General features: G+C 69.6%; 50 protein-coding genes (1 of these 50 running past the window's edge). 17 read left to right on the top strand and 33 right to left on the bottom strand.

Annotated features, from left to right (window positions below; genetic code table 11):
* The 3 genes from AC07RV_RS17140 to AC07RV_RS17130 form a co-directional block, all read left to right on the top strand.
* Positions 1-1,917, top strand: partial view of a glycosyltransferase gene (locus tag AC07RV_RS17140; protein WP_296776270.1) — the 3' portion only. Its footprint begins 1,449 nt before the window's first position; 1,917 of the gene's 3,366 nt are visible here — the last part of the coding sequence; the start codon falls outside the window, past its left edge; it ends in the stop codon at positions 1,915-1,917.
* Positions 1,918-2,059: 142 nt separating this feature from the next.
* Positions 2,060-3,127, top strand: coding sequence for an AraC family transcriptional regulator (locus AC07RV_RS17135; RefSeq protein ID WP_492713645.1), 1,068 nt, complete (start codon positions 2,060-2,062; stop codon positions 3,125-3,127).
* A 283-nt stretch (positions 3,128-3,410) separates the two neighbouring features.
* The gene (locus AC07RV_RS17130) at positions 3,411-4,436 is read left to right on the top strand and encodes a hypothetical protein (protein WP_296776263.1); all 1,026 of its coding nucleotides are present in this window, start codon (positions 3,411-3,413) and stop codon (positions 4,434-4,436) included.
* 104 nt (positions 4,437-4,540) lie between these two features.
* On the opposite strand, the gene AC07RV_RS17125 is transcribed toward AC07RV_RS17130, so the two are convergent.
* Positions 4,541-5,299, bottom strand: a complete 759-nt coding sequence (locus AC07RV_RS17125) for a hypothetical protein (RefSeq protein ID WP_296776260.1) — start codon at positions 5,297-5,299, stop codon at positions 4,541-4,543.
* A 242-nt stretch (positions 5,300-5,541) separates the two neighbouring features.
* Between AC07RV_RS17125 and AC07RV_RS17120 the strand changes: the two genes are divergently transcribed.
* A complete protein-coding gene (locus AC07RV_RS17120; protein ID WP_296776257.1) occupies positions 5,542-7,113 on the top strand; it encodes a PGAP1-like alpha/beta domain-containing protein in 1,572 nt (523 codons plus the stop codon).
* 32 nt (positions 7,114-7,145) lie between these two features.
* On the opposite strand, the gene AC07RV_RS17115 is transcribed toward AC07RV_RS17120, so the two are convergent.
* From AC07RV_RS17115 to AC07RV_RS17105, 3 genes are all read right to left on the bottom strand, one after another.
* Complete coding sequence (locus AC07RV_RS17115) at positions 7,146-7,757, bottom strand: CHAP domain-containing protein (protein WP_296776254.1); 612 nt, start codon at positions 7,755-7,757, stop codon at positions 7,146-7,148.
* A 75-nt stretch (positions 7,758-7,832) separates the two neighbouring features.
* Entirely contained in the window at positions 7,833-8,381 is a 549-nt protein-coding gene (locus AC07RV_RS17110) for a DUF6886 family protein (protein WP_296776251.1), read from the bottom strand.
* 81 nt (positions 8,382-8,462) lie between these two features.
* Positions 8,463-9,500: a phosphate/phosphite/phosphonate ABC transporter substrate-binding protein gene (locus tag AC07RV_RS17105; protein ID WP_296776248.1), complete on the bottom strand. Its 1,038-nt coding sequence runs from the start codon at positions 9,498-9,500 to the stop codon at positions 8,463-8,465.
* 197 nt (positions 9,501-9,697) lie between these two features.
* Between AC07RV_RS17105 and AC07RV_RS17100 the strand changes: the two genes are divergently transcribed.
* Positions 9,698-10,852, top strand: a complete 1,155-nt coding sequence (locus AC07RV_RS17100) for a helix-turn-helix transcriptional regulator (RefSeq protein WP_296776244.1) — start codon at positions 9,698-9,700, stop codon at positions 10,850-10,852.
* A 27-nt stretch (positions 10,853-10,879) separates the two neighbouring features.
* Here the strand turns inward: AC07RV_RS17100 and AC07RV_RS17095 are convergent, their stop codons facing one another.
* Positions 10,880-11,839 carry a helix-turn-helix transcriptional regulator gene (locus tag AC07RV_RS17095; RefSeq protein WP_296776242.1) on the bottom strand — a complete coding sequence of 320 codons (960 nt, stop codon included), beginning with the start codon at positions 11,837-11,839 and terminating at the stop codon, positions 10,880-10,882.
* Positions 11,840-12,141: 302 nt separating this feature from the next.
* Between AC07RV_RS17095 and AC07RV_RS17090 the strand changes: the two genes are divergently transcribed.
* Positions 12,142-12,957 (top strand): MmyB family transcriptional regulator, encoded by an 816-nt coding sequence (locus AC07RV_RS17090; RefSeq protein WP_296776239.1) that lies wholly within the window; start codon positions 12,142-12,144, stop codon positions 12,955-12,957.
* Between the two features lie 27 nt (positions 12,958-12,984).
* Here the strand turns inward: AC07RV_RS17090 and AC07RV_RS17085 are convergent, their stop codons facing one another.
* Positions 12,985-14,187, bottom strand: a complete 1,203-nt coding sequence (locus AC07RV_RS17085; protein ID WP_296776237.1) for a hypothetical protein — start codon at positions 14,185-14,187, stop codon at positions 12,985-12,987.
* 215 nt (positions 14,188-14,402) lie between these two features.
* Here AC07RV_RS17085 and AC07RV_RS17080 point away from each other — a divergent pair, with 215 nt between their 5' ends.
* From AC07RV_RS17080 to AC07RV_RS17055, 6 genes are all read left to right on the top strand, one after another.
* Positions 14,403-14,828: a tripartite tricarboxylate transporter TctB family protein gene (locus AC07RV_RS17080; RefSeq protein WP_177239571.1), complete on the top strand. Its 426-nt coding sequence runs from the start codon at positions 14,403-14,405 to the stop codon at positions 14,826-14,828.
* A gap of 10 nt (positions 14,829-14,838) precedes the next feature.
* Entirely contained in the window at positions 14,839-16,368 is a 1,530-nt protein-coding gene (locus AC07RV_RS17075) for a tripartite tricarboxylate transporter permease (protein ID WP_444814176.1), read from the top strand.
* A 211-nt stretch (positions 16,369-16,579) separates the two neighbouring features.
* Positions 16,580-16,912, top strand: coding sequence for a hypothetical protein (locus AC07RV_RS17070; protein WP_296780577.1), 333 nt, complete (start codon positions 16,580-16,582; stop codon positions 16,910-16,912).
* 44 nt (positions 16,913-16,956) lie between these two features.
* The gene (locus AC07RV_RS17065) at positions 16,957-17,310 is read left to right on the top strand and encodes a hypothetical protein (RefSeq protein WP_296780575.1); all 354 of its coding nucleotides are present in this window, start codon (positions 16,957-16,959) and stop codon (positions 17,308-17,310) included.
* 96 nt (positions 17,311-17,406) lie between these two features.
* Entirely contained in the window at positions 17,407-17,616 is a 210-nt protein-coding gene (locus tag AC07RV_RS17060) for a hypothetical protein (RefSeq protein ID WP_444814175.1), read from the top strand.
* 198 nt (positions 17,617-17,814) lie between these two features.
* The gene (locus AC07RV_RS17055) at positions 17,815-18,561 is read left to right on the top strand and encodes a hypothetical protein (protein ID WP_296780571.1); all 747 of its coding nucleotides are present in this window, start codon (positions 17,815-17,817) and stop codon (positions 18,559-18,561) included.
* 223 nt (positions 18,562-18,784) lie between these two features.
* Here AC07RV_RS17055 and AC07RV_RS17050 read toward each other — a convergent pair whose 3' ends face one another.
* The 4 genes from AC07RV_RS17050 to AC07RV_RS17035 form a co-directional block, all read right to left on the bottom strand.
* Positions 18,785-19,036 carry a hypothetical protein gene (locus tag AC07RV_RS17050; RefSeq protein ID WP_296780569.1) on the bottom strand — a complete coding sequence of 84 codons (252 nt, stop codon included), beginning with the start codon at positions 19,034-19,036 and terminating at the stop codon, positions 18,785-18,787.
* 91 nt (positions 19,037-19,127) lie between these two features.
* The gene (locus AC07RV_RS17045) at positions 19,128-20,264 is read right to left on the bottom strand and encodes a PAS domain-containing sensor histidine kinase (protein ID WP_093354925.1); all 1,137 of its coding nucleotides are present in this window, start codon (positions 20,262-20,264) and stop codon (positions 19,128-19,130) included.
* A complete protein-coding gene (locus AC07RV_RS17040; protein WP_296780563.1) occupies positions 20,261-21,076 on the bottom strand; it encodes an alpha/beta fold hydrolase in 816 nt (271 codons plus the stop codon). The genes AC07RV_RS17045 and AC07RV_RS17040 overlap by 4 nt, the downstream gene beginning before the upstream one ends.
* Before the next feature lie 91 nt (positions 21,077-21,167).
* Entirely contained in the window at positions 21,168-22,115 is a 948-nt protein-coding gene (locus AC07RV_RS17035) for a LysR family transcriptional regulator (protein WP_093354930.1), read from the bottom strand.
* A gap of 103 nt (positions 22,116-22,218) precedes the next feature.
* On the opposite strand from AC07RV_RS17035, the gene AC07RV_RS17030 reads away from it, so the two are divergent.
* The 4 genes from AC07RV_RS17030 to AC07RV_RS17015 are packed head-to-tail and all read left to right on the top strand — an operon-like array spanning position 22,219 to position 26,728.
* Entirely contained in the window at positions 22,219-23,196 is a 978-nt protein-coding gene (locus tag AC07RV_RS17030) for a Bug family tripartite tricarboxylate transporter substrate binding protein (protein ID WP_208512462.1), read from the top strand.
* A gap of 49 nt (positions 23,197-23,245) precedes the next feature.
* A complete protein-coding gene (locus tag AC07RV_RS17025) occupies positions 23,246-24,622 on the top strand; it encodes an MmgE/PrpD family protein (protein WP_296780558.1) in 1,377 nt (458 codons plus the stop codon).
* 13 nt (positions 24,623-24,635) lie between these two features.
* Positions 24,636-25,718: an isocitrate/isopropylmalate dehydrogenase family protein gene (locus AC07RV_RS17020; protein ID WP_296780556.1), complete on the top strand. Its 1,083-nt coding sequence runs from the start codon at positions 24,636-24,638 to the stop codon at positions 25,716-25,718.
* 14 nt (positions 25,719-25,732) lie between these two features.
* A complete protein-coding gene (locus tag AC07RV_RS17015) occupies positions 25,733-26,728 on the top strand; it encodes a quinone oxidoreductase family protein (protein WP_296780553.1) in 996 nt (331 codons plus the stop codon).
* Between the two features lie 3 nt (positions 26,729-26,731).
* On the opposite strand, the gene AC07RV_RS17010 is transcribed toward AC07RV_RS17015, so the two are convergent.
* The 23 genes from AC07RV_RS17010 to AC07RV_RS16900 form a co-directional block, all read right to left on the bottom strand.
* Entirely contained in the window at positions 26,732-27,085 is a 354-nt protein-coding gene (locus AC07RV_RS17010; RefSeq protein ID WP_296780551.1) for a hypothetical protein, read from the bottom strand.
* Positions 27,082-27,636, bottom strand: a complete 555-nt coding sequence (locus AC07RV_RS17005; RefSeq protein WP_296780548.1) for a hypothetical protein — start codon at positions 27,634-27,636, stop codon at positions 27,082-27,084. Before AC07RV_RS17005 ends, AC07RV_RS17010 begins: the two co-directional genes overlap by 4 nt.
* A 203-nt stretch (positions 27,637-27,839) precedes the next feature.
* A complete protein-coding gene (locus AC07RV_RS17000) occupies positions 27,840-29,246 on the bottom strand; it encodes a heavy metal sensor histidine kinase (protein WP_296780546.1) in 1,407 nt (468 codons plus the stop codon).
* Positions 29,243-29,923: a heavy metal response regulator transcription factor gene (locus AC07RV_RS16995; protein ID WP_208512467.1), complete on the bottom strand. Its 681-nt coding sequence runs from the start codon at positions 29,921-29,923 to the stop codon at positions 29,243-29,245. The genes AC07RV_RS17000 and AC07RV_RS16995 overlap by 4 nt, the downstream gene beginning before the upstream one ends.
* A gap of 76 nt (positions 29,924-29,999) precedes the next feature.
* Complete coding sequence (locus AC07RV_RS16990; protein WP_296780542.1) at positions 30,000-30,785, bottom strand: alpha/beta fold hydrolase; 786 nt, start codon at positions 30,783-30,785, stop codon at positions 30,000-30,002.
* A gap of 129 nt (positions 30,786-30,914) precedes the next feature.
* Positions 30,915-31,700 (bottom strand): class II aldolase/adducin family protein, encoded by a 786-nt coding sequence (locus AC07RV_RS16985; RefSeq protein ID WP_444814174.1) that lies wholly within the window; start codon positions 31,698-31,700, stop codon positions 30,915-30,917.
* Positions 31,701-31,718: 18 nt separating this feature from the next.
* Complete coding sequence (locus AC07RV_RS16980) at positions 31,719-32,822, bottom strand: ABC transporter substrate-binding protein (protein WP_296780539.1); 1,104 nt, start codon at positions 32,820-32,822, stop codon at positions 31,719-31,721.
* 37 nt (positions 32,823-32,859) lie between these two features.
* Positions 32,860-33,699, bottom strand: coding sequence for an ABC transporter permease (locus tag AC07RV_RS16975; protein WP_296780537.1), 840 nt, complete (start codon positions 33,697-33,699; stop codon positions 32,860-32,862).
* Entirely contained in the window at positions 33,696-34,463 is a 768-nt protein-coding gene (locus tag AC07RV_RS16970) for an ABC transporter ATP-binding protein (RefSeq protein WP_209542205.1), read from the bottom strand. Before AC07RV_RS16970 ends, AC07RV_RS16975 begins: the two co-directional genes overlap by 4 nt.
* Before the next feature lie 34 nt (positions 34,464-34,497).
* A complete protein-coding gene (locus AC07RV_RS16965) occupies positions 34,498-35,316 on the bottom strand; it encodes an enoyl-CoA hydratase/isomerase family protein (RefSeq protein ID WP_296780531.1) in 819 nt (272 codons plus the stop codon).
* A 12-nt stretch (positions 35,317-35,328) separates the two neighbouring features.
* A complete protein-coding gene (locus AC07RV_RS16960) occupies positions 35,329-37,458 on the bottom strand; it encodes an acetate--CoA ligase family protein (protein ID WP_296780529.1) in 2,130 nt (709 codons plus the stop codon).
* On the bottom strand, positions 37,455-38,462 hold the full coding sequence (acuI, locus tag AC07RV_RS16955) for an acrylyl-CoA reductase (NADPH) (protein ID WP_296780527.1): 1,008 nt from the start codon (positions 38,460-38,462) through the stop codon (positions 37,455-37,457). The genes AC07RV_RS16960 and acuI overlap by 4 nt, the downstream gene beginning before the upstream one ends.
* Before the next feature lie 170 nt (positions 38,463-38,632).
* Complete coding sequence (locus AC07RV_RS16950) at positions 38,633-39,568, bottom strand: LysR family transcriptional regulator (RefSeq protein ID WP_296780525.1); 936 nt, start codon at positions 39,566-39,568, stop codon at positions 38,633-38,635.
* Between the two features lie 57 nt (positions 39,569-39,625).
* Positions 39,626-39,793: a hypothetical protein gene (locus AC07RV_RS16945; protein ID WP_296780523.1), complete on the bottom strand. Its 168-nt coding sequence runs from the start codon at positions 39,791-39,793 to the stop codon at positions 39,626-39,628.
* Positions 39,794-39,821: 28 nt separating this feature from the next.
* Entirely contained in the window at positions 39,822-40,022 is a 201-nt protein-coding gene (locus AC07RV_RS16940) for an MbtH family protein (protein ID WP_057591017.1), read from the bottom strand.
* 36 nt (positions 40,023-40,058) lie between these two features.
* Positions 40,059-41,372: a glycosyltransferase gene (locus AC07RV_RS16935; protein ID WP_296780519.1), complete on the bottom strand. Its 1,314-nt coding sequence runs from the start codon at positions 41,370-41,372 to the stop codon at positions 40,059-40,061.
* A gap of 10 nt (positions 41,373-41,382) precedes the next feature.
* Positions 41,383-48,867, bottom strand: coding sequence for a non-ribosomal peptide synthetase (locus AC07RV_RS16930; protein WP_296780518.1), 7,485 nt, complete (start codon positions 48,865-48,867; stop codon positions 41,383-41,385).
* 517 nt (positions 48,868-49,384) lie between these two features.
* Positions 49,385-50,044 (bottom strand): hypothetical protein, encoded by a 660-nt coding sequence (locus AC07RV_RS16925; protein ID WP_296780515.1) that lies wholly within the window; start codon positions 50,042-50,044, stop codon positions 49,385-49,387.
* Between the two features lie 78 nt (positions 50,045-50,122).
* Positions 50,123-50,296 (bottom strand): hypothetical protein, encoded by a 174-nt coding sequence (locus tag AC07RV_RS16920; protein ID WP_444814173.1) that lies wholly within the window; start codon positions 50,294-50,296, stop codon positions 50,123-50,125.
* Positions 50,297-50,568: 272 nt separating this feature from the next.
* The gene (locus tag AC07RV_RS16915; RefSeq protein ID WP_296780512.1) at positions 50,569-51,711 is read right to left on the bottom strand and encodes an epoxide hydrolase family protein; all 1,143 of its coding nucleotides are present in this window, start codon (positions 51,709-51,711) and stop codon (positions 50,569-50,571) included.
* Between the two features lie 112 nt (positions 51,712-51,823).
* Positions 51,824-52,774, bottom strand: a complete 951-nt coding sequence (locus tag AC07RV_RS16910) for an alpha/beta hydrolase fold domain-containing protein (protein WP_296780508.1) — start codon at positions 52,772-52,774, stop codon at positions 51,824-51,826.
* Positions 52,771-54,036, bottom strand: coding sequence for an MFS transporter (locus tag AC07RV_RS16905; RefSeq protein ID WP_296780505.1), 1,266 nt, complete (start codon positions 54,034-54,036; stop codon positions 52,771-52,773). The genes AC07RV_RS16910 and AC07RV_RS16905 overlap by 4 nt, the downstream gene beginning before the upstream one ends.
* Positions 54,033-55,865, bottom strand: coding sequence for a flavin-containing monooxygenase (locus AC07RV_RS16900; RefSeq protein WP_296780502.1), 1,833 nt, complete (start codon positions 55,863-55,865; stop codon positions 54,033-54,035). The genes AC07RV_RS16905 and AC07RV_RS16900 overlap by 4 nt, the downstream gene beginning before the upstream one ends.
* Before the next feature lie 181 nt (positions 55,866-56,046).
* On the opposite strand from AC07RV_RS16900, the gene AC07RV_RS16895 reads away from it, so the two are divergent.
* The gene (locus AC07RV_RS16895; protein ID WP_296780500.1) at positions 56,047-56,712 is read left to right on the top strand and encodes a TetR/AcrR family transcriptional regulator; all 666 of its coding nucleotides are present in this window, start codon (positions 56,047-56,049) and stop codon (positions 56,710-56,712) included.
* Positions 56,713-56,915 lie beyond the last annotated feature (203 nt).

Genomic DNA, 56,915 nt, shown 5'->3' with positions numbered 1-56,915 from the left:
TTGGACGAGGGCATCCTCGCGCTCGCCGCGGAACTCGAGCGGCGCCCGGTCAAGACCGATCCGCGCTTCGTCACCATCGGCTACGGCAGCGGCTCGCGCACGCACGACGGCGACTTCGGCGTCGTGGCGTCCGCGCTGCTGGCCGTGATGCAACGCCATCCGCAGGTGCGGCTCGCCATCCATGGTCCGCTCGAGCTGCCGGCGCCGTTCCGGCGCTTCGCCGACCGGGTGTTCCAGATCCCGTTCCTGCAGGGCGACGACTACCTGCGCGCGCTCGCTTCCTGGCAGATCAGCATCGCGCCGCTCGAGGACAGCCTGTTCAACGAAGCCAAGAGCAACATCAAGTTCATCGAGGCGGCGATCCTCGGCGTGCCGAGCATCTGCTCGGGCACGGGGCCGTTCCGCGAAGGTATCGAGCATGGCCGCACGGGCATGATCGCCGACACGCCCGAGGAATGGGAGGCGGCCCTGACCCGGCTGGTGCTCGATGCCGGCCTGCGCCATGGCATCGCGGAGGAAGCCCGCCGCAGCGTGCTCTCGCGCTATCACCCGCAGGTGGTGGCCGCGCGGCAGCTGCAGCAGGTGATCGGGCCGCTGCTGCCGGCGCCCGCCACGCGCCTCAAGGTGCTGGCCGTGAACGTGCTGTTCGCCCCGGTGAGCTTCGGCGGCGCGACCGTGGTCGCGGAGCAGCTGTGCCGCCGGCTGCAGGCCGATGGCTGCGACGTCACCGTCTTCACCGCCATCCTGGGCTCGGAGCTCGAGCCCTACAGCGTGATGCGCTACGAGGTCGACGGGCTGCCGGTGATCGCCGTGCAGGTGGCCGACGACACGCAGCGCGCGCTCGACTACGACGATCCGCAGGTGGGCGAGATCTTCGCGCGGCTGCTGAAATCGCTGCGGCCCGATGTCGTGCATTTCCATTCGGTGCAGCGGCTCGGCGCGACGATGGCCCATGCCTGCGTCGAGGCCGGCGTGCCCTACGCCATCACGCTGCACGACGCCTGGTGGCTGTGCGAGCGCCAGTTCATGGTGCAGGACAACGGCGTGTACTGCAACCAGAAGGCGATCGACCTGCGCGCCTGTTCCAAGTGCGTGCCGGACAGCGGCTTCACCTTCAAGCGCAGGTTCTTCCTCGGCGACGTGCTCGACCGCGCAAGCCTGCTGCTGGCGCCCAGCGAATTCCAGCGCGAGCTCTACGTGGCGAACGGCGTCGCGCCGCAGCAGATCGCGGTGAACCGCAATGGCGTGCCGCTGCCCGCGCGCCCGCGGCCGGCGCGCCGGCCCGGGTCGCCGCTGCGCATGGCCTACCTCGGCGGCCGCGCGGTGCACAAGGGCTACTTCTGGCTCCAGCAGGTGCTGGAGGGCATGCGCGCGGGCGGCTACGAACTGGTCATCACCGACATCGCCCTGCGCACCGGGGCGGCGTCCGTCGCCGCCACCGAGTGGCGCGTGTCGGGCCAGGTGCGCGTGGTGGCGCCCTTCGAGCAGGCCGAGATGGACGCGTTCTACGACGACATCGATGTGCTGCTCGTGCCCTCGCTGTGGAAGGAGAGCTTCGGCCTGGTGGTGCGCGAGGCCCTGGCGCGCGGCATCTGGGTGATCGCGACCGCGGCGGGCGGCGTGGTCGAGGACATCGTGGACGGCGTCAACGGGCGCGTGATCGAGATCGGCGACACCGACGCGTTCCGGGGCGCGATCGAAGACGCGCTGGCCAGCCCCGATCGCCTGCCGGCCGGCGGCGTCAACGCGATGCTGCCGCGCATCCGCGGCTACGACGAGCAGGCCGCCGAGCTCAAGGCCTATCTGCAGCGCATCGCCGCCGCGCCGGCTGCGGCCCGCGTCGTGGGCACCACCCGGCGCGCATGGCGCTCCTCGGTGATCCCGATCGCCGCGCACGGCAGCGGCCCCGGCGCCTGAGGCGTAGTCCGAATGGCCGATCCGAAAACCGGGTCGGTACTCACGGATGGGAGGGGGCTGGAAGCAGGGGAAGGGCTTACAAATCGCGGGTGGGTTCTTCGGGCCCATGCCACCACCCTTTCACCACGAATTCATGCTCTGGATGTCCTTCTCCTGCCGGCGCGGACAGACCCCGCCCTCGTTGTCGCCGCATGCCGCGCCGCGCCGGCCCGGGCGGTCTTCGGAGCGCTGGCGGCATGGGGATTCGGCCGCGCTCGCGGCCTTGCTGGCCAAGCAGGCGCCTCGCTTCCCGGTGCCCGAGGCCGCGCCTGAGTCCGTCGTCCAGAGCATGCGCTTCGAGCCGGCCCTGCATTTCCAGGTCGAGCTCGGTCCCCGCTTCTGCGTTCGCGTCGAGAGCCTGCGGCGCACGCCGCTGTACGTGGTCGGCGGCCGCGACTGCTGGCTGCAGGTCGGCAGGGAGCCGGCGCTACACCTGCGGCATGGCGATGTCGTGTTCCTGCCGCGCGGCGATGCGCACCGTGTCTTCTCGGACCCCGGCCTGCCCGCGTCGAGCCTCGATGAACTGCTGACGCATTCCGCCGGCGCCGCCGGTGCCGAGCGGCACGCGCCGACGGGCGGAGACCACAGCGTGTGGAGCGGCGGCTTCTACCGCTCGGTGGAACTGGCCGCCCATCCGCTGGTGGCATCGCTGCCGTCCGTGCTGCACCTGCGTGCCGCGGATGCCGCGCCCTGGCTGCGCGCCATGGCGGACGCGGTGCGCTGGATGGCCGACCGCAGGGCCGGCGGCAACGGCGTGGGCGTGACCGAGCTGTTGGGCGCGCTGATGCAGCACGCGGTGCTGGCCTGGTTGCGCAGGCCGGAGGCGGGCATGCCCATCGCGGGTGCCTCGGGCCCCGATCTTTCCGATGCGAGGTTGCTCACGGCGCTCGAGGCAATCCACGCCCGGCCCGCGGACCCGTGGACGCTGGAATCGCTCGCCGCGCTGTGCCACATGAGCCGCACGGCCTTCGCCACGCGATTCCGCGCGCAGATGAATCTCTCGCCGATGCAGTACCTGGCGCGCTGGCGCATCCACCTGGCGTCGCGGTTGCTGCGCGAACGCCGGCTGACCTTGCAGCAGGCGGCCGATGCGGTGGGCTACTCGACCGGCGCGATCCTCGCGCGCGCCTACAAGCGCGAACTCGGGACCTGGCCGTCGCGGGCGGTCTGAGGGGCGAGCGTCAGATCGCTTGCCGTGCGGGGACGACGCAGGGGATGAGGCGTGCGATTCGTGCAACGGTAAGAAGAAATTCTTCTGCCGAGCGATCGGTGCCGTCCGGGACAGCGCATCTCCCACGTAAGATTCGCTGACACACCAAACTACACAGGGGACGAGGAGAGAGGTCGACGCACAGAGCCCGCAGGCTCGCGCTGGTCGTGCCAGCGGCAGGGGCGTCCCTTGCGACCGCAAGCGCATGCACCGTCGCGTCGCTTTCCCGCCCCGACAAGAAACAATGAACAGATCGCTTCGCCTGCTGCCGACCGTGCTCGGAATCTCGGCCATCCTGGCCTCGTGCGGTGGAGGAGGAAGCGACGGCTATGCCGGCCTGCCGCCGGCCACGGCGGCCGCGCTGGCGGGCATCGAGGGGGCTCGCAACCCGCCTGCGACCGTGCCCGATCCCGCCACGGAACAACCGGCCACCCGCCCGATGCAGACGACGCCCTACACCTTCCTGTTGGGGAACGTCGATGCAAGCGGCTTCGATGCCTTCACGACGGAACTCACGAGTCCCGCTTTCGCCGGCTACCTGCTGGATCGGATCGTCTTCGTCGATGCCTCGGCGCGCGGCCAATGGCGAGCGATCTACCAGCGCAAGGGCCAGACGGCCCGCTACGACCATCGCTTCGTCTCGACGGGCGCACCACTGACGCTGGCCGATTTCCAGGCGCAGGGCGCGGAGGGCTATCGCCTCACGCCCAGCGGCGGTACCTCGCCGAAGAACGTCTTCAGCAAGGTGACGGGTGAGGCGATCCAGTACGAGTACGTGGACGCGATCAAGGTCCCTCTCATGGCCGGAAGCCCGGGAGAGTTGCTCCGGCCGCTCAACGACCTGGGCAAGCTCGGCTATTGCGGCACCCAGGTTCGGGGCGCGGGCCTTGCCCTGGTGAAGGAGACGCCATCGACCGCTCGCTGCGCCTTCGAGCTGGTGACCGCCAAGTCCGGCGGGAGCACCGGCTTCGTCGCGGAGCAGAACGAGCAGGGCGCCAAGGGTTCGGTGTTCGTGACATCGGCCCTCGTCGCCGAGAAGCTGGTGAACCTCTACGTTCGAGACGAGGCGCAGGCGTCGAGCTTCAAGTTCAAGGCGGTGGACGTGACGACGGCGGCCAGGCCGAACACCATCGAGCAAGCGGCGGAGCTGATGGCCATCCTCAACCGCGAAGGCGCGACGGGGGCCAGGCCCTGGCGGAGCTACGACGATGGTGGCCGTCCCTACATCGTCTTCATGACGGCATTCGATTGCCGTGGGCTGCTTTGCTAGCGCTGCCTTTTTGACGTTCATCGTCGCGGCCCCGCGATGATCTTCTCGGCGAAGCAGGGCCGGAAGATCGCGATCGCCGCGGCGGGCGGCTGGCGCGACGCGAGCTACTGCCGCCCCGCCGCCTTCACCGTGTCCTCCACCCGTCCCAGTTCGGCCTGCGTCTGCGGCCCGGCATTGCGTGCACGCACGCCCGGCAGCACCCGGTTGGCCGCGGCGATCTCCGTCGGCGTCCACGCGCGCGGATCCGTGCGCGACAGGAAATAGAGAACGTTGATCAACCCGCTCGGCGACAGCTTGTCGACCTGGCTCGCATCGAGCAGCTTCAATGCCAGCGAAATGGCCTCGGCCGAATCGTTGAAGTCGCGCTGCAGCCGACCGGTCGCGCGGCGGCGCTCGTCGGCACCGGCGGCATTCACCTGCGACACCAGCCGCACGAGTTCGGCGTTCTCGATGTTGGCGATGGTGGCCACGCCCTGCGCCGCGGCCTTGCGGACCTGTTCATCGGGCGACTGCTGCAGCCCGGCGAGCAGGCCTTCGGCTTCTTCCTTGGAGAGCGCGAGCCGCACCATGGCCAGTGCCGCGTTGCGCTTGGAACCGTCGGCCGCGCTGAGCTCGGGCACGAGGCCATAGACCCACTTGTAGCGCTCGACCCGCTCCTTGGATTCCTCCACGCTGGTGCTGCGCCGGCGCAGTTCGGCATCGAGCGCGGCGGTCTGCATCTTGAGGTCCGCCTCGCGCCGATCGATCTGCTGCTTGGTCTGGGCGTTCCAGGCCGTGAGCGCGACGGTGACCAGCGACCCCGCAATGCCCACCGCGGTGGTGGCCCGTTCCAGCCACGATTTCTGGGAAGGAGGATCGCTCATGGGGAACCGGACGCGAAGTCCGCCGTGCCGCAGGGAACCTGCCGATGGGCGCGACGGTAAGGCGCGCGCCCGGCACCGACCATCCTCCCGAGGAAGTAGAGCAAGCGGAGTATTGGCGCGGGCCGGGGACGGTGAAAGACTGGATGCAAAGAACGATGAAGACGGCATGCGCCGCGCGATCGCGGTCGAAGCCGTCGCACGGTGCATCCGATGCCGATTCGATCAACCTGGGGGACCCTGCCATGAGCAACGCACAGCATCCCTATCACCCGATCATCTACGTGCGCGGCTTCGCCGCCACGCAGGGCGAGATCGAGGAGACCGTGGCCGATCCCTACATGGGTTTCAACATCGGCTCGACCAAGACCCGCATGGCCTGGACCGGCGACATGCGCCGCTTCTACTTCGAGTCGCCGCTGGTCCGGCTGATGGGCGACCACCGCTACGAGGACGTGTTCGTCGACGGCGACGACCTGATGGCCGCCACGCGCGCCGACCAGGCCGTGCCCTACCGCAGCATCGTCATCTACCGCTACTACGACGATGCCTCGAAGGACTTCGGCAACGGCAAGACGCCGGCGATCGAGACCTTCGCCCAGGGGCTCGACCAGCTGATCCTGCGCCTGCGCGATCGGGTGTGCGCCAACCCGAACAACGCGATGACGCCGGCCGACTTCAAGGTCTACCTGGTGGCGCATTCGATGGGCGGGCTGGTCTGCCGCGCTTTCCTGCAGAACCCCAGGCTGGGCTCGGCCGCGGCGCGCGCGGCGGTCGACAAGCTCTTCACCTATGCCACGCCGCACAACGGCATCGACATGCGCATCGTGCGCAACGTGCCGGGCTGGCTGTCCTTCGGCGACGTCAACAACTTCAACCGCGAGCGCATGGCCGGCTACATGGCCGTTCCCAAGGGCGACGACGTGTCGCTGGTGACGAACTTCCCGCCCGAGCGGGTGTTCAACCTCGTGGGCACCAACGCGCGCGACTACGCGGTGGCCGGCGGCCTCTCGTCATGGGCCGCGGGCGATGCCAGCGACGGCCTGGTGCGCATCGAGAACGCCACCACCCACGGGCTGGCGGCCGACGGAACGGACGTCGGATCGCCACGCGCCTTCGTCAATCGCAGCCATTCGGGGCACTACGGCATCGTCAATTCGGAAGAGGGCTACCAGAACCTCACGCGCTTCCTGTTCGGCCAGCTGCGCGCCGACGGCATCCTCGACATCGACGACATCACGCTGCCCGAAGAGGTGCAGGCGGCGCTCGACGACGGCAAGAGCGTGAAGGCCTCCTACCAGTTCGAGGTGGTGGCCAGCGTGCGCGGGGCCCAGTGGCAGATCACGCGGCGCGAGGCGCGCGAGAACTCGGCCATCTTCCGCGGCTACGACGAGCTGTTTCCGGCCGCGGGTAAGCAGCGCACGCCCGACCGCAGCAAGAGCCCGCACCTGTTCTCGCTGTTCCTGGACCCGAACAAGAGCGTGGTGGCCTCGGGCTCGGTGAGCTTCGCCTTCGACATCAAGGTGCTGGTGCCCGACTACGAGATCGACGGGCTGCTGTTCCTCAAGCGCCACTACGAAGGCGGCTTCGTCTATCGCGACCTGATCATCGTCGAGGCTTTTCCGGATGCCGCCGCCACGTACGGGTGGCGCGTCTTCTATGGCGCGCAGGACGTTCATCCGGGCAAGCCCGGCATCGAGGCCACGCTGTACCCGCTGCAGGGCACCGACGGCTATGCCTTCGACATGACGATCATCCAGGACGTGCGGCCCGGCCTGACGGGCACCTTGCGCGTGGAGATGCGCCCCTGGCGTTGAGGCGGGGAAGGCTCACCCGCGCGTCGCCTGGCTCAGGACGGTGCCTGCGCGCGCCGCAGCCAGCCCAGGGTGCCGCCTTCCACGTGCCAGTTGCCGTCCCGCGCCTCGAGCGAGAGCCGCGCGCGGCTTTCGCCGAACGGCCCGGGGTTCTGCTGCACGATCTCGATCTCGCGGTCTCCCACGCTCACCACGATCGCGACATGTCCATAGCGGTTGAGCAGCGTCGGCGCGAACACGATCAGGCCGTCGACCCGCGGCTTCTCGGCCTGGCCGTTGCGGTACTGCAGCAGCGCGCGCTTCGTGTTCGGCATGCCCTGCGGCGTGGCCGCGTCGTAGAAGTCCCGGGCGTGGCCGTAGGCGTCGGGCATGCGGTGGCCGAAGCGCTCGAAGTAGTAGCGCTTCACGAATTCCACGCACTGGTACTGGATGCCGAGGTTGTAGCCGTCGCTCGACAGCGCGCGGCCCTCGGCGTTGTTCACGCCGCCGTTGTAGTAGACCTTCACGCCGTTGAACTCGTCGACCACCGCGCCGACCTCGCGCGCGGGGTTGAGGTTGAAGTAGGTGGCGCCCCCGTAGCCGGCGACGGCCAGCGCGGCGATGCCGGCGAGGGTGGCGAGCAGAAGGGCGGGGCGGCGAAGAATCATCGAAGGCGAGGGCATCAAGGAGCGGGACGCGCGGGCAAGCTTAACGGCAGCGGGGCGGGGCTTCGTCCATCGTCCTCAGTCCTGCGCGCGTGCATTGCGCATGCGGATGCACGAGAAGCCCAGCGAAGACGCGACCACCTCGCGCGCGAGCGGCCAGAGCTGCGGCATCACGCGCAGCGTCACGCCGCGTTCGGCCAGCAGCGACAGCGGCTGCACGAGGCGGTGCACGGCCTCGGGGCGCACCGTCTGGTCCGACACGTGGTAGCCGGCGTTGGCATCGACGCAGCGGAACGACCGGGCCGGCAGCGCGTACAGGTACAGCGGCGTCGATTGCGCGCGCGCATGCCAGTCCTGCTCGATCGCCAGCACGTGCCGGCTGCCGCCGTCGTCGAAGAAGTGCGCGAGATCGTGCGGCGTGGTCGCGGGCAGCGCGCGGAACGCGACCCGCGGGCAATCGCGCGGCACCAGGTAGTGCGGCAGGCAGGCGTCGTCCACGGCCCAGACCACGGGCGTGGCCACGGCCGCGTCGCGGTTCGGCGGCAGCCGGGGCTCGAAGACGGCGATGTCGGGCTGTTCGCTGACGTGCCAGAGTTTCAGGGGCGCAGGGGTAACGGGAGCGGACATGGGTGGCCGCGATCCTCGCACGAGGCCCGCGGCGGGCACCGGCAAGGGCCACCGGAACCGGTGGCCATGACGCAACGGCACTCAGCCCGCGACCCGCTCCTCGTCGCGCAGCAGCACCGCCTTCTGCCGCTCGTACTCGGCCGCGATCTGTGCCAGCCGGCGTGCGCGTGCGGCGTCGCTGGTCCACTGGGCGGCGCGCACGCGCTGCAGCGCCAGGTCGCGCTGCAGCTGCGCCACCGGCAGCAGGGTCGCGTGGGGCGCCGCCTCGTAGCCGGCCGGCGCGTTCAGCGCGCGCAGCACGGCGCGCTCCCGGGCGCTGCGCGGCCCGGCGGCGGCGCCATAGCGCAGCAGGAAGCGGCGGACCTCCTGGCGCGTGGCGCGCGGCCAGTCGGCGCGGATGGCGAAGCGCTCGGCGGGCAGGGGCTCCGATTGCCAGACGATCCTGAGCTGCCGGCCCTCGGGCGGAAAGCGGCGGCAGAACAGGCGGTGGTCGTCGAGCGTGCCGGTCGCGATGTCGACGTCGCCGTTGGCCAGCGCGAGGCTGCTCGCGAAGGTGGAGCCGACGGTCTCGGTGCGGAAGGCGGTCTCCATGTCGATGCCGCGCGGCAGGAACAGCCGCGCCTGCGGCAGCACGTAACCCGCGATGGAGCGCCGCTCGCCGTAGGCGATGCGCCAGTCCTGGGGCTCGGCCAGCAGCCGGTCGAGCGCGTCGGGCGGGGCCGCGCGGCGCACCAGCAGCACCGCGCGGTTGGGGTCTTGTGCCGCCGGGCGCTTCGCCTGGGCGAGAATCCGCATCCGCCCCTCGACCACCGCCTGCAGCGCGGCCTCGGGGGCCAGGAAGCCGGCGTCGACCTCGGCGTGCGCGACGGCCCGTGCCAGCGATTCGAGGCTGGACAGCGTGGCCGTCTCGAGCGCGCAGCCGACGGCGGCGCACAGCGGATGCAGCAGCGGTTCCCACGCGGCGCGCGAGGCCAGGGCCTCGTCGAGCAGCGGCAGGGCAAAGCGCAACCGGGCGGAAGACACAGGGGAGAAGGCCTCGCTCGAGGCCGCCGAGGCTGGCGCGCGACGCGAGCCCGACAACAGGAGCACGCCGGCGCCGCCGCGCGCGACACGCAGCAATGCGTCGCGGCGGGTGGCACCCGGGGGTGCATGTGAAAGGGTGAGGAAGGACGGCGCCATGCGGGTTCACGACAAACGCCGGCACGGCCCGGACGCGTTGCGGCGCGCCGTGGCGCGACCGCCGTCCGGCCAATGACAGCAGAGTAGGGAGTCTGCGCATCCGCGTCCGCGCGCGCTACTCCCGAACAGGAGGGAACATGGGTCTGGAATCCACGGCGCTGGCCGACGCGGTCCGGCGGCTGTATGCCGAGGTGGCGGCGCCGGGTGCCGGCGGCATCGACCTCAACGTGCTGCGCGAGTGCATCGGCGCCGAGCACGTGGTGATGACGAGCAGGCACGACGGCGACACCGCGTGGCGCGCCTGCACGCAGTTCGGCCAGGTCGAGGAACGCGAGCTCGGCCAGTGGCTCACGATGGCCGACCACGAGTCGCTGGTCCGGCTCACGGCCTCGGGCCTGCCGGTGCGCACCTCCACCTTCCTGAGCCGCCGGGCGATGGCCAGCACCGAGCTCTACCAGGAGGTGCTGCGGCCGCTCAACGGCGGCCTGGCCGCGGTGTCGTACTGGCGCGAGCACGACGGCTGGCGCGGCCTCAGCTACTGCCGCTCGCTCGAGTCGGGCCACGATTTCCGCGAGGACGAGCTGGCCTCGATCCAGGCGCTGGTGCCGCACCTGCGGACCATCGAGCAGCTGCATGCGCAGTTGCGGCAGCGCACGCGCGCCAGCGTCGATGCGGCGCACGACATGCTGAACCTGGCGCCGCAGGCGGTGCTGCTGCTCGATGCCGCGGGCCGCGTGGTGTTCCTCAACCGCAGCGCGAGCGCGCTGCTGGCGCGGCCCGGTTGCGGCTTGCGCGCCGACCGCGAAGGCCTGCGCGCGCGCGACGCCGCGGAGGACCGCCGGCTGCAGCAGGCGGTGCGGCTCGCGGCCGAGCTCGCTCCCGAGTCGCGCCGCGCGGCGCTCAGCGATGGCGCGGTGGCGGCGCAGGGCCTGCCGGTCACCATCCGGCGCGCGCTGCCGCTGCGGCCGCTGATCCTGTCGATCGTGCCGGCCGCCAGCCTCTCGGCGCAGGCCGAGTTCGGCAGCGCGCGCGTCGCGGTGATGGTGCACAACGCCGGCACCGACGGCACCATCGCCACGGCCCGGCTGGTCGAGGCCTACGGGCTCACGGCGCGCGAGGCCGAGCTGGCCGTGCTGCTCGGCAAGGGCGAGGACCTGGCCGGCGCGGCCGGGCTCATGGCGCTGTCGGCGGGCACCGCGCGGCAGTACCTCAAGCAGATCTTCGCCAAGCTGGGCGTGCAGCGGCAGGCCGAGCTGGTGCGCCTGCTGGTGGCGAGCTTTCCGCAGGAGTGAGGCCGAAGGGCCTCGCGCACATCGTGCTCAGGCGGCCGGCGCGCCCGGCAGCATCGCGCGCGCGGCCGCGTTCACGAGCTGCACGCGGTTGCGCACCTTGAAGCGCGCGCGCAGCTGCCGCAGGTGGTAGTCGACCGCATGGCCCGACATCTGCAGCCGGTGCGCGATCTCCTTGTCGCCGCGGCCCTGCCGCAGTTCCTCGAGGATGCGCAATTGCATCGCGCTGAGCATCCTCGAAGTGCTGCCGATGTCGCCGAGCCGGTCCGCGGCCGGCGCCGAAGCGAGGCCGCAGGACTGCACGCGCCGGTGGAAGTCCTCGGCCAGCATGCGGGCCAGCGCGACGATGCCGGCGCCGATCCATGCGCTGTCCGTGCGCTCCGACTGCAGACTCACCAGCGTGTGCTCGCCCAGCGGCAACGACAGCGGCGGTGCCGGCAGCCGGAACAGCACGCCGCTGCCGATGCCGCTGGCGCGCAGGTCCTCGAGAAAGCGTTCGTGCAGCGCGAAGCGGGCGTCCTCGGTCGGGTGTTGGCGCGCCAGGCTGTCGCGGTCCCAGACCCAGGGGCCGGCGCTGCGCTGCGCGGCATCGACGCGCGGATCCACCTCCTGGTATTGCTGCGAGAAATAGCGTTCGGTCCAGCGCGGATTGGCATGGCCGGTGAAGAAGCTCGAGGGTCGCCACCGGCCCTGCGCCAGCGCCACGGTGCCGTAGGCGAACCACTGGAAGCCCAGCGCCTGCAGCATCGGGCGCATGCGCAGCAGCGGGTCGTCCTCGCCGGCCGCGGCGCCGCCGTCGACGGCGTGCGGCAGCGGGCCGTCCGTGACGAAACGAACCGGCGCCACGCTGTGCAGCGGCAGCCCCGTCATGCCGCGCACCGCCGGGTCTTCCGATGGCATGGCGGACAGGGGCGCTTCGGCGCGCGGCTGCGGCAGCTCGGACGAGCGCGCGCTGCGTCGGTACGGCAGGAAGACATGGGCGGCGGGCAAGGGTTCGATGCGGTGGACGAGGAGGCTGGAGGCCGCGCGTGTCGCGCGGCGAGCGTGCGGTCCGGGGAACGCCGGACCGGCGCTGCGACCCGTGCGCGAGAGGCCTCTGGCACCGGTGCGAAGGGCATGTTGCCGCCCTGTCTGGAGGGCGTCGATAACCTTCCAGATAATGGCCGCGCACCATGTGCAAAGGCGCTACCGCCTGTTACCCGGATTACGCATGTTTGTTGCGTTCGCGACGAAGCGTTTCGCCTCTCGTTCAGGTCCAATGGCGGGCTTTTCGATCCCTGGACCCCGATCCCATGAGCCTGCCTCTGCTGCTGCGCCATACGAGGGCGAGCAAGAACATCTCCCAACTCGATCTGTCGCTGCGGCTGGGCGTCTCCCAGCGGCACGTCAGCTTCCTCGAGACCGGCCGCGCCGCGCCGAGCCGCGACCTGCTGCTGGCCTGGATGAACGAGGTCGAGGCGCCGACCTCGCTGCGCAACGCGGCGCTGTCGCTCGGCGGCTTCACCACCGTCGCCAGCGAGGAGGGCGCGCCGTGGATCGGCATGACCGAGGCCAACGAGGCCGCGCTGCAGCGCATGGTGCAGCTGCACAACCCGCTGCCGGGCCTGGTGTTCGATCCCGACTGGAAGATGCTCGCGACCAACTGCGCGGGCCAGTGGCTCTGCACGGTCGTGATGCCCGGCTACTGCGAGGCCGTCGACCACCGCTTCGAAGGCCTGGACATGATCGACTGCGTGGCGCACGACGACGGTCTGCTGAGCCATTCGCGCAACGCGGCGCAGGTCGGCGCCAGCCTGCTCGCGCAGTTGCAGACCGAGAGCTGGCTGCGCCCGTCGCTGCGGCCGCGCGTCGATCGGCTGGCCGACTCGCTGCACCGCCGCTACGGACGGTTGCCCGAGGTGCCCTCGCTCGGCCTCGCCACGCCGAGCCTCAACCTCAGCTTCGACACGCCGCTGGGCGTGCTGAACTTCTCCACCTTCCAGAGTGCCTTCGGCATTCCGCAGGACATCAATTCCTCCTCGCTGCGCATCGAGCTGTGGTTCGCGGCCGATGCGCACACGCGCGAGGTGATGAGCGACGCCGATGCCGACGCGGAGGCCTGCTGCTGAAGCGGTGAGATCGGCGCCGGCGCGGCCTCAGGGCAGCTTCGCCGCCACGCGCGCGGCCAGCGCGTTGACGCGCTCGCGCGCCACCGCGTGCAGCGCCGCGTCGCGCTCGCCGCCGCCCACGCGCACCTCCATGCTCAGCAGGCCCTTGCGGATCTGGATGCGGTTAAGGATGTCGATGTTCGCCTCGTCGCCGAGGCCCGCCACCGGCGTCTTGGGCTCGCCCACCTTCTTCGAGACCTCGAAGTAGCGCTGCGAGAACGCGGGCGTCGACGCGAGGTTGCGCACGCTCATCTGCACCTGGTGCGAGACGGTCACGCGCTTGCCGTCGAGGGTGTCGGTGCGGCGCAGGTTGTAGAGGCAGCCGATCGGCCTGGGAATCTCCTCGATGCGGTTCTCGCGCGACTCGTGCGTGATCTTTCCCTTGAACTGCACCGGCGCCGCGATCGTCATGTCGGGGAACACGGCCTTCACGTCCTCGGGCGTCATCAGCGCGCAGGCATCGGGCCACTGGTCGGCGGGCGCGGTCTGCGACACGCGCGTGTCGGCCGGCACCTCGACCGCCGCCTGGGTCGCGATCGGCGCCGCGGCCGCCACCATGCCGGTGCCCGGCTGCCAGCGCGACAGCGCCTGGCGCGCGAGCGCGCTCGCGTTGCCGGGCGTCTGGCTCGAATAGGCATCGAGGCTGGCCGAGACGATCAGGTCGCCCTTGCGCGCATAGACCGCGACCCGGTGCGCGCTGGTCTCCATGAAGGCCTCCTCGCCCACGCCGGCCAGCGGCTCGATGCGCAGGCTGAGCTTGGGGTCGGTGGCCACCCGTTCGCGCGCGGTGCGGATCGAGGCGAAGCTGTCCTTGGCGGTGCCGCGGCCGACCACGGGCGAGTCGCCCCAGCGCACCACGGTCAGGTTCGCGAAGCGCGCGAAGTCCAGCGTCGAGGTCGGGCTCGGCAGCCGCACCACGTAGGCGCAGCTCTCGGCGTACTGCGGGCCGCGGCTCAGGGGGCTCAGCGTCGGGCCCTTGTCGGTGACCGGGCGTCCGGGGAAGAGCGCCTCGATGTCGGCGCGCGGCATCAGCCTGCAGGCGTCGGGTGCGTTCGCGGCCATGGGAGAAGGCGCGGCGGGCGGCGAGGCCGTCACGGTCGCGGTCTGCGCGAGCGCGGCGACATGGACCGCGCCGGCCAGCAGCAGCAGCCAGGTGGGGCGGATCGGGGCGAGGGTTCGGAAGGGATTCAAGCGAACTCCGGTATTCGGGTAAACGCGTAGAAGCGACGCAAGGCGCGCATCCTCGCCGCACCGGCGCGGCCCGTCGATTACCTGCGGCGTAGTCGGCCGTACGTAGTTCCCGAGGCCCGCGTGTCAGTTTTCGGTCAGCCGCCGACGCCGAGCATCCCTGCCTCCATCACAACAGGCCGCAGGCGCGCTGCGCAGGCACGCCCACAGAGACAGAAATGAACGACCGCAACCTAGGCAGAGGGCTCTTCCTCATTGCCATTTCCCTCCTGTTCGGCATCACCGCCGCGCGCAACTACCCGATCGGCGACTTCTCGCGCGCCGGGCCCGGCATGTTCCCGTTCATCGTCAGCGTGCTGCTCGGCCTGATCGGCGTGGCCACCGTGATCCGCTCGCGCTTCGTCGCGCGCCAGCCGATGGAACTCAACCTGCGCAACATCGGCATCGTGATCGGCAGCCTCTGCGGCTTCGCGCTGATCTCGGAGCACATCAACATGGTCGCGGGCATCGTGTTCATGGTGTTCGCCTCGACGGCTGCCGGCCTCTCGTACTCGTGGGTGCGCAACGTCAAGATTTCCCTCGGCCTGATCGCGATGGCTTTCGCGCTCCAGAAGCTGCTGGGCCTGAACCTGCCCCTCCTCTGAGGACGAAGTCATGGAAGTCTTGAACAATCTCGCGTTCGGTTTCTCGCACGCGCTCACGATGCAGAACCTGCTGTTCTGCGCCATCGGCTGTACCGTGGGCACCCTGGTGGGCCTGCTGCCGGGCCTGGGCCCGCTGGCCACCATCAGCCTGCTGCTGCCGCTGACCTACTCGATCCCCACCGGCGGCGCGCTGATCATGCTGGCCGGCATCTACTACGGCGCCCAGTACGGCGACAGCGTGAGCGCGATCACGATGAAGATCCCGCATGCCAGCAGCATCGTGGCCTGCATCGACGGGTACGCCATGACGCTCAAGGGCCAGACCGGCCTGGCGCTGTTCACCGCGGGCTTCTCGAGCTTCGTGGGCGGCACCATCGCGATCGTCGTGCTGGCCTGGATGGCCCCGATGCTCGGCGAGGTGGCCTTCCTGTTCGGCCCGGCCGACTACTGCTCGATGATGCTCGTGGGCTTCGTCTGCGTGAGCTTCGTGACCACCGGCAGCCTGCTCAACGGCCTCGCGATGTGCTTCATCGGCGTGCTGCTCGGCCAGATCGGCACCGACGTCAACAGCGGCATGCAGCGCTACACCATGGACCTGCCCTTCCTCGCCGACGGCGTGGGCCTGGTGAGCATCGCGCTGGGCTGCTTCGGCATCGCCGAGATCACCAAGAACCTCGACGCGCGCGAGGAGCGCTCGCCCTTCAACGGCAAGATCAACCTGATCCCGACCTGGGCCGAGTTCAAGCGCATCATCCCGAGCGCGCTGCGCGGCGGTGCCATCGGTTCCTTCCTCGGCATCCTGCCCGGCGGCGGTCCCTCGATCGCCCAGTTCGCGGCCTATGCCATCGACAAGAAGGTCAGCAAGTACAAGCACGAGATCGGCACCGGCTGCATCGAGGGCGTGGCCGGCCAGGCCGCGGCCGACGAAGCCGCCGCGCGCACCAGCTTCATCCCGCTGATGAGCATCGGCATCCCCGAGAACCCGGTGATGGCGCTGATGCTGGCCGCGTTCGTGATCAAGGGCATCCAGCCCGGTCCGAACATGATCGCCAGCCACCCCGACCTGTTCTGGGGCCTGGTGGCCAGCATGTGGGTCGGCAACTGCTTCCTGCTCGCGCTCAACGTGCCGCTGGTGCGCTACTGGCTGTCGGTGTTCAAGATCCCGTACGCCGTGCTGTTCCCGTCGATCCTGTTCTTCTGCTGCATCGGTACCTACAGCGTCAACAACAGCCTCGACGACATCTTCATCACCGCCGTGTTCGGCTGCCTCGGCTATGCCTTCATGCGATTGGAGCTGGACGCCGCGCCGCTGATGCTGGGCTTCATCCTCGGGCCGATGCTGGAGGAGAACTTCCGGCGCGCCATGCTGATCAGCCGCGGCAGCTTCGGCGTGTTCGTGAACCGCCCGATCAGCGCGACGCTGCTGGGCCTGATCGGCGTGTTCGTGGTGTGGCAGCTCGTGGCCTTCGTGCGCTCGATCCAGAAGGCGCGGCGCGCGGGGCCGGCGGTGGTGCCGGCGAGCGAGGCGCATGGGGCTTGAGGGGCGCGCAGCTGCCAAGCTTCCCTTGATCAGTTCTTCACAGGCTGATACCTGAGAAGGACACGGAGCCGGCCCGTTGAAGCCGGCGATGGACGCCCGATGAACCTCATCGGGCGTTTTCTTTTTGGGGGAGGCGATCCTCGTTTGCCGGCACGTCCATGGCGGTAGCATCCGGCCAAGACCCTCCATTCCCTGTTGCCTCCCAACGAAGATGAGCCGCGTGACCATTTCCACAGCGCCGTGCGACCCGTCCGCTTCGTTGGTGAGCGAAATTCGGCGCATTACGAAGCTCGGCGTTCTCGATGTGCGAGACCGCCTTTCCACCGGGGGGCCCGTGTTCGATCAGGCGCTTTTTTCCGATCGAACAGAGGACGTCTTTGCCAAAGCGCGTGCGGTGCTGTCTGCGTTGGAGTGCGGCGGGCATCGGCCTCTTGTCAGTGAGGCTGGCCGGCCCATCACTCCCGAGATTCTGCGAAACATCTTGCAGGCATCAGAGGAAGGGGCCGAGGAGCTTCGCCGGCTCGATGATTTGGGACACGTGTAGGCAACGGCTGAATCCGGTCAGAAGCGGAAGTAGAAAAAGGCCCAATGACAACTGAAGACCATGTCGAAGGTTTGGAAGGGTGGTTCCAGCCTTGGAATGAACACGATCTGGAAGCGAGACCGTTCGTGAAGATTGGCGGGACATACACCATCACCATGGGATGCCTGACCGAAGCTGAGTACACAACATTGGGCAGGGTACTTCTGGGGTTGCCAGGAGCACGGCCGGACTCAATGGGATTTTTCAGCGATTCCTTCGGCAACCCGTGTTTTGAAGCATCGGTTGAGCCATCAGGCATGACCGTCGAGGGCCACGCATCACCGGAGCAGTGGGCCGCATGGGACACGGCGTTCAAAGAGGCTGTCGAGGAAGCCAAGTTGCCGCGTTTTCCCGCGTAGAGGCATGGGCTCGCTTTGGACGCATAGCACCCAGGCGGCGACCGGATACAGTCGGCCAACAGCGGACCTTTGCCGCACGACTCCAGAGAGACAACCTTGATGCGCGATCCGGACCGAATCCCCGAGATTCTTGAGTTGCTTGGTGAAATCTGGCGACTTGAACCTGACCTGCGCCTTGGGCAACTCATTTTCAATGCAGCCAGAATTCGTGATGAAGGCATCGAGGACGTCTTCTCTATTGAAGACGCAGTTCTAAGGAAGGGTCTGATTCGCTATCTCGAATTGATCAAAGCCCGGCAGGCCTGAGGTGAAAATTGCGAGCCAAGTCCGCTTCGGGACCGGAACCGTCCTTGCTACGATGCCCGGTCTCGGCCAGGAGCGAGCATCGACGTGCGATGGTTCACCAACAAAATAAACCTGCTTTTGGCAGACGTTGTCAAAACAACGGATTCATTTTTGAAAAGTTGAATGCGATCGTTTATCTCGAATCTATCCACCGCCACCATGCTGGTGTCGGTCGGTTTCGTCGCAGGCTGTGCAACCTCTATAACGCCGAGTGACCTGGCAGTTCCGAAGCAGATTACCTGTGTTTACCTAAGCCAGCCGTTGACAGCAAGTGGCGTATACGGAATTGGCTACACATGGATCACCAGGCTCGAGAGAGGTCCCTATTTTTCCGAACGAGAGGACGATAAGGGAAGTTACTACCGAGCCCCACCTGGGGGGTACTCTCTCAAGGGATTGAAGGGAGAGCCATTTCCTGGCCTCACGACGACGATGGACGGAGGCTTCTTCCTTCCGAACGATCCCAATGAGCCGCCGAGGCTGTATGCGTATTTCTCTACGGAACCCGCACCGGTTCTGGTTCCTCCTGAAGATGCCGACTGTTCCATGGTTGGGTACACCAAGGACCCGGCTACATCGCGCGTGAGCATGCTGTCCTTCGCTGCCGGTGGTGCGGTGGGCGGTGCGGCAGGCGGTATGGTTGGACGAAGTTTGGCCAACGGCAGCCACATGAGTTATGGGCAGGCGGCCGGTGTTGGGGCCGCTGGTGGTTTGATTGGCGGATTGATCGTCGCAGCCATCATTAATTCCGGGGTAGGGAAGATCCATTCGGGCCTGCCCGTCAAAGATCCGGTTTTTTTGAAGCAACTCAGAGAGCTCGGAGCAAACAAGCTGCCTGTCAAAGAGATTCCACTTTCAGCCGTGCCGGCTGACACCAGCTCAGTTGAGCCCAAGCCCGCTCAGTAGTGGGACAGCGCCGACGTGGACAGCAGACGGCGTCTTCTGAAAATGTCTGTTTTTGCGGGCATAGGTGAAGATAGTGGCATGCCGGACTCGGCCTCCAGCAGATCGAGCAGTCGGTGGCTATCTATGGTTGACAGTCGGGATGGACCTGCTCACCGATGAGCACATCGCCGAGGCAGGGAGCCTGCTGGGCCACCACGTGTTCTACGCGAAGCACAAGCCTGGTTCACTGGAATGACGCGATGAGAAGGACGAGGCCGCCAACGGCCGCGGCGACCAGCGCGCAGATGCCGGCGGCAGCCAGCAGATGCGTCGCCTGGCGCCGGTCGTCGACGGCGGAGTCGTGCCGGAAACCGCGCAGCAGGCCGCCGGCCAGCGCGAAGACGTGAAGCAGCGCCCCGAAGGCGGCGAGCACGCCGGCGGCCAGGGCGAAGCCCAGCGCGGCCCACGACAGGGTCACGATGACCTTGGCGATCATGGCAGCGCGGTGGGGCTTGTCGCCGTCGAGCCGTCCCGGGGGCCGGTGCACGGTGGCTTGCCAGCGTTCATGAGCAAAGACATCCCCGGTGCTACGAAGGCAGGCCCTCGGCATGCGCGGGAAAGCGCAGGCCGAACGAAGTGCCATCGGCCACCGTCGACGTCACGCTCATGTCGCCGCCATGGGCGCGCGCGATCTCGCGGACGATGAAGAGGCCCAGCCCGACGCTGCGCACGGTGTTGCTGCCGGTCTCGCCGCGGACCATGGGTTCGAACATGTCGGCCAGCACCGCCTCGGAAATGGGCGCGCCGAGATTGCGCACCACGATCTCGGCCGTGGCGCCGGCCACGCTCGAACGGACGAACACGGGCGTGTCGACCTGGCCGTAGGCGGCCGCATTGCTCACGAGGTTGCCGATCAGCTGCGCCAGCCGGTCGGCGTCCGCCACGCAGGCGCTGTCGCCCTCGGACGCGAACTCGATCGTGCGGCCCGGATAGGCCAGCCGCAGCTCCGACAGCGCGCCGTCGACCACCTCGTGCAGGTCGACCGCCCGGCGGTTGACCGTGAGCCCCTGGCCCACGCGCGCCTGGGTGAAGTCGAGCAGCTCCTCGATCAGGCGCTGCGCCCGCTCGGCCGAATTGCGCACATGCCCCAGGATGCGGGTGCGGCGTTCGCCGTCCACGCGCTCGAGCATCTGAACCCCCATGAGAATGGCCGACAGCGGGTTGCGCAGGTCATGGCTCACGATGCCGACCATCTGCTCGGCGAACAGCGCCCGGTCGCGCATCAGGCTGCGTGTTTCGCGCTCGGCTTCGAGCAGCGCATCGGCCTTGCGTCTGGCGCCCATCAATTCGCGCTCGTAGCGGTTGCGGTCCTCGGCGACGAAGGCCGCGATCTCGTCGAACTCGCCTTCGGGTCGTTGGCGCCGGCGGGCGTTGAGGATCATGGGGATCGTTCGTCCGTCGCGATGGCGCAGGTCGAACTTCACCTCGGCCAGCGATCCCTGCATCTGCAGCGAAGGCGCCCAATGCGTCTGATGGAAGATCCGGCCGCCCATCGTGAAGAGCTCCTGCAATCGCTTCGCGCCGACGAGCTCGTCGCGAGGGATGCCGATCCAGTCGCAGAACGTGCCGTTGGCCTTGACGATCGTGCCGTCGAGCCTGGTCACGATCAAGCCGCACGGTGCCTCGTCGAAGAGGCCGGCGAGGTCGGGGATGGCCTGCGTCATCCGGCTCGGGCCCGCGGCAGCGCATCGAGGAAGGCCTCGATCGCATCGCAGCACGCATCGGGCGCGCTCAGGTGAGGGCAATGGCCGACGTTCTCGACGACGCGCAAGGTGCTGTGGGGCACGACCTCGTGGACGTAGCGGCCGACGACCGGTGGCGCGATCAGGTCCTCGGACGACTGGATGATGAGCGTGGGCGTGCGCAGCTTCGCCAGGTCTTCGCGGTTGTCGGACAGGAAGGTGACCCTGGCGAACTGCTTGGCGATGTCGGGATCGGTGCGACAGAAGCTCGCCGAAAGCTCTTCACTGAGCTCCGGGCGTTCGGGCACGCCCATGATGGCGGGCGCCATGCTGCTCGCCCAGCCGAGGTAGTTGCTGTCGAGCGTGTCCAGCAGCGAGTCGATGTCCTCGCGCGCGAAGCCGCCCACGTAGTCGCCGTCGTCGATGTAGCACGGCGAAGGGCCGATCATCACGTTCGCCGCGAAGGTGCCGGGCGACTTCAGTTCGGCGAGCACCCCGATCATGCCGCTGACGGAGTGGCCCACGAAGATCGCCGGTCCCGCGGCTACGTCGCGGACGACCTCGAGCAGGTCGTCGGCATAACCCTCGAGGCTCGAATACTTCGCGCCATCGTAGGCATCGAGGTCCGATTGGCCCGCGCCCACCAGGTCGAAGGTCACCACCTTGTAGCGGTCCGCGAACCGTGGCGCCATGAGCCGCCACATGTTCTGGTCGCACCCGAATCCATGGGCGAAGACGAGTGTCGCCGGTCCCGAACCCTGCATCCGGATGTTGTTTCGATGGTGGACGTTCATGAAAAGCTCAGACGGAGTCTGAGGCGAAGAGGTGGCGGGAGCAGCCAGAAGTATCCATTTTGCGCCGATTCGGTGAATGCCAGGCGCTGGCTCAAGGCCGGCGCGCGCGTGTCGATGTCGGAGCCTTCGCCGGCCTGGCCGGCTTGACGCTCGAGCGACTCGCCAGCGCGAGCATTTCGAGAAACGCCGCCGCCGCCGGCGACAGGCTGCGCCCCGCACGCCGGATCACGCCGATGGTGCGCCCGATCTCGGGCCGCTCGAGCCGCACCCCGACCACCGCGGCCGGCTTGCGCGGCAGCGTGAGCTGCGGCACCACGGCCACGCCGAGGCCGTTCTCGACCATGCCGATCAGCGTGGAGACGTGGCGCACCTCGCACACCGGGCGCGGCAGCGGCGGCAGCTCGGCCAGGGCCTGGTCGATGAACAGGCGGTTGCGGCTGGCCTGCGAGACGCGCGCATGCGGGTACTGCGCGAGCTCCTCCCAGCCCACGGACTTGCGCCGCGCCAGCGGATGGTCGGCGGGGCAGGCCAGCACGTAGGGCTCCTTGAGCAGCGGCGTGAACTCCACCTCGGGGTCCTGCATGCCGATGTAGTTGAGCGCGAAATCGGCCTCGCCCTGCTTCACGCTCGCGAGCACCTCGTCGGCGCCCTCCTCGATGATGCGCACCAGCACGTGCGGATGGCGCGCGCGGAAGGCCTGGATCACCGGCGGCATGAAGTGGTGCACGGTCGACAGCACGCAGCCGATGGTGACGTCGCCGGCCTCGAGCTCGGCCGCGTCGCGCAGGCTCAGCACCGAGCGGTCGAGGTCGTCGACCAGGCCGCGGATCTGGCCGAGGAAGCGCCGGCCCAGCAGCGTGAGCTCGACGCTGCGCGTGGTGCGGTCGAACAGGCGCACGCCCAGCAGCTCCTCCAGGTGCGAGATGCGCCGCGACAGCGCGGGCTGCGACAGGTGCAGGGTGCGCGCCGCCGCGGCGAAGCTCTGCAGCTCGCCCACGGTGACGAAGGCGCGCAGGTCGGCCAGCGAGGGCTTCAGCATTTCAGTTCACTCATGCAGTTCATGCAATAAACCCCCAAAAACTTGCAATTTACTGCAATGACGCCCAGGCAGAAGATGCGCGGCAGAACAAGGAGACACCGACATGCAACGCCGCCAACTGCTGCTGACCGCTTCCGCGGCCTCGGCCGCCATCGTGATGCCCCGCTTCGCGATCGCGCAGGACTTTCCGAGCAAGCCGATCCGCTACATCGTGCCGGTCGCCGCCGGCGGCGGCAACGACATGATCGCCCGCGTGGTCGCCGAACGCTGGGGCCGCGCGCTGGGCCAGCCCTTCGTGATCGACAACCAGAGCGGCGGCGGCGGCGTGGTGGCCTGCCAGAACACGGCGCGCGCCGCGGCCGACGGCTACACGCTGATGCAGGGCTATGTCGCGACCCACGGCACCACGCCCGCGACACGCCGCGTGAGCTACAACGCGATCAAGGACTTCACGCCGATCGGCATGATCGGCGCCACGCCCAACGTGCTGGCCATCAATGCCGACGTGCCCGCGAAGACCGTGGCCGAGTTCGTCGACTACGTGAAGCGCAATCCCGGCAAGGTGAGCTACGGCTCGGCCGGCGCGGGCTCGCTCACGCACATGACGATGGAGCTGTTCAAGCAGGAGACCGGCGTGGTGATGGTGCACGTGCCGTACCGCGGCATCGCGCCGGCCATCAACGACGTGCTCGGCGGCCAGACCCAGGCCATGTTCCCGGGGCTCGCGGCGGCGCTGCCGCACCTGCGCTCGGGCCGCATGCGCGCGCTGGCCGTCACCGGCAGCAAGCGCAGCGCGCAGCTCAAGGACGTGCCGACCATGGACGAGGTCGGCTTCAAGGGCTTCGACGCGATGCAGTGGTACGGCTCGGTCGGCCCCGCAGGCATGCCGGCCGACGTGGTGCGCCGCCTCAACGAGACCCAGGTCGCGGTGCTCAAGGCCCCCGACCTGGCCGAGAAGCTCGCCAGCGAGGCCGTCGAGCCCTGGCCGATGACGCCCGACCAGTTCGGCAAGTACATCGGCTCGGAGATCGCGCGCTGGACCGCGCTCGCCAAGGCCCGGAACATCCAGCTCGACGAGTAGGCCCGGCCGGCTCCCTTTTCTTTTCTCAACGCAACCAGCAAGAACACCAGTGGCCCGCAACACGCACGTTTCCGCCGACACCTCGGCCCCTCCCGTCACCGCCATCCTGGCCCGCTTCGTCGCCACGCATCCGTCGCGCGGCTGGAGCGACGCGGTCGAGCGCGAGGCGCACCGCACCTTCTACAACTGGCTCGGCTGCGCCATCGGCGCCGCGCGCCACGAGGCGGCCGAGTCCGCGATCGCCGCCGTGCGCATGCTCGAGCCGGCGCCGCAGGCCAGCGTGCCGGGCCGCGCCGACAAGGTCGACATGGCCAGCGCGGCACTGCTCAACGGCATCACCTCGCACACCTTCGATTTCGACGACACGCACCTCAAGACCATCATCCATCCCGCCGGACCGGTCGCCTCGGCGCTGCTGGCGCTCGGCGAGCACCGCGGGGCCTCGGGCCGTCAGCTGATCGACGCGCTGGTGCTCGGCATCGACGTGGCCTGCCGCATCGGCAACACCATGTACCCCGACCACTACGACCGCGGCTGGCACATCACGGGCTCGACCGGCATGCTCGGCGCGGCCGCGGGTTGCGCGCGGCTGCTGGGGCTGGACGAACACCGCACGGCGATGGCGATCGGCATCGCGGCCTCGCAGCCCGTGGGCCTGCGCGAGCAGTTCGGCACCATGACCAAGCCCTTCCATCCGGGCGCCGCGGCGCGCGCGGGCCTGATGTCGGCGCTGCTCGCGAGCCAGGGCTTCACGGCCAGCGAGCGCGCGCTCGAGGCGCCGCGCGGCTTCGTGCAGGTGGCCTCCGACAAGCGGGCCTGGCACGAGGTCACCGACGAACTCGGCGAGCGCTTCGAGATCTCCTTCAACACCTACAAGCCCTTCGCCTGCGGCATCGTGATCCATCCGAGCATCGACGCCTGCGTGCGGCTGCGCGCGCAGGGCATCGCGCCCGAGGACGTGGAACGCATCGAGCTGCGCGTGCATTCGCTGGTGCTCGAGCTCACGGGCAAGAAGGAACCGAAGGATGGGCTGCAGGGCAAGTTCAGCGTCTACCACGGCTGCGCCGTGGGTTTGATCCATGGCCGCGCCGGCGAGGAGGAGTTCTCGGATGCGATGGTCAACGACCCGGGCGTGGTCGCGCTGCGCAACCGGGTGCAGGCGGTGGTCGACGACGGCATCGCGGAAGAGTCGGTGCACGTGAGCGCGCTGCTGCGCGACGGCCGGCGCGTCGAGGTGCAGGTCGATCATGCGATCGGCTCGATGCACAACCCGCTCTCCGATGCGCAGCTCGAGGCCAAGTTCGACGCGCTCGCGGTGCCGCTGCTCGGCGCGGAGCGTTCGGGCCGGATCACCGAGGTATGTCGCACGCTGGCCGCGCTGCCCGACCTGCGCGCGCTGACCGCATTGACCGCGCCGTCGGCTTGAACAGGAGGCACGCATGACGAACAGCATTCCATCGCTTCGCATCGGCATCCTCGACGGCGACGACATCGGCCACGAGATCGTGCCGGCCTCGGTCGACATCGCGCGCGCGGCCGCCGAGCTGCACGGCGTGGCCATCGACTGGCATCCGCTGCCGATCGGCGCGCGCGCGCTCCAGACCCACGGCCACACCATGCCGCCCGGCACGCTCGAGACCCTGCGCACGCTCGACGGCTGGATCCTCGGGCCCATCGGCCACCGCGCCTATCCCAAGGGACCGAACGCGATCAACCCGCATCCGATCCTGCGCAAGACCTTCAACCTGTTCGCCAACGTGCGGCCCACGCGCTCGTACCCGGACATCGGCTGCCTGCACGACGGCGTCGACCTGGTGATCGTGCGCGAGAACAACGAGGGCTTCCAGCCCGACCGCAACATGGTCGCGGGCTCGGGCGAGTTCCGGCCCAACGACGAGGTCACGCTGTCGGTGCGCGTGATCACCCGCACCGGCAGCCGGCGCGTGGCGCGCGCGGCCTTCGAACTCGCGCGGCAGCGCCGCAAGCACCTGACCTATGTGCACAAGGACACCGTGTTCAAGCTCGGCTGCGGCATGTTCGTCGAGGAGTGCCGCAAGCTCGCTGAGGAGTACCCCGACGTGCGCGTGGACGACGTGATCGTCGACACTTTCGCGATGCGGCTGGTGCGCGATCCGCAGAGCTTCGACGTGGTGGTCACGACCAACATGTTCGGCGACATCCTCTCGGACGAGGCGGCCGGCCTGGTCGGCGGCCTGGGCATGGCGCCGGGGCTGTGCATCGGCGACGGCGATATCGCGATGGCGCAGGCCACGCACGGCTCGGCGCCCGACATCGCGGGCCAGGGCATCGCCAATCCCTACGCGATGATCGAGTCGACGCGCATGCTGTTCGACTGGCTCGGCCACAGCCGTGGCAACGAGGGCGCGGTGCGCATGGCGGTGTCGATGTCGCGCGCCACCACGGCCGCGCTGGCCGATCGCGCGGCGCGCACCGGCGACATCCGCGGCAGCGGCAACACGGTGGCGTTCACGCAGGCCGTGCTGCGCAACCTGAGTGCTTGAAGGGAAATCTCTCGATGACCGAAGCGACCACCATGCAGTCCTTCTGGATGCAGATGAGCGAGGCGGGCGGCGTGCTCGAGCAACGCGAGGTGCCGGTGCCCACCGCGGGCCCGGGGCAGTTGCTGGTGCGCCTGCATGCGGCATCGCTCAACCGCGGCGAGTTCCTGGCGAGCCACGGCGCGTCGGGTGCCTGGCGCCCGGCCGGCGGGGAGGGTGCAGGCAGGGTGGTTGATGTTGGAAATGCCGTTAGTGGATTTCAAGTCGGCGACCGCGTGATGAGCCGTTGCGCCGGGGCCTTCGCGGAGTACGCGTTGATGGAAGCGGCCGAGGCCATGGCCGTGCCGCAGGCGCTGTCGTGGGAAGAGGCCGCGAGCATTCCGCTGGCCTTTCTGGTCGCGTTCGACATGCTGGTGCTGCAGGGCCGGTTGCAGCCCGGCGAATGGCTGCTGGTCAACGGCGTGTCGTCGGGCGTCGGGGTGGCGTCGCTGCAACTGGGCAAGGCGCTCGGCGCGCGCGTCATCGGCACCTCGGGCTCGGCCGACAAGCTCGCGGCCCTCGCGCCGCTGGGGCTCGACGTCGCGCTGCCCACCCGCGCCGCCGATTTCGCGCCGGCCGTGCTGCGGGCCACCGGCGACAAGGGCGCGAACCTCGTCGTCAACACGGTCGGCGGCTCGGTGTTCGCCGAGAACCTGCGCGCGATGGCCTTCGAGGGGCGGCACGCGACCGTGGGCCATGTCGACGGCGTGCTGCAGGCCGAGCTCGACCTCGAGGCCCTGCATGCGCGGAGGCTCACGCTGTTCGGCGTCTCGAACAAGCTGCGCACCAAGGCCCAGCGCGCCTCCGGCGTGCCGCGTTTCGTCGCCGAGGTGCTGCCGCTGTTCGCGGCCGGCCGCATCCGGCCGCGCATCGACCAAGTGGTGGCGTTCGACGAACTGCCGGCGGCCAAGGCGCGGATGGAGGCCGGGGCGCATATCGGGAAGATCGTGCTGCGCATGCCGGGAGCGGACTAAGACTTAGGGCACGACCGCGAGCAGCTTGATTCCAGCCTGCTCCAGCTCGTCGGCCAGAACGGTTTCTGCCACGAAGATCGCGGCCCCCTCGTAGCGCAGGGCCGCAGTCGCGTCGAACAGCTCGGCGACCACGGTCTCGGGCGGTGTGCCGGCGGGAAGATCGAAGATGCCGTTGCCCGCGATGCTGTTGATCACCTGCTGGCGCCCCGACTGCATGGCTACGGCGAGCGACTGGACGCAGAGGCTGCTGAGCTGAGGCTCCTCCACCAGATACCTGAAGGCGTATTCGATGTCGGTGTTGGCGACCCGTGCGACCCACCGTCCTTGCTCGATCTCGAGAATCAGCAGGTCGTTCATGGCTTGCCTCCCGTGTAGTCGCTGATGGTCACGGTCAGATCGAGCGCCGTGTGCCACGACTGCGCGCGGCCGATGGCCGCGAGGCCGCCGACGTGCCCGTCGGCGAAGAAGGTCCTGGGGTCCGACGGATCCGATCCCGAGCGTGCCCATTGCGGATCCCGGCCCGGGTTGTTGTCCCAGCACACGTCCCAGTACGGGCGCTTGCCCATGCCGAAGACCTGCACCGGCGCGACGATCCGCACGCCGAAGCGCACCGGGATCTCGGGGCTGTACCAGGTGACGTAGGCGTTGTTGGCGCCGTCGGCGATCCACGAGAACGCGATCTGGCAGATGTCGAGCGTCTCCATGCCCGAACGGGCCTTGAGCACCGGCCCTGGTGAGGAGGTCACGCTGCCGAGCGCGAAGTCCTTGGTGTAGCCGGTGACGTCGCGCCGCAGCTCGAACTTCGAGTAGTTGACGAAAGTGATCTTGATCTCGCCGCTGTCGACGGCCGCGCTCGGCACCAAGGACGCGTTGGCGACGATGTCGGGCGATAGATGCATGTCGGTCATGGAATTGCTCCTCCTGCTCTGCAATCGGCCTGTGCGATGGTGCGAAACGCGGGCCCGCTTTTCTCTGGTGAAGAAGCGCGGCATTTCGCCGGTCCCGGTGAGTGGCCGAGGAACTCGCCTGGACATCGCGGCAAGCGTAGGCAGGCCGGTCGATGCGGGGAATCCCCGAAACCAAGTAAACGACCGGGCGGGCCGGGGTGGACCTACGCGGGCGAGCTCGGCGTCGATGCGGCGACGCGGCTACCGAGCGTGAACCCGATCTCGTTGGTCCCCGCCGCGCCCTGCACGAAGGTCTCCCCCCCATGCATGCGCGCGATCGCCCGCACGATCGCCAGCCCGAGCCCGAAGCGCTCGCCGGTCCTGGGCCGCGAGCTGTCGCCGCGCCAGAAGCGCTCGAACATGTGCTGTCGCACTTCTTCCGGAATCGCATCGCCCGGGTTGGCGACGGTGATGCGCGCGCCCTCCGGCAGCGCCTCGATGCGCAAGCCGATCACGGCTTCCACCGGCGCATGCCGCGATGCGTTCGTCAGCAGGTTCACGAGCGCGCGGCGCAGCAGCACGCGGTTGACCGGCACCGAGGCATCGCCCTCGATCTCGAGCCGCTGGCGCTTCTCCTCGAGGAAGACCTCGACGAATTCGCCGACCTGCCGCGCCTGCTCGCCCAGCGAGAGCTCGCGCAGGTCCTCGGCCGCATCGCCGCGGTCGGCGCGCGCGAGGAACAGCATGTCGTTGACCATCGAGCCCAGCGTGCGCAGCTCCTCGAGGTGCGACTCGAGCACCTCGCGCATCTCGTCCTGGGGCCGGTCGCGCGCGAGCGCGAGCTCGGCGCCGTTGATCATGATGGCCAGCGGCGTGCGCAGCTCGTGCGCCACGTCGGCATTGAAGCCCTCGAGCTGGGTCCACGCATCCTCCATGCGCGCCAGCACCTCGTTGAAGCGCAGGGCCAGCGGCAGCAGCTCGGTGCTGTCGGCCGGCAGGGTCAGCCGCTGCGACAGCCCGCCGGGCCGTATCACCGAGGCCTCGCGCGACAGGTCCGCGAGCGCGCGCAGGCCGCGCCGCGTGGCGATGGCGCCGAGCGCCACGGTGCACAGCACGCCGAGCGCGCCGACCAGCAGGCCGTAGTTGTCGTAGCGGTCGAGCATCTCGGCGCGGGGCCGCGGGTCCATGCCGATCAGCACCTGCGCGCCCGGAAAGATGGCGTGCTCGTCGAGCCGGTAGTGCGCGCCGCGCAGCACCACGCCATCCTGTCGCTGCAGCCAGACCTTGTTGCCCTCGCCGCGCAGCGTGGGCGGCATCGGCTCGGCGCCGTAGAGCATCTCGCCGTCGCGCGCGATCAGCCACACGTTCCAGCGGTAGCGGCCGCCCACGCTGGTGGCCGCGAGGTGGCGCCGCAGCATCGGCAGATCGGCCGGCGTGCGCACCTCGTCGATGAAATGCTGCACCACCTCGGTCTTGCCGCTGAGGTCCGAGCGCTCGTCGGCGATCAGCACCTGCTCGAGCGCCTTGTGCAGCAGGTAGCCGGTGGCCGCGAACACCGCGACCGCGACCACCGCCAGCATCAGCACCAGGCGCGCCGAGATCGACCCGAAGCGCACCCGCGGAGCCTTCACGCGGACTCCAGCACGTAACCCATGCCGCGCACGGTGCGCAGCATCGGGGTCTCGAAAGGCTCGTCGAGCTTGGCGCGCAGGCGGCGCACCGCCACCTCGACCACGTTGGTGTCGCTGTCGAAGTTCATGTCCCACACCTGCTCGGCGATCACGGTGCGCGACAGCACCTCGCCGCGGCGGCGCATCAGCAGCGCCAGGATCAGGAACTCCTTGTTGGTCAGCTCGAGGGCCTGGCCGCCGCGCGAGGCCTTGCGCCGCGCGAGGTCCAGCTGCAGCTCGCCCAGGGTCAGCACGGTGGGTTCCGAGGTGCCGCCCGAGCGCACGCCGCGTCGGCGCAGCGCGGTCAGGCGCGCCAGCAGCTCCGAGAACGCGAAGGGCTTGACCAAGTAGTCGTCGGCGCCGTCCTGCAGCCCGCGCACGCGGTCCTCGACCTGGTCGCGCGCCGTCAGCATGAGCACCGCCACGTCCTTGGTGGCGCGGATCGCCTTGAGCACCGCGAAGCCGTCGAGGCCGGGCAGCATCACGTCGAGCACCACGATGTCGTACTCGCCGTTCACCGCGAGATGGCGGCCGTCGATGCCGTCGGCCGCGACGTCGACGACGTAGCCGTTCTCGGTGAGTCCCTTGCGCAGGTAGTCCGCGAGCTTGGGATGATCTTCGACGACGAGCACGCGCATGTTGTGTCCTTCCGGGGGCCGCCGCCGGCGGCTCGACCGGCGCGGCGGTTCCGCAGTCTATCGCCGGGCCGCGCGTTCAGCGCCGGCCCTGCGCCGCCTTCACGATCAGGTCGGCCACCGCCTGGGGCTGCGACAGCAGCGACACGTGGCTTGCGTCGAGCTCGACCGTGCTGGCCTTCATGCGCTGGGCCATGAAGCGCTGCAGCTCGGGATCGATGGTGCGGTCCTGGCGCGAGACGGCATACCAGGTCGGCTTGTCGTGCCAGGCCGCCGCGGTGGTCCTGGCGGTGGTGAGGGCGCGCGCGAACGGCTGCTGCACCGCGTAGTAGGCCAGTGCCTCGGCCGGCGGCAGGTCGCCCGCGAAGTCCTTCACGAAGGCCGGCTGGCTCAGCGAACCCCAGCCGTTGGTGTCCCACTGCAGGCCGGCACCGGCGGGCGCGGCGGCGAATTTGCGCGTCAAGGCCGGGTAGTCCTCGCCGGCATCGGGCGCGCGCGCCGCGATGTAGACCAGGCCCGCCACGTGTGGGTCGGTGCCCGCCTCGCTGATCACCATGCCGGCGTACGAATGGCCGACCAGCAGCGTGGGACCGTCCTGCTGCGCCAGCACGCGCCTGACGGCGTCGACGTCGTCCTGGAAGCCGCTCAGCGGGTTCTGCACCGAAGTCACGTGCAGGCCCTGGGCCTGCAGCAGCGGAATCACCTTGCCCCAGCTCGAGCCGTCGGCATAGAGGCCGTGCACCAGCACCACGTTGTGGACGGCGACCGGCGCCGGGGGCGCCGTCTGCGCACTGGCGGCGGCCGCGGAGAAGACACCGGCGAGGGCGATGGCCGCGATGCGGCCCATGAGGGTTCTGCGATGCATGAAAGGCTCCAGGTTCTGGCGGCGCCGGTTGCGGCGCCGCGGGGTCATGCAGTGACGACCGGCACTGCTCTGGAGCGGACTGTGGCGCCAGGCCATCGACCTGGATCGCACATTTCGATTACAAAAATGTCATCTGGCCGGTGCCAGCCGCTGCAGCATGGCGTGCCAGGCCCGCTGGTCGGGATCGGTCTGCCCCTTCATGCGGTTGCCGTCGCCGCTCTCGAGTTGCCGCAGCGTCTTCTGCCGGATGGCCTCGGGGATCGCGCGCACGGGCCGCCCGGTCGAGAGCACCGCGATCTGCGCCCGGCAGGCCTTCTCGAGCGCGAGCATGGTCAGCACCGCGTCCGCCACGCTGCGCCCCACGGTCAGCAGGCCGTGGTTGCGCAGGATCAGCACCTTGGCGGTGGTGCCGAGATCGGCCACCAGCCGCTCGCGCTCGTCGAGGTCGAGCGCGATGCCCTCGAAGTCGTGATAGGCCACGCGCTGGTGGAACAGCAGCGACCACTGGTTGAGCGGCAGCAGCCCTTCCTCGAGCGTCGACACCGCCACGCCGGCCACCGTGTGGGTGTGCAGCACGCAGGCGGCATCGTGGCGCGCCGCATGGATCGCGCTGTGGATGGTGAAGCCCGCGGGATTCACGTCGTGCGGCGAGTCCTCGAGCTGGCGGCCCTCGAGGTCGATCTTCACCAGCGAGCCGGCCGTGACGTCGCGAAACAGCAGGCCGAAGGGATTGATCAGGAACTGGTTGTCGGCATCGGGCACGCGCGCGGAGATGTGCGTGTAGATGCTGTCGTCCAGGCCGTGCAGCGCGATCAGCCGGTAGGCGGCGGCGAGGTCGCAGCGCACCGCGATCTCGGCCTGCGAGCGGTCCGGTCCGGCGGCGTCCGCCGCATAGGCACCATGCATCGGGGTCATCGTTCGCGCTCCTTCGTCTCAGGAGATGGCGCAGGCCTTGGCCTGGCGGATCACCGCTTCGTGGTCGTAGCGGTCCACGCGTTCGGCGAAGCCGGGCGTGCGGATCACGAAGGTCTCGGGCGCCACCTTCCGGTCGATCACCTTGTTGTCGAACAGGAAGTCCTGCATGCGCTGGAAGCCGGCCGCATCGACGCGGCCCCAGGCCTGGCCGCCATCGAGCCGCCGCGCCTTGTCCATCGACCCGACCACCGCCGCCACCAGCCGGTCGTCGTTGCGCGCCAGCGTGGCCTCGTCGGCGCCGGTGGGCTTGCTCTGCGGGAAGCGCTTCCAGTGCAGCTGGCGCGCGCACTGCGGATTGGTGGCGGTGAACAGGCTGGCCTTGGCCACGCCGCGCGCGATGGCCTCGACCATCGCCGGGTCGCTGTCGATGATGCGCTGTGTGGTCGCGAGGCTGAAGTCGGCGAAGGTCTCCCAGGCGGGGTCCGACAGGTAGCGCAGCCGGCCGCCGGCATTCTCGAAGCCCACCAGCGCCGTGTGCCAGAACATCAGCCCCTGCACCCGGTTGGCGCGCAGCGCCTCCAGCGCGGGCGCGCCGGTGCCCACGGCGACGATGGTCACGTCCTTGTCGGGATCGAGGCCGCCGGCGCGCAGCAGCGCCTTGAGCATCGGCAGGCCGCCGCTGGCCAGGCTCACGATGCCGATGTTCTTGCCCTTGAGGTCGGCCACCTTCGCGACCGGTCCGTCGGCCTGCACGCCCACGGCCCAGTCGAGCACGTTGTTCACGCTGATCGCGCGGATCGGCAGGTTGTTCGTCACGTTGGCCTGGATCAGGGCGCCCGCGCTCATCTGCGACAGCGCGATGCTGCCCGCGGCGAGCTGCTGCACCGTCTGCAGCGAGCCGGGCGTGGCCACCACCTCGACGTCGTAGCCCTCGTCGCGCCAGTAGCCAAGCGCCAGCGGCATCATGAGCCAGGGATAGGCCGCGTTGAGCACGCTCACGCCGCCGACGGCCAGCGTGACCTTCTTCAGGGGCTTGGCGCTCTGGGCCGATGCGTGCAGCGCGCAGGCCAGGAGCAGCAGCAGGAGGGCGCGCAGGCCGCCGGCGAGGATGCGAGTGGTCATGAGAACTCCAGGGTGAAGTGCGAGGGGAAACCGGGGCTCAGGCGCCGAGCGTGGCGTCCTTCTGCGTCTCGAGCCAGAACACGACCCGCTTGCGGGCGTACTTCATGACCGCATGCAGCACGATGCCCATGGCCGACAGCAGGATGAGGATGGCGAACATGCCCGCCGTGTCCATCGAGAAGGTGCGCTGCAGGATCAGGTAGCCCAGCCCCGCCTGCGCGCCGACGAACTCGCCGACCACGGCGCCGATCACCGACAGCACGATCGACACGTCGAGCCCCGCGAAGATGTAGGGCAGCGCATGCGGCACGCGCGCCATGCGGAAGATCTGCCAGCGTGTCGCGGTGAAGGCCCGCAGCAGCTCGATCTGGTCCGCCGGCGCCGCGCGCAGCCCGACGATGGTGTTGGCCAGCGCCGGAAAGAAGGCGATGGTGGCGGTGATGATCACCTTCGAGGTCATGCCGTAGCCGAACCAGATCACGAACAGCGGCGCGATCGCCACCTTGGGGATGGTCTGGAACGCGACGATGTAGGGATAGAGCGTCTTCTCGACCAGCACGAACTGCGACACCAGCGAGCCCAGCACCAGCCCGAGGCCCGCGCCGACCGCGAAGCCCGCGAGCGTCTCGTAGGCGGTCACGCCGAAGTGGTAGGTGAAGGCGTTGGAGATCAGTCCGCTCCACAGCGCCAGCGCGACCGCCGAGGGCGGCGGCACCACGAGCGCGGAGACGTCGAGCGCGCGCACCGCGAGCTCCCAGCCGCCGACCACGACGACGAACAGCGCGATGGCCAGCGGGATCTCGGGCCGGGCGATGCGCCGCGCGGGAGGCGCAGAAGGCGCGGCGGGCAGCACGGTGGAAGCGGTGCGGGTGTTCATGCGTCGAGTGCTCCGAGCGAATGGAAGTGCCTGCGGATGGCCGAGACGTAGCCGCCGAAGCGTTCCGAATTGATCATCTCGAGCCGCCGCGGGCGCGGCAGGTCGATCGGCAGGATCTCGGTGATGCGGCCCGGCCGCGGCGACATCACGACCACGCGGTCGGCGAGGAACACGGCCTCGGGGATGCTGTGCGTGACCAGCACCACCGTCTTGCCGCTCTCCTTCCAGATGCGCAGCAGCTCGAGGTTCATGGTCTCGCGCGTCATCGCGTCGAGCGCGCCGAAGGGCTCGTCCATCAGCACGAAGGCCGGGTCGTGCACCAGCCCGCGCGAGATGCCCACGCGCTGCTGCATGCCGCCCGAGAGTTCGGACGGGTACTTGCCCTCGAAGCCCTCGAGGCCCACCAGCTTGAGCAGCGCGCGGGCGCGCGGCTCGTAGACCTTGCGGTCCAGGCGCTGGATCTCGACCGGCACCATCACGTTCTCGAGCACCGTGCGCCAGGGCAGCAGCACCGGCGCCTGCAGCACCACGCCGACGTCGCGGCTCGGTCCGTCGAGCGGGATGTCGCGCGCCTTCACCGAGCCCGAGCTGCGTCGCAGCGTGCCGGCCAGGATCTTGAGCAGGGTGGACTTGCCGCAGCCGCTGGGCCCGACCACGGTGACGAACTCGCCGTCGGCCACCGAGAGGTTCACGTCCTTCAGCGCGTCGATGTCCACGCCGTCGCGCGTGAGGTAGCGCTTGTTGAGTCCAGAGATCTCGATCATGGTGCGTGCCTTTCGAGGTGCGCCCGGCCCGGCCTCACTGCGGGCCTTCGAGCGCGAAGCGCGCGTCGCGCCACTTGAAGGCGGCCTTCAGGCCCTGCGCGCCGGCCACCTTGAAGAACTCGTCGGCCTCGGCCGATTCCGCCATCAGCACCAGCGTGAAGACCTCGGCGCCGTAGTCGATGGTGGACTGGAAGCCGCGCATCTCGTAGGCGCGGTTCAGTCCCATCTTGTTGAGCTGCATCGCGGGCGGCGGAATCATCGACAGCTTGGTCGCCAGCCGCCGGGCCTCGGCCAGCAACTGGTCGGCCGGCACCACGCGGTTGGCCAGGCCGATGCGCTGCGCCTCCTGCGCGTCCACGCGGTCGCCGGTCAGCAGCAGCTCCTTGGTCTTCTTCATGCCCAGCACCCAGGGCATGATCGCGTAGGGCGGGGCCGACTTGAACTGGATCTCGGGCTCGCCGAACTGCGCGGTGTCGGCGGCCAGCGTGATGTCGCAGACCATCGAGAGGTCGCAGGCGCCGCCGAGACAGAAGCCATTGACGGCAGCGATCACCGGCAGCCGCGAGCGCCAGATGCGCGACCAGGTGTCGTTGCCCAGCTTCACGTGCTCGCGCCAGTCCTGCACGGTGGTGAACGGCTCCTCGCGCGGGCTGAGGTCGAAGCCCGCGCTGAAGGCGCGGCCCGCGCCGGTGACGATGAGGGCGCGCACGGCCGGGTTCGCCTCGAGGCTGTCGAGCGCATGCTGCATCTCGAGCAGCAGCTGGTCGTCGAGCGCGTTCATCTTCTCGGGGCGGTTGAGCGTGAGCGTGGCGATGGTGCCGTCGATGGCGAGCTGGATGGCCTGGTAGTCCATGGGTACTTCCTTTCAGTTGAGCGTCGGTCCGCGCAGCTCGACCAGGGCGTCGAGCACGCGCACGCCCTGTCCCGCGGCAAGCACGGCGACCGGGTTGATTTCGATGGCCTCCACGAGGTCCGCATAGGCCGCGGCGATCTCCGACAGCCGCACCATCAGGGCCTCGAGGGCCGCGGCGTCGGCGGGTGCCGCGCCCCTGAAGCCGTCGAGCAGCGCCGCCGCGCGCGTCGCGCGCAGCATCCGGTGCGCGCGTGCCGGGCTCACGGGCGCCAGCGCCAGCACCGAATCGCGCACCAGCTCGACCCAGATGCCGCCGGTGCCGACCACCAGCGCGGGACCGAAGGGCGCGCGCCGCGAGGTGCCGGCGATCATCTCGATGCCGCCGCGCACCATCTCCTGCACGGCCACGCCGCGCAGGCGCGCCTGCGGCTGGTGGCGCGCGACCTCGGCCAGGATGCGGTCGAAGGCCGCGCGCACCGCGGCGTCGTCGGTCAGGCACAGCGCCACGCCGCCGGCCTCGGTCTTGTGGGCGATGTCGGGCGAGTCGATCTTCATCACCACCGGATGGCCGATCTCGCGCGCAGCGGCGACCGCCTGCTCGGCGCTGGTGCACAGGCGCTCGCGCGTCGTCGCGATGCCGTGGTCGGCGAGGAAGCGCTTGGCCTCGCCTTCCGACAGCGGCTCGCCGCTCGCGAAGCGGTCGCGCCAGGCGGGCTGCGGCTGCGAGAACGCGGGCTCGAAGGCGGGCTCGGGCTGCCAGCGATGCCAGGCGAGCCAGTGCGCGATCGCCTGCAGTGCGGGGCGCGCGCCCTGCAGCGCCGCGACGTGCGACGCATGCAGCGGCGCAACCACCTCCGCATGCATGCCGCCGCCGACGTTGCTGTAGAACAGCACGGGCTTCGAAAGCGCCTGGGCCGCCTGCGCCGCCGCCTGCGCGATCAGCCGGTAGTTGCCGGCCGCGCGTTCGCCGATGCCCGGCGGGCAGTCCTGCGAGATCGCGAGCACCGCCACGTCGGGATCGGCCGCGAGGATGTCGACGCACTGCCGGTACAGGCTGCCATCGGACACCGCTGCGCCGGTCACGTCGAGCGGATTGCTCGGCGTGGCGAACGAGGGCAGCACCGCGGCCAGGCGTTGCAGCGTGGCCGCGGCCGGCTTGGCGAAGCGCAGGCCGGCGGCCTCGCCGAGGTCGCAGGTGAGCGCGATCTCGCCGCCGCTCACGTTGAGCACCGCCACGCCGTCGCCCCGTGGTGCCCTGGCGCCGCTCTCGAACAGCACGCAGGTCTCGACGAACTCGTCCATGTCGTTCGCCACCACCACGCCGAGACCGTGGAAGAAGTCGAGGTAGGCCTCGTCGGAGCCGGCCAGCGAGCCGGTATGGGCGGCCGTGGCCGCGGCACCCTGGCTGGAGCGGCCCACGCGCAGCAGCACGATGGGCTTGCCGGCCGCGCGCATCAGCCGCGCGGCGCGCGCGAAGCCTTCGGGGTCGCGCACGGTTTCCATGAACACCGCGGCGAGCTTCACCCGGTCGTCGCCCGCAAAGTGGGCGAGGTAGTCGTGGATGTCGAGCACCGCCGCGTTGCCGACCGAGACCATGTGGCTCAGGCCCAGGCGCCCGGTGCCGCCGAGCGCGATGCAGGCCGAGCCCGAATGCGACACCACCGCCACGCCACCGGCGGGCAGCGGGTCGGGCGGCGGCGCGCTGTAGAGCGCGGTGCGCGCATGCACGTCGATCAGGCCCAGGCAGTTGGGGCCGCACACCAGCAGGCCGGTCTGCGCATGCAGCTCGACGAACTGCCGCTGCAGCGCCGCGCCCTCGGCGCCGAGTTCGGCGAAGCCACTCGCGAACACCACCGCCGACTTCACGCCTTGGGCCGCGGCATCGCGCAGCGCGCCCATCACCTTGTCGGCCGACAGCGCGACCACGGCGCAATCGGGCACGCGCGGCAGCGAGGCCAGGTCGGGGTAGCAGCGCATCCCCTCGACCTCGGTGGCCGTCGGATGGATCGGGTAGATCTCGCCCGCATAGCCACCGTCGCGCAGGTTGCGCGCGACATAGGTGCCCATGGCATCGGCGCGCGGCGAGGCGCCCAGCACCGCGACGGCGGCGGGACGGAACAGCGCCTGCAGGTTCATGCTCATGCGCGGCTCCCGGCGATGTGCGACGAATTGACGTCGACGCAGATGCGCCCGCGCACCTCGCCGGCCATCAGCTTGTGCGCATGCGCGATCACCTGCGACAGGCCGATCTCGTGGGCGATGTCGCCGAGCCGCAGCGCATCGAGCACATGCGACAGCCGCTGCCAGGCGCTGATGCGCTCGGCGCGCGGCGCCATCACCGAGTCCACGCCGCGCAAGGTCACGCCGCGCAGGATGAAGGGCGCGACCGAGGCCGGGAAGTCCAGCCCCTGCGCCATGCCGCAGGCCGCCACCACGCCGCCGTAGCGCGTGGCCGCGCAGGCATTGGCCAGCGTGTGGCTGCCGACCGTGTCGACCGCCGCGGCCCAGCGTTCGCGCGCCAGCGGCTTGCCGGGCGCGGCGAGTTCGGCGCGGTCGATCACTTCGGCGGCGCCCAGGCTTTTCAGGTAGTCGGCCTCGGCGGCGCGGCCGGTCGAGGCCACCACGCGATAGCCGAGGTGGGCCAGCAGCGCGACGGCGATGCTGCCCACGCCGCCCGCGGCGCCGGTCACCAGCACCTCGCCCGCGCCGGGCCGCACGTGATGGCGCTCGATGGCCTGCACGCAGAGCATCGCGGTGTAGCCGGCGGTGCCCAGGGCCATGGCCGAGCGCGAATCGAGCCGGTCTGGCATCGGGATCAGCCAGTCGCTCTTCAGCCGCGCGTACTGCGCGAGGCAGCCGAACCAGTGCTCGCCGACGCCCCAGCCGTTGAGGATCACGCGGTCGCCGACGCGGAACTCCTCGCTGTCGCTGGCCTCGACCACGCCGGCACCGTCGATGCCGGGAATCATCGGCCACTGGCGCACCACGGGACCGCGGTTCGCGATGGCCAGCGCGTCCTTGTAGTTGAGCGAGGAATGCTCGATGCGCACGGTCACGTCGGCCTGCGGCAGGACGGACCGGTCGAGCTCGACCTCGGCGGCTGCGAAGCCGCCTTCAGGCCGGGACAGATGGATGGCTTTGAACACGTGGGCTCCTGCTTTTTGCTGCACTGCATCGAAAAACTCGATGGACACAGCGCGATGGGAAGCGCCACTCTATGAGCGAGGTCCGCTCTACTCAAGATCAATAAACGTCGATACGCGTTCTCTTTATTAGCGCATTGAAAGCGCGGCTCGGCGCCGCGTGCCGGCCCCGTTCAGCGTTCGCTGCGCGCCTGCAGCACCGCGGCCACGCTCTCGAGCAGCGTGAGGCTGGCCACCGACAGATGGCGTCCCTTGCGCACGCAGCACGACACCGCCTGCTTCTTCACGCGCGTGTCGCGGATCGGCACGAACACCGCGTGCGGATAGTTGGGATCGAGCCCGTGCAGGTACTGGCTCACGATCGCGATGCCCAGTCCCGCCGAGGCCGCGCTGCGCATCATTTCGTAGGAGTCGGTGGTGAGCGCGATGCGCGGCTGGATGCCGACGCTGGCGAACATGCGGTCGATGGTCGGGCGCAGCGCCATGCTCTCGTGCGGCATGATGAAACCGTAGGGCGCGCAATCGGCCAGCCGCACCGAGCTCTTCGAGGCCAGCGGATGCTGGCGCGGCACCATGATGCAGGAGCCCACGAGGCAGCGTGCCTGTACCTGCAGGCCCGCATGCGGCGCGACGTTGTAGGCGATGACGAGATCGACCTCGTCGGCCATCACCATCTCCACCAGCCGCGGCGACGCGGCCACCAGCAGCTCGAAGGTGACCTGCGGATGCCGCTGGTTGAACGGCGTCAGCGTCTCGCGCAGCAGCTCGCGCGCGAAGCCCTCGTTCACGCCCATGCGGATGTTGCCGCGCTTCAGGCCCTTGAGCGCATCGATCTGGGTCTTCGCCGCATTGAGCTCGTTCGCGATGGTGCGCACGTGCAGCAGCAGGATCTCGCCGGCGGCCGTGAGCTTGAGTCCCGAGCGGCCGCGGCCGCGTTCGAACAGCGGCGCCTCGACCTCGTCCTCGAGGTTCTTCACCTGCCGGTTGATGGCCGAGGCCGCGACGTGCGTGACCTCGGCGGCCTTGCGGAACGAGCCGGCCTTCGCCACCTCGCGGAAGTAGTGGAGCGCGGTCGGGTTCTTGAGCTGGGCGGAAAATTCGCGGGACATCGCGGGCCTCTTGGAAATCCTGTGGCGAGGCCGATGCTATGCGCAGACGTCCAGGCGCTATTCCGCGAGCCGCTTCTTTCCGGCCTCGGCCTTCCGGCGGCGGGGCTTGTCGGCCCGGCGCTTCTCCACGGCCGAGGCCACGCCCGCGGCCTCGGGGCCGAGTGCCCGCAGCCGCCGCACGTGGACCGCGGCGGCACTGCGGCTGCGCAGGAACAGGAAGATCATGGCCGGGGGCCCGATGCGATGGACGCGCTCAACGTCCCGCCAGCGAAAGCGGCCGCATGTCCTGCCAGTTCGCCTCGATGTAGGCGCTGCACGCGGCGCGGTCGGTGGTGGGCAGGGCCACGCGCCAGCCCGCGGGCACGGCGATGAAGGCGGGCCACAGCGAGTGCTGGCCCTCGTCGTTGACCAGCACCTGGAAGCTGGCGTTCTTGTCGTCGAAGGGGTTGGTCATGGCGGTTCTTTCGATGGGGTGCGAAGGGGCCGGCGCTCAGGCCGCTTCCAGGGATTCGACGCGCGGCAGGGCCTCGAGCGCCTGCGCGATGCCGTGCAGCGCGCGGTGGCGCGCGAACTCCTCGCGCAGGGCGTTCGCGCGTTCGCGGTAGCTGGGCGTGGCGAGCAGCTTGCGCACCGCATCGCCGACCTGGCGCGCGGCCGGCTGCGCGGTGCCGAGGTTGATGCCCACGCCCGACCAGGCCACGCGCGCGGCGATCTCGGGCTTCTCCTCCGAGCTGCCGGCCACCACCAGCGGCACGCCGAGGCTCAGCGCATGGTTGACCGAGCCGTAGCCGCCGTTGGTGACCATCGCATGCAGCTTGGGCAGCAGGCGGTCGTAGGGCAGGAAGGGAATCACGCGCGCATTGGTCGGCACGTTGGCCGACAGGGCGGGCGGCACCGGGCCGCCGGTGGTGGCGATCACGAGCAACTTCGGATCGCCGGCCAGCGCCTGCAGCGTGGGGACGATCAGCTGTGCGGGATTCTGGTTGGCCAGCGTGCCCTGCGTGACGAGCACGGCCGAGCGGCCGTCGTCGAGTTCGTCCCACCAGTCGGGGGGCGTGAAGTCGCGGCTGGCCGGCGCGAGCAGCGGGCCGACGAAGCGCACCGAGGCCGGCAGGTCGCTGCGCGGGTATTCGAAGGACGGGCCCGTGAGCTGCAGGTAGAGGTCGGGCATGCGCACCATGGCGTCGACGAAGAAGGCCGGCAGCGCGCCGGCGCCGAGGCGCCGCAGCACGGTGTCGAAGTGGCGCTGCACGTCGCCGAACATCGCCTGCTGCAGGTTGGCGTTCATCGCCTTGTTGCGCGCGCGGCCTTCGGGCGTGGAAGACGGCGGCAGCGCGGTGCCGAAGAAGGCGGTGTCGCAGCTCGACAGCGGCAGCGCCGAGATGCCGACCGCGACCACCGCGGGCCGCTCGTCGCGCGGCCCCAGCAGCAGCGGGAAGGTGCCGCAGAACATGGTGTCGACCACGATGGCATCGGCCTCGAAGTCCTCGAGGATGGCGCGCAGGCCCGCATGCTGTGCCTCGATCGCGTCGGCGAAGAAGTGCTTGAGGCCGAAGCACAGCTGGGCATGCGGCGAATTCAGCCGGCGGCGTTCGGGAAAGCGCTCGTCGAGGTCGCGATAGTCGCCGTCGATGGCGCGCGCGAAGGGCGTGAAGCTCGCGCCGGTCGCCTCGGCCTGGGCCCTGCACTGGCTCGCGGTGTGCACCCGCACCTCGTGGCCGAGGCCCGTGAGGTGCTGGGCGATGGCCAGCATCGGCAGGACGTGGCCGGGCAGGGCGGTTGCCGCGATGAGATAGCGTGCCATGGGATGCTCCTTAGGAAGCGGTGGTTTCCAGGGCGCGGCGCGCCTTGGTGTGGATGCCGAGGTCGACGAAGTAGCGCTGCAGCAGGTCGCGGTCGACCGGGCGGATCGGCGTGCCGATCGCCTCGAGCTGCGCCTGCGTGGCCGCGCCGCACACCTGCGGCGGCGTGGCCGAGGTGTCGTAGCGGTCGAGGATGGCGAGCACCGCCGCGAGGTCGCGGTCCTGCCCCACCGCGAGCCGCGCATGCGCGCGCTCGAGCCAGGGGTCGAGTCCCACCGGCTCGAGGCGCATGCCGAGCCGCTCGAACACCGGCGGGATGTCGCGCACGCGCAGCGGCGCCTGGCCCATCAGGTGGAACACCTGGCCCCACGAGGCGCGCTGCGCCGCGAGGCCGAGGATGGCGCGCGCCACGTCGTCCACCGGCGTCAGGTTCAGCGGCAGGTCCATGTCGGGGATGGCTTCCAGGTCGGCGTAGAGATGGGCCACGCGCCAGATCAGGTCGTCGGCGTTGCAGATCGCATGCGTGTGGTCGCCGGTGACCGCGCCCAGCCGGTAGATCGCGACCGGCATGCCGCGCGCCTGCGCCTCGCGCGCGATCGCGTCGCCGACCCACTTGCTCTGGCTGTAGCCGTCGACCAGGCCGCGCCACGAGCTGAGCGCCGAGCGCTCGGTGACCGTGCCCTCCTGGTTGTTGCCCTGGTCGATCACGGCCAGCGTGGAGACGTAGTGCAGCGTCTTCGCGCAACCCTGCGCGGTCCATTCGAGCAGCGTGACCACGCTGTCGACGTTGGCCGGCTTGAGGCTGGCGTAGGGATGCAGGAAGTCGACCTGCGCGGCGCAGTGGTAGAGCGCGTCGCAGCCGTCGCGCACCAGCCGCACCGCGTCGTCGTCCAGGCCCAGGCGCGGCTTGCCGAGGTCGCCCGTGACGACCTCGATGCGCGCGTCGTCCCAGATCGACTCGAGCTGGCGCGTGGCCAGCGTGCGCTTCAGGCGCAGCGCGCCGGCCTCGGCGTCGGCGGCGCGCACGTGGCAGACCACGCGGGCCTCGGTGTCGCGCAGCAGCGCGGCCAGCAGGTGGCTGCCGACGAAGCCGCTGGCGCCGGTGAGGAACACGCGTTGCGGTGCCAGCGTGGGCGCGACCGCCTGCGCCTGCACATGCGTGGGCAGCACCACCTCGCGCGACAGGTCGAGCGCCTCGGTCGTGCCCGCGTTGTCGTCGATCCAGGCGGCGAGCTCGGCGATCGAGGGCCGGTTGTAGACCTCGGCATGCGGGAAGTCGGCGCGCACCTGCTGGCGGATGCGCATGCCGAGCTGGATCGCCATCAGCGAATGGCCGCCGATCTCGAAGAAGTTGTCGTGGATGCCCACGCGCTCCAGCCGCAGCGTCTCGCGCCACAGGCCGGCCAGCAGTTCCTCGGTGGGCGTGCGCGGCGCGACGTACCGAACCGCGGCCTGCTGCTCGGGCTCGGGCAGCGCCTTGCGGTCGAGCTTGCCGCTTGGCGTGAGCGGCAGCGCGGGCAGGTGCACGAAGGCCGAGGGCACCATGTAGTCGGGCAGGGCGCGCGCCATGTGGGCGCGCAGCTCGGTCGGCTGCGGATCGGCGGCGGCGACGAAGTAGGCCACCAGGCGCTTGTCGCCGGGCGTGTCCTCGCGCGCGATCACCGCGGCCTGCGTCACCTGCGGATGCTGCAGCAGCGCCGACTCGATCTCGCCGGGCTCGATGCGGTAGCCGCGGATCTTCAGCTGCTGGTCGGCGCGGCCGAGGAAATCGAGGCTGCCGTCGGCACGCCAGCGCGCGAGGTCGCCGCTGCGGTACATGCGGCTGCCGGGCGCGCCATGCGGATCGGCCACGAAGCGCTCGGCGCTGAGCGCGGCGCGGTTCAGGTAGCCGCGCGCCACGCCGGCACCCGCGATGTAGAGCTCGCCCGCAACGCCGGGGGGCACCGGCTGCAGCAGTTCGTCGAGCACGTACATGCGCGTGTTCCAGATCGGCTGGCCGATCGAGGGCTGCCGGCCGGCTTCCATCGGTGCGCTCATGCTCGCGCAGATGGTGATCTCGGTCGGGCCGTAGGCGTTGACCATGCGGCGGCCCGGCGCCCAGCGCGCGGCCAGCTCGGCCGAGCAGGCATCGCCGCCGACCACCAGCGTCTGCAGCGCCGCGAACTCGCCGGGCGGCAGGGTCGAGAGCGCGGCCGGTGGAATCAGCGCGTGGCTCACGGCCCGGGCTTCGAGCAGCTCGGCGAGGTCGCTGCCCAGCAGCTGCTGTGCGCCCGGCACCACCAGCGCGGCGCCCGCGTGGAAGGCCATGAGCTGGTCCATCACCGAGGCATCGAAGCCGCAGGAGGAGAACTGCAGCACGCGCGAGTCGGGCGTGATCGCCAGCCGCTCCTGCATCGCGGCGCCGAGGCTGGCCAGGCCCGCATGCGGCACGACCACGCCCTTGGGCAGGCCGGTGGAGCCCGAGGTGTAGATCACATAGGCGGCCTCGCGCGGATCGGCGGGCGGCGCCGAGGGCGCGACCTCGGACTGGGCCGCGATCGCTTCAAGCGTGTCGGCAGCGTCGAGCGCGATGCAATGGGCGACGTCGGCCAGCTGCGGCAGCAGCGCCGCGTGCGTGAGCACCGCCGCGGGCGCGGCCTCCTGGAACACGAAGACGCTGCGCGCCGCCATGTGGTTCGGATCGATCGGCAGGTAGGTGGCGCCGGCCTTGACGATCGCGAGGTGGGCCACGACCAGGTCGAGCGAGCGCGGCAGCACCGTGGCGACGATGGCGCCGGGCGCGATGCCGCGTGCGCGCAGCAGTTGCGCGAGACGGTTGGCGCGCGCGTCGAGTTCGGCATAGCCGACGGTCGCGTCGTCGAGCACCACGGCGGGTGCCTGCGGGCGCTCGGCGGCATGCGCGGCCACCATGGCGGCCAGCGAGCGCGGTGCGAGTTCGCGCGGCTGGCCGCTCCACTGCGCGAGCAGCCGGTGCTGTTCCTCGGCGCTCAGGATCGCGAGCTCGGCGATCGGCGCGTCGGGCGCGTCGCAGGCCCCCTCGAGCAGCCGGGCCAGCCGCGCGGCCATGGCCTCGACGGTGGCGCGCTCGAACAGGTCGCTGCTGTACTGGATGCCGCCGCCGATGCCACCGGGCAATCCATCGGCACCGCGTTGCTCGCTGAGGATGAACGAGAGGTCGAACTTCGCGGTGTCGATCTCCACCGGCTGCGGCGTGATCGACAGGCCCGGCAGGCTGAACGACAGCCGGCTGCTGTTCTGGAAGCCCAGCATCACCTGGAACAGCGGCTGGTTGGTGCGCGCGCGGCCCGCGCCGCTGCGCTGCAGCTCCACCAGGCGGTCGTACGGGAACTCCTGGTTCGCGTAGGCCGCGAGGTTGGTGGCGCGCACGCGCGAAACCAGCTCGCGCAGGCTGGGCCGGCCCGAGGTGTCGGTGCGCAGCACCAACGTGTTGACGAAGCAGCCGATCAGCTCGTCGAGCGCGTGGTCGCTGCGGCCCGCGACCGGGCTGCCGATCACGATGTCGTCGCCCGCGCCGAGCCGGCTCAAGAGGCCCGCGAGCGCGGCCTGCAGCACCATGAAGACGCTGGCCTGCCCGTCGCGCGCCAGCTGCAGGATGCGCTCGTGCACCTGCGGCGCGATCTGCAGCGGCACCACGTCGCCGCGGTAGCTCGGCGCCAGCGGGCGCGGATGGTCGGCGGGCAGCGCGAGCTGTTCGGGCAGGTCCTGCAGCGTGGCCTGCCAGAAGGCACGCTGGCGCCCGGCCATGCTCTCGGCATCGTCCTCGCTGCCCAGCAGTTCCTGCTGCCACAGCGCGTAGTCGGCGTACTGCAGCGGCAGCGGCGTCCAGCCCGGCGCCCGGCCCTCGCAGCGCGCCGCGTAGGCCACGCTGAGGTCGCGCGCCAGCGGCAGCAGCGAGGCGCCGTCGCCGGCGATGTGGTGCGTGAGCAGCAGCAGCACGTGCTCGTCGTCGGCCAGCCTGAACAGCGAGACGCGCAGCGGCGCGGTGCTGCCGAGGTCGAAGGCATGGCCCGCGGCCGCATGCAGCTGCGCGGCGATCTCGTCCTCGCTGCTGTCGGCCTCGAGCACGGCGGGCCGCGCCTGCGCGCCGTCGAGCACCTGCTGCCACGGCAGCCCGTCCTCGTTCGGGTAGATGGTGCGCAGGCTCTCGTGGCGCTGCACCAGGTCGTCGAGCGCCGCATGCAGGGCCGCGCGGTCGAGCGTGCCCGACAGGCGCAGCGCCAGCGGCATGTTGTAGGCCGGGTTCGCGCCCTCGAGCTGGTTCATCAGCCACAGGCGGCGCTGCGCGAAGGACAGCGGGATGCGCGCCGGGCGAGGCATCGGCACCAGGCTGGGCCGCGCCACCGATTCCTGGTCGAGCAGCTCGGCGAGGCCGGCGATGGTCGAGACCTGGAACAGCGTGTCCAGCGGCAGGTCGATCATGAACTGCTGGCGGATCATCGAGACCAGCTGCACGATCATCAGCGAGTGGCCGCCGAGCTCGAAGAAGTTGTCGTGGATGCCCACGCGCTGCAGGTGCAGCGTCTCGGCCCAGAGGCCGGCCAGGATCTTCTCGGTGGGCGTGCGCGGCGCGGCATAGGGCGTGGCGGCCTGCACCTCGGGCGGCGGCAGCGCCTTGCGGTCGAGCTTGCCGCTCGGACCCAGCGGCAGCGCGGGCAGGCTCACGAAGGCCGAGGGCACCATGTAGTCGGGCAGCGCCTGCGCGAGGTGCGTGCGCAGCTCGGCCGCCTGCGGATCGGCGGCCTCGGCCGGCACGAGATAGGCCACCAGGCGCTTCTCGCCGGGAGCGTCCTCGCGCGCCACCACCGCGGCCTGTGCGATCTGCGGATGCTGGAGCAGCACCGCCTCGATCTCGCCGGGCTCGATGCGCAGGCCGCGGATCTTCACCTGCTGGTCGGCACGGCCCAGGTAGTCCAGGCTGCCGTCGGCGCGCCAGCTCGCGAGGTCGCCGGTGCGGTACATGCGGCTGCCGGGCGCGCCATGCGGATTGGCGACGAAGCGCTCGGCACTCAGCAGCGGCCGGCCCAGGTAGCCACGCGCCAGGCCCGTGCCCGCGATGTAGAGCTCGCCCGCCACGCCGGCCGGCACCGGCTGCAGGCCGCTGTCGAGCACGTACATCTGCGTGTTCCAGATCGGCCTGCCGATCGGCACGCTCTTCGGCGCGGCCTGCGTGCGTTCGCATTCCCACGCGGTGACGTCGACTGCGGCCTCGGTCGGGCCGTAGAGGTTGTGCAGCTCGGCGCCCAGGCGCTCATGGCATTGCGCCTGCAGCGCGGGCGACAGCGCCTCGCCGCTGCAGATCACGCGGCGCAGCGTGGTGCAGCCGGCGGCCGCGGGCTCGCGAAGGAAGACCTCGAGCATCGAGGGCACGAAATGCAGCGTCGTGATGCCCTCGTCGGCGATCAGGCCCGCGAGGTAGGCCGCGTCCTTGTGGCCGCCGGGCCGGGCGAGCACCAGCGTGGCGCCGTCGATCAGCGGCCAGAAGAACTCCCACACCGACACGTCGAAGCTCGAGGGCGTCTTCTGCAGCACGCGGTCGTCGGCCGCGAGGCCGTAGCGCGCCTGCATCCACAGCAGGCGGTTGACGATGGCGCGGTGCGACACCACCGCGCCCTTGGGACGGCCGGTCGAGCCCGAGGTGTAGATCACGTAGGCCGGGTGCGCGGGATCGATCGCGACGGCGAAGTTGGCCTCGTCGCAATTCGCCAGATCGGCAATCGTTTGCGCCCCATCGATCAACAGGCGCGGGGCATCGGCGGGCAGCACCTGCGCGAGCGCCTCGGTGGTGACCAAGCACGCGGGAGCTGCGTCGCCGAGCATGAAGGCGATGCGATCGGCCGGGAAATCGGGATCGACCGGCAGGTAGGCCGCGCCGGTCTTCAGGGTGGCGAGCAGCGCCACCATCAGTTCCATCGAACGCGGGATCGCGAGCGCCACCGTGCGCTCGGGGCCCGCGCCGCGTGCACGCAGCAATTGCGCGAGGCGGTTGGCGCGGCGGTTCAGTTCGGCGTTGGACATCGCCTCGCCCTCGAAGCGCAGCGCGACGGCCTCGGGCCGCTCGGCGAGCTGGGCCTCGATCAGCGCGACCAGGTGCGTGTCGGGCACGGCGTGTTCGGTGTCGTTCCAGCCGAACAGCAGTTGCCGGCGCTCCTCGGCACCGAGCAGGTCGACATGGCCGACGGCCTGCTGCGGTTGCCGGATCACGGCATCGATGAAGGCGATCAGCCGGCGCTGGTGATCGGCCAGCCCCTGTGCGGTGTGCACCGCGGGATTGGCGTCGAAGTCGATCTGCAGGTCCTGCCCGTTGCCGCGCTCGTAAAGGAAGATGCCCAGGTCCTCGGCCGTGCCGTTCGAGAGGTTGCGCGGCCGCGCCGCATGGCCGGCGAAACGGAAGTCGTAGTCGAAGGGCTCGACGTTGACCACGGTGGTGAACAGCTGCCGGTTGTTGACCAGCATGTTGAGGTCGCTGCGCAGGTGTTCGTAGCGGTACGACTGGTGGCGCAGCACCTGCCGCATCTGGCGGCCCACTTCGCGGATCAGTTCGGGGGTCGGCAGGTCGGCGCGCATCGCGAGCCGCAGCGGCACGGCATTGGCCACCATCGCGGGCACGCGCCGCATGCGCTCGTTGTGGCGCGCGGTGACCGGGATGCCGATCGCCATGTCCTCGATGCCGGTGGCGCGATAGAGGTAGGCCGCGGTGGTGGCGATCAGGATCTGCGGCAGCGTGGTGCCGAGCTCCTGCGCGATCTGCTGCAGCGCCTGCACGCTGGCCGCGGGCAGGTGCACCGTCTGGCGCAGCAGGCCGCCGATGTTGACCGAGCGCTGCGATGCGAGGCTCAGCGGATCGGGCGCGTCGGCGAAGCGCTCGGTCCAGTACTGGCGGTCGCGCGGAAAGCGGCCCGATTCGCGGTAGGCGCGGTCTTCCTCGGCCAGCTGCGACAGCGGCGCCAGGCGCGAGGCCTCGGGCACCTCGGCTGCGCCTTCGGCCATCGCGCTGTAGATGTCGGCGAAGCGCCGTGCGATCAGCCCGCCGCCGAAGCCGTCGAGCACGATGTGGTGGCTGCGGTGGTACCAGACGTGGCGATCCGGCGCGAGGCGGATCAGCGCCGACAGCCACAGCTGGCCGTGCGCGAGGTCGATGTTGCGTTCGAAGTCCGCGCGCATCCAGCGCTCGGCCCGTGCCGCGGGATCGGACTCGGCGCTGAGGTCGAGGTAGGGGATCTCGCCCTCGAAGGTGTGGGCCACCACCTGGCGCGGCCCCTGGCCCGCGTCGACGAAGTTGAGCCGCGTGGCCTCGACCTCCTCGGTGATGCGGCGCATGGCCGCGAGGAAGACGGCGGGATCGATCGGGCCGTCGATGTCGATGGCTTCCGCGAGGTTGAAATTGGTGTCGGGCGACGCGAACTTCGCGCCCAGCCACATCGCCATCTGACCCGAGGTGAGAGGCGCCGAACTGCTCAGGGGACCACTGCCTTGCATGCGCTGCTCCAAGTTGGACATGGGGTTGCCAACGGGGCATTGCAGGCGCGAAGCGAATTGCCAGAAGCTGCCTTCTCGCACATCCGCAGCGGGTCGAATTGACATTCCGTTGACATTTCAAAACCAAATGTACAAGCGGTTGCAGTCACTTCGATGGCAGTTTCGAGTGCGGCAATATTTCACGCTCTCAATTGAGCAAGAAAGGTTTCCTGGGGTTTTTCGCACTGCACCCAGAAAGCCTCATTTTCGAGGCGGTTCGGCTTACTTTCAGAGGGAAAAGCAGGAGGAAAAAGTTTGTTGCGTCGCAGCAACTTCAATACGCCCAGCAGGGGTATGGCAAATATGTTGGAGATGCCGAGCAGCGTATTGGCTGAATAAAAACTGCCTAATTCCCACGGAATTCCGTGGGTGATAGAAAAGTGTGGCGAGGACTTTTTGCGTAATTAAATGGCGCCTAATTCGCGTCGCTCCAACGCGTCGCTCCAACGCGTCGGATCGGGGCTCGCGGCGGGGTCGATCAGGCGCCGCCGCGTGCCGACCGCGACAGCGCCGCCAGCGTCTTCTTCGCGCTGTGCAGCAGCCCGGCGCGCTCGGGCTTCAGGCGCGCCCTGGTGTCGCCGGGTGCGACGATCTCGAAGGCCGTGTCGGCCGCGAGCTTCATGGCCAGCGCATCGCGCGGCGTCAGGCGGTCGAAGCGCGCGCTCGAGATCACGTGCACCTGCAGATGGCGATGGATGGCCTTCGACAGCTTCTGGCAGGCGGCGGTCATCGCCGCCTCGTCGGGTGTCACGGCGCCATGCACGACGAGCACCTCCACGATGCCGTTCTTGTCCTCGCCGAGCACGAAGGCGCGTACCACCGAATCCTTGAACTTCGCGCGCAGCATCGCGCGCACCGGCTCGGCCGCCGCGAAGGACTTCAGCGCGATGCGGCGCAGCTCGCGGTAGAAGACGAAGCCGCGGTCGAGCATGACGGTCTCGGGCAGTTCCTCCTTCGCGGCCTGCCGCGACAGCATGCCGCTGCCGACGAGGTGCGCGAGCGTGCCTTCGACCTCGGCCGCGTCGAGCTTCGTCTTCTGGGCCAGTTCGTTCGTGGTGAAGGGTTCCTCGGGGTTCCCGTAGAGCACCTGCAGGAGCTTCTGGACGGAGGGGGACAGGAGGAAGTCGGCGGCGCTCATGGGGGCGATGGAATCCGGTGCGGGGGAAAGGCAGCGATTATGGAAGCGCGGGTTGCGCCGGGCCACGCTGTCGGCGTTTCAAACGAGCCAGCTGCGAACCTTCGACACCGCGTCGGCAAAGTCACGAGGCTTCTCCTGCGGAAGGTTATGCCCCGCCTCAACGGTGCGGTGCTCATGCGCCGCGACGAACAGGGGTGCATCGCTCTTCGTGCCACCGGGCTTGAGGGGATCCTGCGTCCCATCGAGGGTCACGGCCGGAATCGCGATCGCTGGCGCCGGGCCAGGCGATCTTCGAGCGGCTGCAGCGCAGGGTCGCCGGCTTCCAGGCCGAAGACATGGCGGTAGCAATGGAGCAGGCTGCGATCACCCGGGCTCCCGCATCGGCGAGGATCGGGGCGACTTCGTCGAAGGCGTGAACGTCGTAGGGAAATCCGTGCGACAGGATCACGGGCCAGCCGCTGTCGGCGCCCCATTCCGCGTACGCGATGCGCAGCGTCCGAGTCTCGACGCTTCTCGGCGCCCGCTCATTCACGAGCGGCTTTCGACACCGTGGCGATGAAGGCCCGCAGGTCGGCCAGCATCAGCTCGGGTTGCTCCCAGGCGGCGAAGTGTCCGCCGGCCGCCATGTCGGTCCAATGCACGATGTCGTAGGTCTTCGCGGCGAACGAGCGCACCGGTGGCAGGAACACGGGGTCGGGAAACGCGGCGAAACCCGCGGGCACACGGATGCGCGTGCCCGCGGGAAAGCGCGAGGATCCTTCGAGGCGCTTGCCGTGGTAGATCCAGGTCGCGGTGACGACCGCCGCCGGTGCGACGTACAGCATGATGGAGGTCAGCAGTTCCTCTTCCGAGAACCTGGACCAGAGGTCCGGGCTGCCATCGGCCCGGGCCGGCAGGTCGGCCCACTTGCCGAATTTTTCGAGGATCCATGCAGCCGCGCCGACCGGGCTGTCGGCCATCGCGACGCCCAGTGTCTGCGGGCGCGTCTCCTGCGCGTGGTTGTAGCCGGTCTCCTCGTCGAGGATCGCGGCGCTGCGCGCGGCCCGTTCCCTTTCTTCGGCGGTCGTGGGCGTGGCGTCCTGGGCGAAGATGCTCATCATGTTGATGTGGAAGCCGAGCAGCGCTTCCGGGTGGGTGAATGCCATCCAGCTCGCGATGTGCGCACCCCAGTCGCCGCCCTGGACGATGTAGCGCGTCGGGCCGAAGAGCCGGCCCATCAATCGATGCAGGAGCTCACCGGCCCGACGAGGGCCGATCACGCCGGTGATCGGGTTGGAGAAGGCAAAGCCCGGCAGGGAAGGGACGATGACGTCGTGCCCATCGGACGCCAGAGGCTGCAGCAGCTTCTCGAACTCGAGGTAGGAACCGGGCCAGCCATGCAGCAGGAGCAGGGGTGGCCTGGAGCCGTCTCCCTTCAGGTGGAGGAAGTGAATGCGCTCGCCCTCGATGTCGGTCGTGAAGTTGGGCAGCCGGTTCAGGCGTTGTTCGACCGCGCGCCAGTCGTAGCGGTTCAGCCAGTGGTCGACGAGGCGTTGGAGATCCTTGACTCCCACGCCCGCGCTCCAACCTCCCGCGTCCGGCAGTTGCGTCCAATCGAAGGCCTCCACTTTCTTGCGGATGGCATCGAGCCGCGTATCGGGAATATGGAGGGTGTAGGGCGAAACCATGGTTCGAAGCGGCTCTTCAGTGGATCGAATCGAGATGTCTACGCTCTCGTGGGTCGCAGGCCTTGTCCGTCCGGGGACTACATTCCCGTGCGACATCGGCGCGTCTTCGACATCAAGGCGGCAGGACCCGCGCGAGAAAGCCGCCGATGTCGCGCGTGCACTGCGCGGCGCCTTCCACGCTGCGGCTGAAGCCGAAGAACAGGTGCGTCATGCCGCGGTAGATCTCGAGCCGGTCCAATCGCCCGGCGGACTCGAGCGAACGCGCCATGGCCGAGGACGCGTCGAGGAACACATCGAACTGCGCCGCGGCCAGGAAGGTGGTCGGCAGCAGGCCGGGGTCCGCGAGCAGCAGGTTGGCGCGTGGATCGTTCCGGCTGGCCTCGTCGGGAAGGTAGTCGCCGAAGATGGACGGCACGGATGCGAGGTCCGGGAACAGGCCGGCGTTGCCATGGCGGCGCATCGAGTCGGTCGAGGTGTCCCCATTGAACGCGCCGACGATGCCGACGGCTGCCTGCAGCCAAGGTAGGCGCCCGAGCGCGACGGCGGCCCCGAACGACACGTTGGCGCCCGCGGAACAGCCGCCGCACGCGAGCCTGTCGCCATCGATGCCCCACGCGTCGCCGCGTGCGTGCAATGCGCGAAGCAGCGATGCGGTCTGTTCCACAGCCACGGGAAAGCGGTGCTCGGGTGCATGCGCATAGTCCGCGCTCACGACGATGCCGCCCCAGGCCTTGGCGATCTCGCGCATCTGCCGGTCGTTGGTCCATTCGGAGCCGGTCTTGAAACCGCCGCCGTGCAGGTAGACGAAGGCCGGCAGAAGCGCCGGTCCGTCCTCCGGCCGGTAGACCACGATCGAGACGGTGCCGCCCTCGACGGGAACGCGCACGCGCTCGATCGCGCGCATCGACGGACCGCCCTCGTTCCAGTGCTGGCGGGTCAGTTCCATGCCGCGCCGAAGGCCCGCGATGCCATCGTTCGAGTTGCCATGCGCCGCGGCCAGCGCGGCCGATTGGCGCAGGGCCTCGCGAAGCGCCGGATCCACGTCCGAAAGGGTCTCGTTCATGGATGCTTCTCCTCCTGTCGCCCGAGCGCATACCGGTACGGTCCCAGCAGCATCACGGCCACGCTCGCCACCACGAGGCCGATCGCGAGCCCGGCGAGCGTGGGCCCGTAGCTGCCCAGGCGGCTGTACGACAGCCCCATCAGGAACGGACCGAGGCCGGAGCCGAACATGAAGATCGCGAACAGATAGCCGTAGATCTCGCCGAAGGCGCGCATCCCGAGGTAACGCGAGATGAAGAACGCGATCAGGTCCACCTCGGCGCCCAGGCCCAGGCCGATGCACACGGTGGCGATCAGGTAGATCGCGGGATGCGCGGGCGCATGGAGCAGCACGATGCCGATCAGCGGCATGAGGATGAAGATCAGCGCCACGTACGGACCGAAGATGCGGTCGAGCAGGAAGCCCGCGAGCAGCCGCCCGATGGTGAGCGCGATGCCCGCCGCGCTGATTGCCGTGGTCGCCAGCTGCGCCGAGACGCCGCGGTCGGTGAGGATCGCCGTGATGTGCGCGATGGTTCCGCCGCAGGCCATCACGACCGCGAAGAAGACCAGGGCCAGGCACCAGAACTGCTTCGTGCGGAACGCTTCCCGCGCGCTCAGGCCCGGCGCGGCCTGCCGCGCGAGCGAGGCCGCGGGCACGGGCTCCCTCAGCAGCAGGCAGGCCGGCGGGAAGGCGACGAGCAGGACGGTGGCGCCCAGTCCGACGAACGCGGTGCGCCAGCCGTGCGCCGCGATCAGCGCCTGGGCCAGATGCGGCAGCAGGGCCGCGCCGAGGCCCACGCCCGCCATCGACAGGCCGAGCGCGAGGCCGCGATGGCGTTCGAACGCACCGGTCACCGCCTTGGCGTAAGGCAGCGGTGATTGCGCCGCCGCGAAGACGCCGGCCACGCCATACATGAGGATGAACTGCAGCGGCGTCTGCGGCACCACGCCGAGGGCCGCGATGGACAGCGCGAACAGCACGATCCCCGGCAGCACGACCGCGCGCACGCCATACCGGTCGACCAGCCGTCCCGCGAACGGTGTCGAGAGGCTCGTCACCACGAAGCCCACCAGGATCGCCGAGGAGATGGTCGCGCGGTCGGTGGCGAAGGCCTCTGCCAGCGGCTTGACGAACACGCTGAAGCTGAACTGGAGCAGCGGCCCGTTGCCCACCAGCGTGCCGAGCACCGCCGCAACCACCACCCACCAGGGGCTGCGCGCGCGCGACGAGAAACCGGCGCGCGGCTTCGCGACCGCAGGGCCCTGTGCCGCATCGGTCATTGCCGTGCCTCCGGCGTGCCCGCGTCAGGCGCGATCAGGCCCTCGAGCGCCGCCTTGATCAGCAGCGCCGTGACGTGCGAGTAGAAGCGGCACATGGTCAAGGTGCCGCCGGCGACGTAGAAACCTTCCTGGCGCGTGCGCACCCACATGTTGCGCATCTCGCCATCGGGGCCGATGCCCCAGATCGGGCCGACGCGCTCGGCGACCTCGCTGCCGAACATCGTGCGCACGGCTTCCTGCAGCGGCTGGTAGCCGGTCGCCATCACCAGCATGTCGGCGGGCATCGCAGCGCCGTCGGTGAAGAGCACCTCCTTGTCCTTCACGCGCTCGATGCCCACGCCGGTCTTGAGCTTGATCTTGCGCTCGACGATCAGGTCGGACGCGCCGACGTTGAGGTAGTAGCCGCTGAGGGAGCGCAGCAGCTTCATGAAGAAGCCCGTGTCGTCCTCGCCGTTGTCGAGCATGAAGCCCACGCTGCGCAGGCCTTCCAGCAGTTCCTTGTCGTCCTGCGCCATCTGGCGGCTCAACGGACCGTGCAGCTGCCGGACCAGGTCGAACGGGATCGCGGCGCTCATCAGGTCCGTTTCCTCGATGGGCCGCACGCCTTCGTTGGCGCGATAGATCGCATAGGCGCGCACCGATGCGGGCTCCAGGCCGACCACCGTGGTGGAGGAGCGCTGCAGCATCGTGACCTCGGCGCCGCGCAGATGCAGGTCCTGCGCGATGTCGTGCGCGCTGGTGCCGGCACCGACGACCAGCACGGACTTGCCCGCGACCTCGAGGTCGTCGGTGCTGCGGCTCGAATGCACCACCTGGCCGCCGAAGTCTTCCAGCCCGCGGATGCGCGGCACCTTGGGAACGCCGCTCGCGCCGACCGCCATCACGACCTGGCTCGGCCGCAGCGTCCGGATGGACCCGTCCGCGCGCTGCACGCGGACCGTCCAGTGCCTGGCCGTGGCGTCGTAGGCGCCATCGAGGAAGCTCGTGCGGGTCCACACGTTGAGCTCCATGCTCATCGCATAGAACTCCATGAAGTTGGCGAGCATGTCCTTCGGGATGTAGACCGGCCAGGTCTTGGGAAAGGGAAGGTAGGGCAGGTGGTTGGTGCAGATCTCGTTGTGCAGCGTCAGCGAGTGGTAGCGCTTGCGCCAGTTGTCGCCCACGCGTTCGTGGCGGTCCACGATCAGCGTGGCGACATCGAGCTGCGCGAGGCGTGCGCCCAGCGCGAGGCCGGCTTGCCCGGCGCCGATGATCAGGACTTCGGGATCTTTCTCGGCGAACTCGGCGGCGGCCTGGCGGCGGTCGAGCCAGTTGTCCACGCTGCGGCGGCCCGTGCTCTCGCGGCGACGGGTCAGGAACGGGTCTTCGGGGAATGCCTTCAACTCGTGGATCGTCGTGAGGAGGTTCAGCGCCTTCCAGCCGCCAGGCTGGCCCGGGTCGGGCGTCAGGCGCAGGAAGCCACGTCCGTGCGCGACACGGGTGTCGAAGCGGAAGAAGGCCTCGAGGGTCTGGACGCTGCCGAGCAGGCCTCGCATCGGCGCCTGCGCTTCGAGGCGGAAGTTGGTCGCGCCGCAGGCCTCGAGCGTGGACTGCAGTGCTTCCGCAATCTCGAGTGCTCCCTGTCGCGTGGCGATCTTCCAGGTGAAGCTCAGGATGTCGCGCCAATAGCCGTCGTCACCGAACAGGCTGGCCGCACGATGGCAGTCGCGCTGTCGAAGCGCGTCGTCGAAGCCCTCGATCCATTGCTGCGCGATCTGCCTGCGTTCGCGGGCGCCGCTGTCTGGCGCGTCGTAGCTCGGTGTCCTGATCCCGGTCGATGTCTCATGCATGGGGAGCTGCTTCCTTGTCCGAGGGGCCGTGGTGATCGCGGCCGGTTTTTAATCAATGATTAAAGTATAGGTTCGGCCCTGAAACGGAGACAAGCGGTGCCGCGGCCCGGATTTCCCCTATGGAAGCCGCCATCGTTTCGTGCTTTAATCATTGATTAAGAAGGATGCACGCCCGGATTTCATGGCCACGAACACCAAGTCCCGCGCCGAAGGCGCCGAGGAAAAGAACGCGGATGTGCAGCGCAGGCTGCTAGCGGCCGCGACGCATCTGTTCATCAAGAACGGCTATCGCGGCGTATCGATCCGCGAGATCGCTGACCGCGCGAAGACCAACTCCGCGCTGATCTCCTACTACTTCGGCGGCAAGGAAGGCCTGTTCGTGCAGGTGTTCAAGGAGGTCGCCGCGCCGCTGAACGACAAGCGCGCCGCCAACTTCGAGCAGCTCGAGCAAGCGGGCACGCTCACGGTCGAATCGATCGTGCGGGCCTGGGTGTCGCCGATGTTCGAAGGCCGATCGCTGGCCAAGGAAAGCCCGGTCACCACGCTGTCGTTCAGCCTGAATGCCGAGCAGGGCAAGCTGTCGGAGCAACTGATCGTCGAGATCTACGACGCCATCAACTTCCGTTTTCTCTCGATGCTCGAGGCCTGCCTGCCGGACATTCCGCGCGAAACGCTGGTCTGGCGGCTCTTCTTCCTCGTGGGTGCGATCCTGACCGCCACGCGGCCGCACGGACGCAGCTTCAAGCGGCTCTCCCAAGGCAACGCCACGGCGCAGGACTCCAACGAGCTGATCGAGCAGCTGGTGCAGTTCGCCGCCGCGGGCTTTCGCGCACCGCCGCTGCGTTGACTCAGAAGGTGTGAAGGAACCGTCGCGAACGCCCCGAGGTCGCGCCGAGGACCGCAGCCGTACTCACGTACGGTGAGGACCGCAGGTGCGAGATCGGGCGCGCAGCAGGTTCATTCACACCTTCTCAGAGGGTGTATTTGAAATAAACACTCACACGTTATCCTCGTCCCATACGCAATGCTGCAACGCAGGAGGTGACGAGT

This window comes from Variovorax sp. GW821-FHT09B01, from assembly GCF_059418345.1.
The sequence above is the reverse complement of the archived record's forward strand: the minus strand, read 5'-3'. Positions and strand labels throughout refer to the sequence as shown.

Excerpts from the sequence above, each read along its gene's own strand:
- AC07RV_RS17090 (WP_296776239.1), top strand. The coding sequence starts at position 12,142 with ATGAGCCTGCCTCTGCTGCTGCGCCATACGAGGGCGAGCAAGAACATC.
- AC07RV_RS16925 (WP_296780515.1), bottom strand. The coding sequence starts at position 50,044 with ATGAGCGCCGCCGACTTCCTCCTGTCCCCCTCCGTCCAGAAGCTCCTG.
- AC07RV_RS16895 (WP_296780500.1), top strand. The coding sequence starts at position 56,047 with ATGGCCACGAACACCAAGTCCCGCGCCGAAGGCGCCGAGGAAAAGAAC.
- AC07RV_RS16960 (WP_296780529.1), bottom strand. The coding sequence starts at position 37,458 with ATGAGCATGAACCTGCAGGCGCTGTTCCGTCCCGCCGCCGTCGCGGTG.
- AC07RV_RS16950 (WP_296780525.1), bottom strand. The coding sequence starts at position 39,568 with ATGTCCCGCGAATTTTCCGCCCAGCTCAAGAACCCGACCGCGCTCCAC.
- AC07RV_RS17015 (WP_296780553.1), top strand. The coding sequence starts at position 25,733 with ATGACCGAAGCGACCACCATGCAGTCCTTCTGGATGCAGATGAGCGAG.
- AC07RV_RS16940 (WP_057591017.1), bottom strand. The coding sequence starts at position 40,022 with ATGACCAACCCCTTCGACGACAAGAACGCCAGCTTCCAGGTGCTGGTC.
- AC07RV_RS16900 (WP_296780502.1), bottom strand. The coding sequence starts at position 55,865 with ATGCATGAGACATCGACCGGGATCAGGACACCGAGCTACGACGCGCCA.
- AC07RV_RS17100 (WP_296776244.1), top strand. The coding sequence starts at position 9,698 with ATGGGTCTGGAATCCACGGCGCTGGCCGACGCGGTCCGGCGGCTGTAT.
- AC07RV_RS16965 (WP_296780531.1), bottom strand. The coding sequence starts at position 35,316 with ATGGACTACCAGGCCATCCAGCTCGCCATCGACGGCACCATCGCCACG.
- AC07RV_RS17055 (WP_296780571.1), top strand. The coding sequence starts at position 17,815 with ATGCTGGTGTCGGTCGGTTTCGTCGCAGGCTGTGCAACCTCTATAACG.
- AC07RV_RS16995 (WP_208512467.1), bottom strand. The coding sequence starts at position 29,923 with ATGCGCGTGCTCGTCGTCGAAGATCATCCCAAGCTCGCGGACTACCTG.
- AC07RV_RS17115 (WP_296776254.1), bottom strand. The coding sequence starts at position 7,757 with ATGATTCTTCGCCGCCCCGCCCTTCTGCTCGCCACCCTCGCCGGCATC.
- AC07RV_RS17010 (WP_296780551.1), bottom strand. The coding sequence starts at position 27,085 with ATGAACGACCTGCTGATTCTCGAGATCGAGCAAGGACGGTGGGTCGCA.
- AC07RV_RS17075 (WP_444814176.1), top strand. The coding sequence starts at position 14,839 with ATGGAAGTCTTGAACAATCTCGCGTTCGGTTTCTCGCACGCGCTCACG.
- AC07RV_RS16985 (WP_444814174.1), bottom strand. The coding sequence starts at position 31,700 with ATGACCCCGATGCATGGTGCCTATGCGGCGGACGCCGCCGGACCGGAC.
- AC07RV_RS16905 (WP_296780505.1), bottom strand. The coding sequence starts at position 54,036 with ATGACCGATGCGGCACAGGGCCCTGCGGTCGCGAAGCCGCGCGCCGGT.
- AC07RV_RS16980 (WP_296780539.1), bottom strand. The coding sequence starts at position 32,822 with ATGACCACTCGCATCCTCGCCGGCGGCCTGCGCGCCCTCCTGCTGCTG.
- AC07RV_RS16930 (WP_296780518.1), bottom strand. The coding sequence starts at position 48,867 with ATGCAAGGCAGTGGTCCCCTGAGCAGTTCGGCGCCTCTCACCTCGGGT.
- AC07RV_RS16970 (WP_209542205.1), bottom strand. The coding sequence starts at position 34,463 with ATGATCGAGATCTCTGGACTCAACAAGCGCTACCTCACGCGCGACGGC.
- AC07RV_RS16935 (WP_296780519.1), bottom strand. The coding sequence starts at position 41,372 with ATGGCACGCTATCTCATCGCGGCAACCGCCCTGCCCGGCCACGTCCTG.
- AC07RV_RS17080 (WP_177239571.1), top strand. The coding sequence starts at position 14,403 with ATGAACGACCGCAACCTAGGCAGAGGGCTCTTCCTCATTGCCATTTCC.
- AC07RV_RS17045 (WP_093354925.1), bottom strand. The coding sequence starts at position 20,264 with ATGACGCAGGCCATCCCCGACCTCGCCGGCCTCTTCGACGAGGCACCG.
- AC07RV_RS17110 (WP_296776251.1), bottom strand. The coding sequence starts at position 8,381 with ATGTCCGCTCCCGTTACCCCTGCGCCCCTGAAACTCTGGCACGTCAGC.
- AC07RV_RS16990 (WP_296780542.1), bottom strand. The coding sequence starts at position 30,785 with ATGCATCGCAGAACCCTCATGGGCCGCATCGCGGCCATCGCCCTCGCC.
- AC07RV_RS17130 (WP_296776263.1), top strand. The coding sequence starts at position 3,411 with ATGAACAGATCGCTTCGCCTGCTGCCGACCGTGCTCGGAATCTCGGCC.
- AC07RV_RS17020 (WP_296780556.1), top strand. The coding sequence starts at position 24,636 with ATGACGAACAGCATTCCATCGCTTCGCATCGGCATCCTCGACGGCGAC.
- AC07RV_RS17035 (WP_093354930.1), bottom strand. The coding sequence starts at position 22,115 with ATGCTGAAGCCCTCGCTGGCCGACCTGCGCGCCTTCGTCACCGTGGGC.
- AC07RV_RS16945 (WP_296780523.1), bottom strand. The coding sequence starts at position 39,793 with ATGATCTTCCTGTTCCTGCGCAGCCGCAGTGCCGCCGCGGTCCACGTG.
- AC07RV_RS17050 (WP_296780569.1), bottom strand. The coding sequence starts at position 19,036 with ATGATCGCCAAGGTCATCGTGACCCTGTCGTGGGCCGCGCTGGGCTTC.
- AC07RV_RS17040 (WP_296780563.1), bottom strand. The coding sequence starts at position 21,076 with ATGAACGTCCACCATCGAAACAACATCCGGATGCAGGGTTCGGGACCG.
- AC07RV_RS16915 (WP_296780512.1), bottom strand. The coding sequence starts at position 51,711 with ATGGTTTCGCCCTACACCCTCCATATTCCCGATACGCGGCTCGATGCC.
- AC07RV_RS17005 (WP_296780548.1), bottom strand. The coding sequence starts at position 27,636 with ATGACCGACATGCATCTATCGCCCGACATCGTCGCCAACGCGTCCTTG.
- AC07RV_RS17120 (WP_296776257.1), top strand. The coding sequence starts at position 5,542 with ATGAGCAACGCACAGCATCCCTATCACCCGATCATCTACGTGCGCGGC.
- AC07RV_RS17135 (WP_492713645.1), top strand. The coding sequence starts at position 2,060 with ATGTCCTTCTCCTGCCGGCGCGGACAGACCCCGCCCTCGTTGTCGCCG.
- AC07RV_RS17065 (WP_296780575.1), top strand. The coding sequence starts at position 16,957 with ATGACAACTGAAGACCATGTCGAAGGTTTGGAAGGGTGGTTCCAGCCT.
- AC07RV_RS17030 (WP_208512462.1), top strand. The coding sequence starts at position 22,219 with ATGCAACGCCGCCAACTGCTGCTGACCGCTTCCGCGGCCTCGGCCGCC.
- AC07RV_RS16910 (WP_296780508.1), bottom strand. The coding sequence starts at position 52,774 with ATGAACGAGACCCTTTCGGACGTGGATCCGGCGCTTCGCGAGGCCCTG.
- AC07RV_RS16975 (WP_296780537.1), bottom strand. The coding sequence starts at position 33,699 with ATGAACACCCGCACCGCTTCCACCGTGCTGCCCGCCGCGCCTTCTGCG.
- AC07RV_RS17125 (WP_296776260.1), bottom strand. The coding sequence starts at position 5,299 with ATGAGCGATCCTCCTTCCCAGAAATCGTGGCTGGAACGGGCCACCACC.
- AC07RV_RS17070 (WP_296780577.1), top strand. The coding sequence starts at position 16,580 with ATGAGCCGCGTGACCATTTCCACAGCGCCGTGCGACCCGTCCGCTTCG.